Origin of the sequence: Streptomyces lancefieldiae (genome assembly GCF_031845825.1) — a bacterium.
Taxonomy (GTDB): domain Bacteria; phylum Actinomycetota; class Actinomycetes; order Streptomycetales; family Streptomycetaceae; genus Streptomyces; species Streptomyces lancefieldiae.
The window spans coordinates 114,049-171,719 of record NZ_JAVRFH010000002.1; the positions used below are offsets into that span (position 1 = coordinate 114,049).

A 57,671-nucleotide genomic window follows, 5' to 3' on the forward strand; every position below is an offset into this window, starting at 1 on the left:
AACGACGTCCCTGACGGCAGCGGCCGGTCGTGACGAACCGAAGAGGCCACCGCCCGGTGCACTGGGCCCTACGAGCATCATGCAGGCAACGGCCATGGCGCCCACGAACAACCCCGTGCCCCTACCGAGCACCATCGCCTCCCCGGTGCGGATTCACATGTCATCCGACGTCTGCACGCCCAAGGTTATGGGACGGGCGTCGTCAGCAACACATGCCATCGCTCAGCGCCGCAGCGCCGCCCTCGCCGGCCGGGTCACCGCGTGGACCTCGGCTCCGTTCAGTCCAGGTCGGACATGTCGAGTACGAAGCGGTAGCGGACGTCGTTGCGCCGGAGACGGTCGAGGGCCTCGTTCACTCGCGCGGAGGGGAGCAGTTCGATGTCGGCGGTGATGCCGTGCTCGCCGCAGAAGTCCAGCATGGCGGCGGTCGCGGGCCTGCCGCCGCTGCCGGCGGAGCTGAGCTTCTTGCGTCCCACGAGCAGGTCGGTGGTCTCCACGGTGACGGGTCCCAGGTGCCCGAGGTGGCTGAGCGTCCCGTCCATGGCGACCAGACGCAGGTAGGGGCCGAGGTCGTGCGGGGAGGAGATGGTGTCGATGACGACGTCGAACCGGTCACGGGCGTCGGCCATCTGTTCCGGGTCCGTGGAGACGACGAGACCACCGGCACCTAGACGACGGGCGTCGTCGGCCTTGTCCGGTGAGCGGCTGACGACCGAGGTGTCGGCGCCGAGCGCCACGGCGATCTTGACCGCGAGGTGGCCCAGGCCGCCCAGCCCCGCCACCGCGACGCGGGTTCCCGGCCTCACGCCGAGGGCGCGCAACGGTTCCCAGACAGTGATCCCGGCGCAGAGCAGAGGAGCGGCGGCGGCCGGATCCAGACCGGCGGGAAGGGGGTGGGCGAAACGGTCGCGGACGACGTACTCCCGGGAGTAGCCCCCCAGTGTGGTCGACCCGTCGTGCCGGTCGGTGCCGTCGTAGGTCAGGGTCGGGAAGGCGTGGCAGAAGTTCTCCTGGCCGGCCCGGCACATGGCGCACTCACCGCACGAATCCACGATGTTGCCCACCGCGACCGGGTCGCCGACGGTGAAGCGGGTGACCGCGGGTCCGGTCTCGGTCACCACGCCCGTGAACTCGTGCCCGGGCACCAGGGGCCGGCCTCCTTCGCCGGCCCGGGCGCCGACGGCGTGCAGATCGGTGTGGCAGACACCGCAGTAGTCCACCCGGACCGCGAGGTCGTCGGGACGCAGGTCGCGCCGTTCCAGTGGCGCGCGCCGCAGCGTCGTCGACGCACCTTCCACCTGCCAGCCAACGGTGTTCCTCATGGCGCCTCCTCACAGACAGACCGGTTGGTCTATTCAGCGTAGGCGGTTCCCGTCCGCCAGGCAAACCAACTGTTCTGTTTGGTAGTGTGGGGGCATGGCCGATCAGCCCCTGACCTCGCGCGGAGCCGCGACGTACCAGCGCATCCTCGATGTGGCGACCCGGGAGTTCGCCGAGCATGGGATCGCCGGAGCGCGCGTCGAACGGATCGTGGCCGCGGCACGCACCAACAAGGCGCAGCTCTATGCCTACTTCGGCGGCAAGGACAGGCTCTTCGACGCCATCTTCTTCGGCTCGCTGGAGCGGATCGTGAATGTCGCCCCGATCGATGCCACCGACCTCGCGGACTGGGCCGTACGCCTCTACGACGAGTACCTCCGCCGCCCCGACCTCATCCGACTCGCCACCTGGGCACGCCTGGAGCGGCGCCCGGCCGGTCACCTGGTCGAGGACCCCGACCGCCTCGACGACCGCAAACTGCGCGCCATCGCCGAGGCCCAGGCCACCGGCCTGGTGCGCCAGGGAGACCCGTTCGACATCATGGCCCTGGTTATTGCCATGTCCATGGCCTGGTCGCCGGTCAGCAACGTCTACGCGGCGACCGCACAGGAGCCACCCGAACTTCACGAGCGGCGTCGCGCGCTGCTCCGCGAGAGCGTCCGCCGCGCCGTGGCAGCCGACTAGCGGACGCGGTGGCCGCCGACCTTCTTGATCAACCGGCGTTCCCCGTCCCGGACGGCCGTGTCCGGGCCTTTCCCGGACCGCGCCCGGAACGGCGGAGCATGACCAAATCCACGGTTGTCATGCCTGCCGTGGCCGCCGCACGATGACGCTCATGGGAAGCCTGGGGGAACTGTCGCCGCATGAAGCCGGAGATGCTGGGGGCTTCGTCGAGTCGATGCAGCAACTCAAGGAGCGTTCGGGGCTGACATACCGCGACCTGGAGGAGCGGGCTGCCCGTAACGGTGACGTGCTGCCACGGAGCACGCTGGCCGACATGCTGCGCCGCACGAGCCTGCCGCGGCCCGAACTGCTGGCCGCCTTCGTCCGCGCCTGCGGGGACGCGCAGCGGGTCGGCGCCTGGCTGGACGCCAGGAACCGGATCGCCGCAGACACCGCGGCCACGCGGGCCGCGGAGCCGGGGACGGTGTCCGGGGCGCCGGCCGAGGCCGGGCCCCGACCGGAAACGGACGCCGAAGAGGCCACGGTCGCTCGGCCACGCCGTGCCACGGGCCGCAGGGTCGCGCTCATGGCCTCGCTCGTCGTCCCGGTGCTCGCCTTGACCGCTTGGGGGTTGTTCCCCGACAGCTCCGCCGGTCCTGCCGTCGATCCCGGGGCTCCCACCGACGGCTGGATCACCGTCCGCCCGGCCCGTGCGCCCGACCTCTGCCTGACCGACGGACGCGACCGGCGCGGCGCCTACGACACCGCCATCGCCGTCCAACTCCCCTGCTCCCAGGCCCCCGTGCCGCGCACATACCTCGAATCCACCGGGGAGGACCTGTACCGCCTCCAGTGGCACCATCCGCGGGAGGGCAAGGGATGCCTGACCGTCATGAACACCGGCCCTGCCAAGGACATGCTCGAGCCCCGGAACGACTGTGCTCGGGCCACCCTGTTCCACGTGGAGTCCGCCGAGGCCGACGGCGCCGAAGGATTCCGGCTTCGCCCGGCAGACAGCGGCCGTTGCGTCGGCATCGTCGACGACGACACCACCGAGGGGGCCGAAGCGATCGAGGAACGATGTACCGGCTCGGCCGATCAGCTGTTTCTCCTCCGAGAGGGCTGATCGCCCAGCGCCCGGGACGACGGCCGTCGTCCCGCGTTCCTGACCCCGCGCCGAGATCACCGTGCCAGCGGCACGGTGATCTCCTTCAGCCAGGCGCCGCGGGCGAAGTCGCGGGCCTTGACGACGACCGCGTCGCGGTGCACCTCGACCTGGAGGCCCTGGTTGAAGGAGCCGCTGACGGCGACCTCGCCACCCTTGCCGTCGTCACGGAACCCGGTCTGGATCGCTCCGGTGTTGACGACGGTGAACCCGCTGAGGTTCGCGGTGCCGGGTACGACGCGGCGCACCACCCAGTCGGAGAGGTCCAGGTCCCAGTGGGTGTGGCCGGAGAAGAGGAAGACGTCGGGGTGGCGGCCGAGCAGGCCCAGGAGGCGGTCGGCCTGGAGGTAGTCGCTCGCGTAGAGCTTGTTACGGGTGCCGGAGACCGTGTTGGGCAGCGGATGATGGGTGATCACCATGACCGGCTTGCGGCGGCGCGACCAGTACCACAGACGGTCCTCCAGCCACGCGAACTGCTCGTCGCTGATCCACACCTCGTCCCAGAGCTTCGGGTCGTGGTAATGCGAGTAACGCTCGGTACCGAGGGTGAGGACGGGGATGCCGCCGAAGGACATCTCCGCGTGCACACGACCGCGCCCGGCGAAACGGTAGAAGCTGCGGAAGAGGGAGTCCTCTGTGGTGTTGTTGGGCCAGGTTTCCTCCGCCAGGGTGTTCGGATCGCGCCACTTCGGCACGTAGAACTCGTGGTTGCCGATCGCCCAGGCCACCTCGGACGGGTGGGAGTGACGCTGCAGTTCGGCGGTGACCTGCGCGTACTCGAAGTCGTAGCCGCGCGGTGTGATGTCGCCCGCGACGGCGAGGCCCGCGCTGTGCGGGTTGACGGCCGCCATGTCGTCCAGGGCCCGGCCGAAGTCGCGCAGGTCCCCCTGGATGTCGCTGATGACGTTGAACCGTACGACGTCCCGCCCGCGCCGGCCGGGGGTCCCGGGCGAACCGGCCGGAGCGGCGTGGGCCTGCGAGGCGCCGGCGGCGGTCACCAGTGCGCCGCCGGTGGCGGCGAGGAGGGATCTGCGATCCATGTCGGACTCCGTGGTCGTGAACGTGCGGGTGTACCGCCGACCAAGATCACGTTCTCGGGTGCACTCCGTCCCACGTGCCGAGGACATGTCCGTGTACCAGGCATGAACATGTGCGGACAGGCGTGCGGTGCGTTCACCCCGGGAATCGGGGGTGTCGGTTCCAACGAGCGCGGGCACTCAGTCCGCGGCCGCCCGCTCCCCCACCGGGCGCCTGCGCCACGCGTGCTCGGTGAGCGAGGGCGGCTGCCAGGCGCCGTCGGCCTGATAGAGGTCGGTGCCAGGTGCCACGATCTCGTCGACACGGTCGAGCACCGCGTCGTCGAGCAGCAGGTCGGCTCCCTTGAGCAGCGAGGAGAGCTGGTCCATGGTACGCGGACCGATGATCACCGATGTGACGGCCGGGTGCACCAACGGGAAGGCGACGGCCAGTTCCGGCAGGGTGCAGCCCATCTCCTCCGCGAGAGTCACGAGTTGCTCGACGGCCGCGAGCTTGGCGGCGTTGCCCGGGACGGCGGGGTCGAAGCGGTGCGGAGTGAGTCTGGCGCGGCCGGTGGTGAGGTCGACGGGCCGGCCCTCGCGGTAGGCGCCGGACAGAAATCCCGAGGCGAGCGGTGACCAGGTCAGCACCCCCATACCCAGGCGTCGCGCGGTGGGCAGCACGGACCGTTCGATGCCGCGCGCGAGAATCGAGTACGGCGGCTGCTCCGTGCGCGGCCGCATCAGTTGGCGCCGCTCCGCCACATGGTGAGCCTCGACGAGGTCCTCGGCCGGGAAGGTGGAGCAGCCGAACGCCCGGATCTTGCCCGCCCGCACCAGGTCACTGAGGACGGACAGCGTCTCCTCGATGTCGGTGGTGTGATCGGGACGGTGCACCTGGTAGAGGTCGATCCAATCCGTGTCCAGGCGCCGCAGACTGTCCTCGACGGCCTTGAGGATCCAGCGGCGCGAATTGCCGCTGCGGTTGCGTCCCTCCCCCAGCGGGAAGTGCACCTTGGTGGCGAGCACGACGTCGTCGCGTCTGCCCACGAGCGCCTTGCCGACGATCTCCTCGCATTCGCCGGCCGAGTACATGTCCGCGGTGTCCACGAAGTTGATGCCGGCGTCGAGCGCGGCGTGGATGATGCGTGCGCCGTCCTCGTGGTCGGGATTGCCGACGGCACCGAACATCATCGTGCCGAGGCAGTGGGTGCTGACCTCTATGCCGGTCCTGCCGAGGACTCGATAGCGCATGGGGCGGTGCTCCGTCGCGGGAGGGGGCGGGTCGGGAGCGTCAGCCTAGGACTTGGAGTGCACTTGACGGCAAGGGCAGGGGAAGGTTCCGCCGGGCCGTGGGTCCGTGGCGCCCGAGCGTTGCACTCGCGGTCGAACCCACGCCCCCGCCACACCGGCTCCCGGTGGCTCACGGACCGTACGCGACGCCGGTTGACGAGGCGTACGGCCCCCCGTGCCGGTGACGACCCCGTGTCAGCCGTGGGCAACGGGGTCGAGCGCCAGCGCCGCGAAGGTCGCCAGCCAGTGGTCGGTGGTGAAGTCACCGCGTTCCACCGCCGGCAGTCCCGCCGAGAGGTGTGCCGCCGCCGCCTCGTCCAGGCGGCTGCGGACCGGTCCGTCGGGCAGGGCGTCCGCGAGGGAGCGCAGCGCGGCGGCCCTGCTGAGAGCCAGGCCGAGCAGATGGCCGATCTGCGGGTCGGCGTGGTCGGAGACGACCGGCACGTCCAGCAGCGGGCAGGGGGCGCCGGAGCGCAGCGCGGGCAGGAAGCGGTCGAGCCATGCCGCGAACCCCTCCTTCGGAAGCACCCTGCGCATCGCGTCGGCCTCACTCAGCGCGGGTGACAGGAAGTCCTGTCCCGACGGTTCCCAGTGCGCGGGCGCGTCGCGGTCGTCGGCGAACCAGGCCAGCAGGCGTTCCCGTACGGCTCGGTCGGTCGCCGCCGACAGTTCTCCCGAGTCGAGTGCGAGGCTCAGCGCGAAGGCGCTGTTGGGGTGGTTTCCGTGGCGTACGGGATACGTGGCCTTGGGCAGCCAGTCGGCCAGCAGCCGGTCCACGGTGGCGACGGCCGGCGCCAGTGCCCCGGCCCACCGGGCGCCCGCCGCGCCGGTGAAGGCCCGGCACTCGGCGGCGAGCGCGAGCAGCCACGCCCAGCCGTAGGGCCGCTCGAAGGAGGGGCGGTCACGGAGGTAGGCGGCTTCGACGGCGAGGTTGTCGGGCGTGAGGTGCCGGTCGAGTGCGTCCATGGCCGGCCCGGTGTCCGGTAGTACGGGTGTGCCGCCGTGGCGGCGCAGCAGCCGGACGAGCAGCCAGTGCATGTGGACCGACGAGTGCCAGTCGTAGGCGCCGTAGAAGGCGGGGTGCAGGGTGCGGGGTTCGGGGCGCTCGTCGGGAGAGGTGATCAGGTGGGCGGGGAAGTTGGGGTACTCGCGGGTGATGTTGGCGAGGGCGAGCCCGGCGAAGGGGGCCGCGTAGTCGCTGAGCGGCATCAGTGGGTGGCTCCTTCGGTGACCTTCAGGTCCCGCTCCGCCGGTGTGCGGGCGGCGGTGGCCAGCAGGGCGCGCAGGCCGTGGGCGACGATGGCGGGCGGCAGGGACGGCGCGGTGCCGTCGGTGACCTGTTCCGGCGCCCAGGGCACATGCACGAAACCGCCCCGCAGGTGCGGGTACTCGGTGGCGATGAGGTGGCCGAGACCGTAGGCCACGTGGTTGCAGACGAAGGTGCCGGCCGTGTGGGAGAGCGCGGCCGGGACGCCGGCCTCGCGCATCGCGGCGACGCAGGCCTTGACGGGGAGGGTGGAGAAGTAGGCGGCGGGGCCGTCCGGGACCACCGGTTCGTCGATGGGCTGCTGACCGGCGTTGTCGGGGATGCGTGCGTCGTCGACGTTGAGGCCGACGCGCTCGACGGTGACGCCGGGGCGTCCGCCCGCCTGGCCCAGGCAGAGCACCAGGTCGGGGGATACGGCGCGGATGGCGTCGCGCAGGGTTTCGAGGGACTTGCCGAAGACACAGGGCAGTTCGGTGGCGGTGACCGTGAGTCCGGCGGGCGGTTCGGCGGCCACCAGGGACGCCGCCTGCCAGGACGGGTTCACGCTCTCGCCGCCGAAGGGCGCGAAGCCGGTGATGAGGACACGGGTCATGGGCATTCCTTGCGGGTCGGACGGGCGCCGTGCGGTCGAGGGGCGAGGTGGCGGCTCAGAAGGCGAAGAGCGCCATGATGACGGTGCAGCAACCGAGCAGCGCGATCCCCGTCGGCAGCTGTGCCTTGATCGGTCCGTACTGGTCCTTGAGCTCGAGCAGGGTGGCCGGGACGATGTTGAAGTTGGCGGCCATCGGCGTGCAGAGCGTGCCGGCGAACCCGGCCAGCATGCCGATCGCGAGGACGGCGGGTTCGTTGCCGTGCATCTGCTGGATGAGAACCGGCCAGCCGATCGCCGCGGTCATCACCGGGAAGGCGGCGAAGGCGTTGCCCATGATGACGGTGAACAGGAACATGCCGACGCAGTACGCGATCACCGCGAGGTACTTGGAGTCGTCGGGCAGGACCCTGTTGACGAGGTCGCCGACCTGGTCGCCGACTCCCGCCGCGGCGAAGATCGAACCGAGCACGGCCAGCAGCTGGGGCAGCAGCAGGGCGGAGCCCATCGCCTCCAGCATGGAGCGGCCGGAGTGGATCGGGACGGAGACCTTCTTCTCACCGGTGACGATCATGCCGACGACGAGCGCGGCGACGCAGCCGAGGCCGAGGCCGAGCAGCGTGGCCTTGCCCGTCTCGAACAGGCCGGACTCGTCCAGCACGGAGGCGCAGACGATGGCGACGAGCGGGATGGTCAGTGCGGGAATGAAGATCTTGCTGCCGAGCCGGGCCGCGGAGGCCTCGCGCTGCTCGGCGGTGGTGGTGACAGGGACGCCCTTGCCGAGGAAGTTGAACCCGGCGAGCACGATCAGGGTGAGGACCGCCACGCCGAGCGGCTCGGCGGGCAGGGTCCAGTCGCCGTTGCCGGCCGTGGCGTTGGCGACGCCGGTGCCGTAGGGGAAGGTGAGTCCGAGCAGGCCCCAGAAAGCGGCGGACGTCCATCGCTTGGGGTTGCTGCGGTCGGTGGCCATCTGCACGGCCATGACGACGAAGACGAGGCCTATCAGCCAGTACAGCCATTCGACCTTGATCACTTGTCGGCCCCCTCGGGAAGCGGCAGGTCGTGCTCGGCGGCGGCGAGCGCCATTTCTCGCTCCAGCTGCCGGTCCATGAGCAGCAGCCGGGCACCGTGGATGAGGAAGGCGCAGACGGCGAGCGGGATCGCCCACAGGGCCAGCTGGGTCGGTTCGATGTCCTGGTGGTACGTGGAGTTCACGAAGCCGGTGATCAGCAGGATGGAGCCGATCGCGATGAAGCAGTCCTCGCCGAAGAAGACGCCCACGGTGTCGGCCGAAGCGGAGTAGGAGCGCACCTTCTCGCGCAGGCGGTCGGGCAGCTTGGCGCCCGTGGCGCGTTCGGCGGCGGCCTCGGCCATGGGCGCCACCAGGGGACGCACGGTCTGCGCCGGGCCGCCGATGCTGTTCAGGCCGAAGGCCGCGGTGACCTGCCGTACCAGCAGGTAGACGGTGAGGAACCGGCCGGCGCTGAGCCTGCCCAGGCGGCCGATGAGGTTGCGGGCCTGTTCGCGCAGGCCGTAGCGCTCGAGCAGGCCGATCACCGGGAGCACGATGGCGTAGACGGTGACCGAGCGGCTGTCGGCGAAGGACCGGCCGAAGGCCGCGAGGACCTCCAGCGGGTTCATCTTGCCGAGCAGTCCGGTGACGATACCGGCGACGCCCACCACGAGGACGGGGTTGCGGCGCGTGACGAATCCGAGGATCACCACGACCACACCGAGGAGAACGATCATTCGGTGGCCTTCTTCAGGCATGAGGGGGCAGGGCACGGATCCGGAACCTGCGGAGCCGTGACTTCATCGGTCCCCGGACCATAGCTCCAGATACGTGGCAGATGCACGGACACTAGCTATCGTTGAACGATCTAACAAGGGGCGAATTCTGCGTCGCCGTCACGGAACATCACCGGATGACCGCCACCTCTTGTCTGATCGTTCAACGATCGTCTACGTTCAGGATGTGATCGACCTCAACGCAGATCTCGGTGAAGGCTTCGGTCGCTGGACCCTCACCGACGACGACGCCCTGCTCTCCGTCGTCACCAGCGCCAACGTCGCCTGCGGTTTCCACGCGGGCGATCCCTCGGTGATGCGTCGCGTCTGTGACCTCGCCGCCGAGCGCGGGGTGCGGATCGGGGCCCAGGTGTCCTACCGCGACCTGGCGGGCTTCGGACGGCGCGCCATGGACGTGCCCGCCGACGAACTCGCGGCCGAGGTGGCGTACCAGATCGGCGCGCTCAGGGTGTTCGCCGAGGCCGCCGGGGCCGAGGTGGCCTATGTGAAGCCGCACGGCGCGCTCTACAACCGGACCGTCCACGACGCCGAGCAGGCCCGTGCCGTCGTGGCCGGGGTACGGCTCGCGGGCGGTGCGCTGCCCGTGCTCGGCCTGCCGGGCTCGCACCTGCTCACCGCCGCCGGGGAGGCGGGGCTCACCGGCGTGCCCGAGGCCTTCGCGGACCGCGCCTACACCGCGCGGGGCACACTCGTCCCCCGCCGAGAGGCGAACTCCGTGGTGACGGACGAGGACGCGGTGGTACGGCGCGCGCTGGCGTTCGCGGTGCGGGGCGCGGTGGAGGCCGTGGACGGGACGACCGTCGCGGTCGCCGCCCGGTCCCTGTGTGTGCACGGCGACACCCCGAACGCGGCCAGGATCGCGGCGCGGGTGCGCGAGGCGCTGGAGACGTCGGGGGTCGGGATCGGGGCGTTCGCATGACTGGGAGCCCGCCCCTCACGACGCGTGCCGCCGGCCGCCACGCGCTCCTCGTCGAACTGCCCGACGCCGAGCGCACCGCGGCCTTCCACGCCGAAGTGCTGCGCCGGCGCGCCACCGGTGCGCTGCCGCCCGTGGAAGAGATCGTGCCGGGGGCGTGCACCGTCCTGCTGGACGGGGTGTCGGACCCGCAGGCGCTGGCCCGCGGGCTCACCGACTGGGATGTGCCGCAGCGTGCCGACGACGACGGGGACGTCGTGGAAATCACCGTGCGCTACGACGGTCCGGATCTGGCCGACGTGGCGGGGATGTGGGGAGTCACCCCGGCAGAGGTCGCCGCGCTCCACACCTCCCTCACCCACCGTGTCGCGTTCTGCGGTTTCGCACCCGGCTTCGGCTACCTCACCGGACTGCCCCCGGAGCTGCACGTGCCCCGCAGGGCCACGCCCAGGACCCGAGTTCCGGCCGGTGCGGTCGCCCTCGCCGGCCCGTACAGCGCCGTCTACCCCCGCTCCACGCCGGGCGGCTGGCAACTGATCGGCACCATGCCCGACCCGGGGCCGCTGTGGGACCCCGCGCGGGAGCGGGCGGCGCTTCTCACACCGGGGACCCGCGTGCGCTTCGTCACAGCGGACGACATCTCCACGGGGGTGACGGGATGACGGCCAAGCTCATGACGGTGCGCTCCGGCGCGCTCACCACGGTGCAGGACGCGGGCCGCCGCGGCCATGCCCACCTGGGGGTGCCCCGCTCCGGCGCCCTGGACGCGCCCGCGATGCGGCTCGCCAACCGGCTCCTCGGCAACGACCCGGGTGCCGCCGTCCTGGAGACCACCCTGACCGGCTGCGCCCTGCGGCCCGACCGCGCCGTCACCGCCGTGGTCGGCGGCGCGCACTGCCCGGTCACCGTGGACGGGCGGCCGGCGGCCTGGGGCGCTCCGGTGCGGGTGCCCGCGGGCGCGGTCCTGAACGTGGGGACGGCGACCGCCGGCGTGCGCTCGTACGTGGCGGTGGCGGGAGGCATCGCCGCCGAACCCGTCCTGGGCAGCCGCTCGACGGACCTGCTCTCGGGACTGGGCCCGGATCCCCTGCGGGACGGTGACGTCGTCCCCGTGGGCGCCCCCGCGGGGACGGTGGCGCTGCCCGTCGCCGCCCCCTGGCCCGGACCGCCTGCCGAACTGGTGCTGCCGGTACGCCTGGGACCCCGCGCCGACTGGTTCGCCCCGGCCGCCCTGCGCACCCTCACCTCGGCCACGTACCGCGTCTCCCCGCACAGCAACCGCGTCGGCCTGCGTACCGAGGGCCCGCCGCTGGAACGGGCCCTGACGGGCGAACTGCCCAGTGAGGGCATCGTCCTGGGCGCCGTGCAGGTGCCGCCGGACGGACGCCCTGTGATCTTCCTGCACGACCACCCGACGACGGGGGGCTACCCGGTCATCGCGGTCGTCGCGGAACCCGCCCTGGCGGCGGCGGCCCAGGCCGCGGCCGGGACGCCGGTGCGCTTCACACTCGGCTGAGACGGGGAACCGCGGCGGCCGGTACGGGCGGCGGCGCTCAGAACGCCCAGCGCGTATGGGTGTACCTCCCGTCGTCCCGGCCGAAGCCGTAGGCCGTGGCCGGTGCCACGGCGAACACCACGTCGTCCCCCTTGCGGAACGCGTCCCCGAGCCCGTGGAAGGTGCCCTCGGGCGAGGTGATGTGCGGCCCGTACTTCGCCTCGAACGCGGCGATCACCTCCTCCAGCACCGCCGGGTCGGTCACCGGCACCGCCGTGCCCTCGACCACGAGGTCGAGCCCTTCGGTGAGCGCGTCGCATCCGGTGGTCAGCGCGCAGTGCCCGTCATGAGCGAGGTTCCTCGCCTTCTGCTCCCCCTGGCCGGTGGAGAAGTACAGCACCCCGTCGTGCCAGGCGGCGATCACGGGAGTGACGTGCAGCCGCCCGTCGGGCCGCACCGTGGACACCCAGAAGATCTCGGCGGCCGCCAGCCGGCGCCGGGCGTCGGCCCACCGCGTGGCGGTGACGTCCGCGGCGCCCGGGCGAGGGTTGAGCGCGGAACTGTAGCGGGCGTCGAGCTCGGTCGTGGGTTCCTTGGCGGACCCCTGTGCGGACATGACGGATCTCCCTTCGCCCCACGGCGACACGGCGACACGAGCAACTGGTTGGTGCCCGCGGTGCGACCCGGCGAGAGTCCGTTGCACGGAGTTTCAGCTTGCCCCCGGTCGGAGAGCGGAGCAAGCCGACGATCACCGGTCCGGGCCGGGCCGGCCTTCCGTCGCCACCCGCATACCGATCCCCTGGGCCCGGTACACGCAGGTTTCGTCGCCCCACAGCGTCGCCTCGGCGGTGGCCCATCGGCCTCCCGGCTCCTCACCGACGTCCAGGATCTCCATGTCCACTCTGATCAGCCGGGTCTCCGGAGTGATCTGGCCCCGGTACTTCCACGTCACCTCCTGACCGAGCATCACCGGCTCGAACCGGGAAGCCGGGATTCCGTCCGTCAGACCTCGTTCGATCATGTAGTACTGCAGGAGTCGGCACATCGCCTCGATGCCGAGGGACCCCGGCTGCACCGGGTCCTGGAAGAAGTGCGCCTTGAAGAACCACTCCCCGGCGTCGACGTCCTTCTCCGAGCGCAGCCGGCCGAGTCCCGCGCGGCCCGCGTCCGGCCAGTAGCCCGTGACCCTGTCGAGCATCAGCAGCATGGGGCCCGGCAGTCGTGCCGGGCCCTCGAAGCAGCGTGCCGGACGCGTCGTCAGGTCGACCGTGTGGTCGCACGGAGCGGTGAGCCCCGCCCTCTCGGCCGCCGGAACCGGGAGTCCCGCCTGGAGCTCGAAGGCCGAGTACGGAAAGAACCCGAACACCGTCGAGAGCTCGAAGACCTGTTGGCCGTCGGCGGAGCAGCGCACCGTGAACGACTCGATGATCATGTCGCCGACGCGGGAGACGCTGGTCAGCTCGGCACGGGTACGCACGGTCCTCGTGGCTGGTGTGACCTCACCGGTGACGGTCCCACAGCCGTCGAGGTTACGGAACAGCAGATCGACGTCACTGGTCAGGGCGCTGCCCACGTAGGTGGCGAGCCAACCGCACGGTTGCAGGGCGATCTCCATGAGAACGGCGAACGGCATCGTCCTGCCGTCGTTCTGCTCGAAGTACCAAGCCCGGTCGGGGACATCGTATTCGGCGATCACACGGCTGCCCTCGCGCATGCCGTTCGGCGGCCCCTCCACCGCGGCGACACGGCTCATGAAGTGGTAGGGAGGACCGGGCAGACGTGCGCTCCTCCGCGTGCCGTCGAAGCGCTCATAGGCCGGACCGAACGCCTCGCTGGGCCGGCCCCACGCACACGCGAGCAAGGAGGAGTAGTCGAAGGCGAAGCCGTCCACCGCCGCCACCGCCCTGGGCTCCCGGTGGCCCACCAGGCCCCCGAGTGAGGCGACCGGGACCGGGGTACCGTCGGCCTGCTGGGCCGGCGGGCCGAGTTGGCGCCAGTGCGTCAGTGGCCAGTCCGGCACCAGCCGGAGCCCGACATTCCGTCCACGGAAGGCCCTGCACCCGTCGACGGTGCCCAGCACGTCGGCGTACAGGGTCGGCACCGGACCGGCCGACACCCCGCGTACGAACACCTCGTAGACGATCCGTCGGCTGCTCGGGGTGGCCTGGCCTCGGCACTCCGCCGTGCTGGGGGCACCGTCGACCGGCTCGAAGCGCCAGCCGTCCCTGCTGATGGTGAAGCCCATGGCGGCCAGGTAGAAGGCCATCGCCTGCATACCGCCCTGGAGCATCAGGGTCCCCGGCATACAGGGATCGTTCTTGAAGTGTCCGTCGAAGAACCAGTCGTCCGGCGCGACGGGAGTCTCGGCACGCAGATAGCCGCGGCCCCAGGGGCCGCCCGCCGGGTCGAACGCGGTGATCTCGTGCAGCAGCCGGAGCCTGCCGCCGTCGATGCGCGGCGACCGCACATGGGCCGCGGCCCGCTCCCATCCGGGTCCGAAGCAGTCCGCGGGACGCCCTTGTGAGAAGGCCCGCACCCGGTCCGCGTCGAAGGTGTCGTACGCGCACCGGACGGCCGGAGGGTCGGTGGGCAGGTCGGGGCCGGGTGGGCCGTCGGCGGGGTCGCCCTGTACTCCGGCGCTCCGGGCGAGTTCCTCCCGGGTGAAGAACCCCGCCCGGCCGTTGCGGACGCTGAGCCGGAGCTCTCCGTCGACACGGCAGTCGTAGTGGAAGAAGAACAGCCGGACGCCGTCGTGCTCGGCGTGTCCGTCGATGTGGATCTCGTAGCACAGCGTCTCTCCCGCCCGGGGAGGGCTTCCGTGGTACGTCAGTTCGCAGCCCAGCAGCCGGTAGGCCCGCTCGCCCCGGGTCAGCAGGTCGATGCCGAGCCAGCTGATGAGCAGGAGGTCCGCCTGGCCGGCCTCGACCATCAGGCCGCAGGGCATCCGCCCGGTGGAGTCGAGGTACCAGCTGTCGAGGCGTACGTCGGTCTCCGTCCAGATCGTGCCCCGGGGGTTCGCCGGCGCGGGGCCGAGGAGTGCCGCCGGTTCGGCGTCGATGCCGGTGACGCGGTCGGCGAGCAACATCGGCGGCTCGGGCATCCGGGTCTGTACGGCGTACGCGTCCTGCGCGGCGAACGCCGGTCCGAAGAGGGCGGAGATCCGCCCCGACGCGAGGTGTTCCAACTGGGCCCGGTCGAAGCTGGGTCCGGGCCGGGGTGCCGGTGCTGACCGGCGCGGCGCGGGAGCGGGAGGAGTGACCGGCGGAGTCACCGAACGGGTACGGGGCACGTCCAGCGGCGGTGGCAGGCGCGCGCCTGCCACCGGCACGGAACGCCCCAGGGCCGCGACGGCCTGCTCGGTGACCCGCAGGAACCGTTCGTGCAGCCGCGCCTGTCCGGCCATGACCTCGCGGTGGAGCGCCGTCACGCGCAGGGCGTGCCCTGGCCGCCCGGCACGCCGGTCCGCGGGCACCGGGCCCTGCCCACCGGTCGCACTGGGCAGGGCGGAGGCCGGCGGGGCGGTCGTCGTGCCGGGTGGGACCGGTTCCGGCATCGGTACGGGAGCCGGCCGAGGCGCCCTGGGCAGGATCGCCACCGACCGGCCGAGCGAGGACGGCAGCCGGGGCTCCCCCAGGACCGGTACCTCCAGCGTCGGACCGGTCGGCGCGTCCGCCTGCGGAGCTCTTCCCAGCTCGGCGAAGAGCGCGTCGGCCCGCACGGGCACCCCGGCGACGACGAGTTCGGCCACGGCCAGGCACAACTGCCGCAGGCCCCTGTCGTCCGGAGCGTCCAGGGCGACGGCCACGTGCTCCCGGTCGCCCAGCACCCGTTTGATCCACCCGGTGCACAGCCCGCGCGGTCCCTGCTCCACGAAGATCCGGACCCCGTCGGCCCAGGCCCTCTCCACCGTGCCGGCGAAGTCGATCGTGCCGAGGCCCTGGGCGGTGATCGCCTCGGCGGCCCGCTCGGTCGTCGGGAGGTACGCCCGCTGGTCGGCCTCACTGTAGAACCGCACCCCGGGCACGTCGGCGGTCGGCCGCAGGTGGAGGTTCCGCCACTCCTCGCGGACCTCGGCCAGTTCCGGTGCGTGGGCGGCGAGGTCGTAGTCGATCGGGATGGCGTTGCCGGCCCCGAGCCGGTCCACGACGGCCGCGCACGCCCGTGACTCTCCGCCGACGACGCAGACCCCGGGTGCGTTGAGCGCCATCAGGTGAACGGCCGGCTGGTTCGCGAGCTCTTCCCCGACCCGTTCGAGGGGCGCGGTCACCAGGTAGCTGGACCACCGGGTCCCGGCCACGCCGGCGCGTTCCCACGCCCGTCGCACCGCGCGGAGTTCTCCGGTCAGCTCTCCGGCGAACAGGCCGCTCTCCCGGGCGGCCCCGTACAGGCCTTCGGCGTCGGGCCACGCTCCGAGGGCCACCAGAGCGGCGGTCTCACCCGAGGAGTACCCGATGGCGGCGTCCGGGCGCAGACCGAGCAGTCCGCGGCACAGCTCGGTGTGGACCGTGGCGAGCCGGGCGGCGCTCCGGATCCGTTCGAGTGTCGTCGGCCGGGGGCCGGGGTCCGCGGACGCGGCGACGGCGCCGTGCCGGGCCAGGACGGCCGCGCCGAGTGAGGGGAGGGCGAGCATCAGTTCGCGCCCCATGCCCGGGTACGCGGCCGAGCCGTTGGTGTACACGAACCCGGTCTCTCCCACCACCGGCGCGTCCCGGTACAGCACGCCGCCGGGCTTGACGCCACCTCCGGCAAGCCAGCGGCGAGCACCTTCCACGCCCGAACGGAGCCCGGCGTCACCTTCGACGACGAGAGCCAGGCGGGCGGGACCGTCCCAGGACTCCACTCCCCGGTCCAGCGCGGCCAGCACCTCCTGCCGGTCGCCACCGGAGAAGACGTGCAGCCGCGGCACGGCCGTCCGGACCCGGGGCAGTACGTCGCCGGCCCGCAGTCGGACGCGCACGGTGGGGGCCTCCAGCGGAGTGACGACCGCCTGGGCGGTGCGCAGGTCGGCGCGCGGCCGGGCGGGTTCTCCCGGGCGGGGCACCGCGCGGTGCAGCAGGGCGGTCGCCGCGACGGCGACGGACAGCAGTCCGTGAGCGGCGTGGACCCGGCCGAAGACCGACGCCGGGTCGACCGTGGCCGCCTCGCCGTCCCCGACCAGCAGGTCCGCCTCGCCCTCGCTCTGCTCGTCGAGGAGGGCGAACACCGTGTCGCCGTCCCGGCGGGCGGCGGTGAGCGGCTTCAGCACCAGGACGACGGCCGCGTCCCCGGTCCGGGTCTCGCGGCCGAGTTCCCGCAGCGCGGTGCGGTGCACGGCGCCGTGGGACAGATCGGTAGCGCCGACCAGCGCGGCATCGGCCTCGCCCGCTCTGATGGCCCGGGCCGCGAGGGCGAGCGCCACCAGGCCGGACGCCTCCTCCGCCGACACCGCGAAGCCGGGCCCGGCCAGGTCGAGTTGGGTGTTGATCCGGTTGGCCACGAGGTTGGGAAGGGTGCCGACCACCCGCTCCGCTCCCATGCGGGGGACGAAGGCGTCCTGGGCGCACGGGAGGAGGTCGGGGCCGGCGTCGCACCCGGACTGCTCCACCCAGTGCGGAAACCTCCAGCGCGCGCCGCCGCGTGCCACGTCGGGGTCGACGCCCGCCCCGATGAGCACCATGGTCCGCTCGCGGGGCAGGGACAGCCCCCGCACGGCTTCACGCGCGGCTTCCAGCACCAGGAGCTGATGGGGCGAGGTGCTCCGCAGTGCCACCGGCGGAAAGCACAGGTCCGGCAGCGACACGCCGATCCTCGTCGTGGGACCGCACGGCTCGCCGTCGAGGACCGCGCGGCGGAAGGCCTCGGTGCCGGCCCCGTCGCCGGCCCGTGCACCGACGGCCACGATCGCGATCGCGTCTTCCGCCGCCGGCCCGTCGGGGGTCGGGGCGGTGTCACGGGCCGCGCGGAACGGACCGGGCGCGCCGCCCAAGGGTGCTCCCGTGCCTCCTGTGCCACCCGTGTCCCGGTTGCCGCCCTTGCCGCCCTTGATGCCCTTGATGCCTATGCCGCCTTCCCAGGCATCGACGATCAGATGGGCGTTGGTGCCGCCGAATCCGAAGGCGCTGACTGCGGCCCTGCGGGTCCCCGGCCACGCCTCCGGCTCGCTCAGCACACGCAGTGGTGTGTCCTCGAGGTCGGCGAGGGGCCGGTCGGCTCCGAGTGTCGCCGGACGGACGCCCGCGCGCATCGCCCCGAGCACCTTGAGCAGCCCGCTCACCCCCGCCGAGGCCAGCAGGTGACCGACGTTGGACTTCACCGAGCCGATGGGGACGTCGCGGGCCGCCGCGAAGGTCCGTGCCATGCTCCGGGCCTCCACGGCGTCCCCGACCGGGGTGCCCGTGGCATGGCACTCCACGAGCGAGACCGTCTCCGGCGCGATGCCCGCCGCACGGTACGCCAGCCGCATCGCCCGTTCCTGGCCCTCCTGGGCCGGGCTGAGCAGGCCACGGCCACGTCCGTCGTTCGACAGCCCGATCCCCCGGATCACCCCGAGGACGGGCGCGCCGGCCGCCAGCGCGTCGGGCAGCCGCATCAGGGCCACGAACCCCGCGCCCTCGCCGTGCAGCAACCCGTCGGCGTCCCGGTGGAAGGGGCGGCTGCGTCCGGACCGGCTCACCGCCGACAGGCCGCAGAACCCCACGTGCAGAAACAGGTTGTCCACGCGGTTCACCGCGCCGGCGAGCATGATGTCGGCCGTGTTGTCGTGCAGGCGGTCGCACGCGAGTTTGATCGCGTACAGCGAGGAGGCGCAGGCGGCGTCGAGCGCGAAGGCCCCCGCGCCGAGTCCGAGGGCGTTGGCCGCGAAGTGGGCGGGCAGTCCCGAGGAGAACCGGTTGCGTGGGTCGGGGCGCACCCGGCGGGTGCCGGTCAGCAGGGCGTCCCGCACGTGCGGTTCCTGGGCGGACAGCCACACGTGTTCGGCGTAGGCCGATCCGGCGCTCGTGGGGTAGGAGAGGTTTCCCAGCACCAGGCCGGCCCGCTCGCGGGGTCCCTCGTAGCCCGACTCCCCCAGTGCTTGCCGGGCGCCGTGCAGGACCCAGTGGAAGAGCGGATCCAGGGTCAGGATCCGTTCCGGGGCGACGAGGAATCCGTTCGGGTCGAAGACCGACTCGAACCCCCGGACGTAGCCCCCGACGTCGGTCCAGGTGCGGTCGCGGTGATCGTCGACGGTACCCATGGCCCAGCGGTGGGGCAGCCGCCACCGCCCCTCGGGGACCGGCGACAGACTGCAACGGCGTGCGCGGATGTTGTCCCAGAACGTGTCCGGGTCCAGCGCGTCGGGCAGTACACAGCCCCGCCCGACGACGGCGATCGGTTCGAATCCCATGCTGCTTCACTCCACGAGTCGCACGCGTACGGATGAACGGGGGGGCGCGGGCCACGCTCGTTCAGTCGGGACGCCGTACGAGCTCCACCCCGAGCAGTTCCGCACGGAGGGCGCCGTCCGGGTCGACGAGGGCCACGTCGCACCGTGCGCCGGTGTCGTGCACCTTCCGGGCCCGCACCACACCCCGCAGGCTGTCCGGAGCGGGGCCGCGCCGGTGGATGCGGCACTCCGCGACGGCCATCGGCAGGGCCGCGTCCGCCAGGACGTGTTCCGCCCACACCAGGGCGAGTTGCAGCGCGCCGTCCACCGCGGCCGGATCGGTCTGCCAGTGGTCGCCGCCCCAGCCCAGCCCGGCGACGCCCACGACCGTCGCTTCGGCTCCGTGGGCCCCGACGCCGCGGAGGGCGCGCAGTGCCTGGAACCGCGGCCCGTGGAAGAGGGTCCGTCCGCCGTAGGGCACGGGGCGGTCCGTCGTGTCCGTTTCCTCGGGGCCGGCCCCCCACGGCTCCGGTTCCGAGGGGGTGGCCTCGAAGTCCAGTACGGCGCGGAAGTGCGGCACGCCGTCCTCGTCCCGCAGTTCCGCCTCCAGGCCCGACGGCGGGCCGATGACCCGGCGGCGTCCGTGCACGGTGAGCCGGTGCCCCTCGTGGGCCAGCCGGGGCAGGGTGACCTTGTCGAGCACCCGCACGTCGCGCAGGACGGGCCCGCCGGTGGTGGGACGCCACGCTCCGGCCGCGCCGGCGAACCAGTCCAGGACCATGGCCAGGGGCAGTACCGGATCCTCGGCGACGCGGTGGTCGGCCAGGTAGGGGTGCGTGGTGGAGGTGATCCGGATGTGGGCGGTGGGCGGATCACCCGCACCGTCCGGGGTTGCGTCCCCGTCACCGGCGACCAGGGCGATCCGGGTGTCCCGGGCCGGAGCGCCGAGTTCGGCGGTGAACGCGGCGGCGCCCCGCTGCACGGGGATCAGCGCGATGCCCGACCGGCCGAAGTGCTCGGCCAGCGCCGGGGTGACCATCCCGCCACGCCAGGGACCCCAGGCGATGGAGAGCACCCGGCAGTCCGGTCGCCGGATGCGCTGGGCCGACGCCACGTGGTCCAGTACGCCGTTGGCCATGGCATAGTCGCTCTGCCCCGCGTTGCCGAAGAGGCCGGCCACCGAGGAGAACAGGCAGATCGTCCCGATCGGGTCGTCGGCCGTCGCCGCGAGCAGCGCTCGCAGCCCGTCGACCTTGGTGGACATCACCCGGTCGAACTGCTCGTCCGTCTTGTCGGAGATCCGCTTGTCGGCCAGTACTCCGGCGCCGTGCACGATCCCGGTGACGGGGCCCCAGACCTCGCGCACCTCGTGCAGCGCGGCCGCGAGGGCCTCGCCGTCCCTGATGTCCACCGGCAGGTACCGGACCGGGGAGCCGGCGTCCTCCAGTGCGGTGAGTGTCGCCCGGACCTCGCGCGCGGCCAGGATCGCCCTCGCCCGGGCGCTGATCTCGGCGGGGCCGGTGCCCTCGGCGCGGTGCTCGCCGAGTACCCGCACGAGTGCGGCTTCGTCGGTGGCCTCGGCCGTCTCGGCGGGCTCCGCCACCAGTTCCGTGCGGCCCAGCAGGGCGATGCGGGGCCGGTGGGTCCTGGCGAGGTCCACCAGGGCGGCCGCGGTCACCCCCCGCGCTCCCCCGGTGGCCACGATCACCGACTCCGGGTCGATGCCCGTCGCCGTGCCCGGCTCCACCGGTGCCGCGACGACGCACGGTACGAGGCGGGTACCGTCGGCGCGCAGGCCGGCCTCGGGTGCCGGTCCGCCCGCCAGCAGTTCTTCCACGAGCGCCTCGGCCACCGCCTCGGCGTCCCGGCCGCCGCGCTCGCAGTCGATCGCCCTGACGGAAGCGGCCGGCCATTCCCTCGCGGCCGTCCTGGCCAGGGCGGCGAGACCGCCGAGCCACGCGCGGCCGGGTTCCCTGCCGTCGAGCCCGAAGTCGCCCCCCGTGTCCTGCACCGTGACGAACGCCCCTCCGCCAGCCTCCATGCGCGGCGCGACCGAGCGCGCCGTGCGGAAGGCGTCCCGCAGGATCTGCCCGGCCTCATCCGGCGAGCCGATGTCGGTCAGGCCGCCGAGGTACACGACAGCGCGTGCGTCGTCCGGGATCCGGGTGGCCACTTCGGCCCGCACGCCTCGGCCGGTCAGTTTCCCGGCCACCAGAGCGGCGATCCGGGAGGGACCTGCGACCACCGAGACGGGCCCGTCACCGAGTCCCGCCGTTTCCAACCCGGGCGCGGGCGCGTTCACCGTTCGCAGGACCAGCCGCCGCACTTCCGCCGACTCCGCCTGTTCCGGGCTCACTGCGGGGACCTCGGCCGGGGCGGACGGCTCGGCGACGGGTGCGACGGCCTCCGTGAGGGCGTCCACGATCTCGCGCAGGGTGCTGAGCCTGCCGAGCGCGGCGACATCCCCGGTCGGCAGGTCACCCACCCGCTGCCGGACGGCGGAGAGGATCTCCACGCGTTTGATGGAGTCGACCCCCAGGTCCGTCTCGAGCGACATGTCCGCGTCGAGCATGGTGACCGGGTATCCGGTGCGCTCGGCCACCACGGAGAGCAGCAGTTCCTCGAACCGGTCCGGGCTCGTGGCCGGCGCCGCGTCGGCGGGGTCCGGAGGCGACGGGGGCTCGGGCGCGCGGGCGGGCGGTACGACGGGGGCCGCGGTCGGCGCGGGAATTCGGGGCACGGGGCCGGGGGCCGGGGCGGGCGTCCCGGGAACGGGAACGGGAACGGGAGGCACGAAGGGGGTCTGCGGTGCGGGTGCCGTTACGGGGACGGGCGCCGCGAGCGGCGTGGGCGGGGCCGGATCGTCCTGCCGCGGCGAGCCCAGGAGCGCGGCCAGGGTCGTCTCGGTCATCCGCAGGAACGCCGTGTGGCTGTCCACCAGCATGCGGTGACAGGCGGCGTGGGCCTCCGCCGCCTGCCGCTGCACACTCTCGACCAGGGCCGGCCAGTGGGGGTCCGCCGGGAAGGCCGTGTCGGTCGGCTCCGGTACGGGTTCCGCGGCCGGTGCGAGCGATGGGGCCGGTGCGGGCATCGGGGCAGGTGCCGGCGTCGGCAGGCTCCGGGGCGGATTCGGTTGGGGCAGTTCGGCGGCCCCGCCCTCGGGGGGATAGGGCTGACCGTAATTGGCACCGCTGATCTGCACGGTCATGCGCGGCTCGCGCTCCTTCACTGCTGTCCCTGACGGTCCGTAGGGCGCCCAGAGGGGGCCGTAGTCCAACTGCGCACCGTGCGCCGCGAGTCTGCCGAGCGCGCTGTGCAGGGTGCTGACCGCGTGGTGTCCCCGGCGGTCAAGGGCGACTGCCGCGTGCTCGCGGTCACCGAGGATCCGCCCGACCAGTCCGGTGAGTGCGGATCCGGCGCCGACCTCGACGAACGTCCGCACTCCCGCGGCGTACATCGCTTCGACCTGCTCGTGGAACAGCACGGGCGCGGCCAGGTGCTGGGCGATCCTGTGGCGCACCTCGTCGGGGTCCTTCGGGTACGGCGCCGCGTCCGCGTTGCCGTACACCTCGATGACGGGCGCCGTGAGCGTCATGTCGCGCAGGAAATCCGACAGCGGGTCGGTCGCCGGGGCGACCAGAGGGCTGTGGAAGGCGTGCGCGGTCTCCAGCCTGCGATGGGGGATGTCTCCGGCGAGGAGCTCCCGTTCGACGGCGTCGATCGCCGCGCTCTCGCCGGAGAGCACGACCTGGTCCGGCGCGTTGTGGTTCGCCTGCCATACGTTCTGCACGCCCGCCTGGGCGAGGGCGGCCGTCACCCGGTCCGGGCCCGCGGCCACCGCCAGCATGGCTCCGGGCGTGCCGGCCGCCGCGCGCATCAACTCGCCCCGCCTGCGGGCGAGCGCGACCAGGGCTTCCGCGTCCAGGGCTCCCGCGACGTGCAGGGCCACCAGTTCGCCGAAGCTGTGACCGCCCACGCAGTCGGGCCGCAGTCCGAGTCCGCGCACCACCTCGAGCAGGGCCAGGCTGTGCACGGCGAGCGCCGGCTGCGCCCACTCGGTGGCGTTCAGCAGGGCGGTTCGGGCTTCCCGCTCCTCGTCGGTGAAGCAGGGAGGGGGGAACACCACGCTGTGCAGGGCGCGACCCCCGAACCGGGCGCTTCCCAGGCGGTCCCAGGCGGCCTGCGCGGAGGGGGCCAGCATGGCCAGTTCCGCGCCCATGCCGACGTACTGGGCGCCCTGCCCCGGAAAAAGGAAGGCCACCTTGCCGACGGCGGGGGCTCCGGTGCCGTAGTGCACCCCACCCGGAGTGGAGAAGGCGGTGTGCGGCCGTTGCCGGATGGCCGCGGCGGCCTGCGCGAACCTGTCGCACAGGTCGTCGGTGTCGGTGGCCAGGACCGCCAGGCGCACCTGGTCGGCGGGCCGGAACCCGGCCTGGCTCTCCCTCGCGACATCGGCGAGCGAGCGGTCCCTGTCGAGGGTCCGCTCCAGCAGCGCTGCCGGCGAGGGTGCGCTGAACAGCACGAGTTCCGTGGGCGCGCTCCGGCTGCGCCACGCCTGGCGGCCGCGTCCCTGCGCCGGCACGTACTCCTCCAGCGTGACGTGGAAGTTGCTGCCACCGAATCCGAAGCTGGACACCGACGCCCGGCGCGGGTGGGCGGGCGCGCGCACCCACGGGCGGGCCTCGGTGTTGACGTAGAACGGGCTGTCCCGTGTCCGCATGGCGGGATGGGGCCGCTCGACCTTGATGGTCGGCGGCAGGACCTTGTGGTGCAGGGCCATGACCGCCTTGAGCAGTCCGGCGGCGCCGGCGGCACACTTGGTGTGGCCGATCTGCGACTTCACCGAGCCGATCGCGCACCACTGCGGGTCCGAACGCCCGCTCTCCTCGAACACGGTCCGCAGCGCGGCGAGTTCGGCGGCGTCTCCGGCCTTCGTCCCGGTACCGTGCGCCTCGACCAGTTCCACGGTGCCGGGATCGTAGCCCGCCTGCTCGTACGCGCGTCGCAGCGCCCGTGCCTGGCCCTCGGGCAGGGGGGCGTAGATCGCCGTCCCCCTGCCGTCGGAGGAGGTGCCGATCCCCCGGATCACCGCGTGGATCCGGTCGCCGTCGCGTTCCGCGTCGGACAGCCGCTTCAGCGCGTACATCACGACGGCCTCGCCGAGCATCGTGCCGTCGGCCTCGTCGGAGAAGGGCCGGCAGTCACCGGTGGGCGACAGCGCGGGCGTCTTCGAGAAGCACATGAACATCCCGATGTCGTTCAGGGTGTCGACACCACCGCTGAGGACCAGGTCGGCGCGGCCCAGCTGGAGTTCCGCGACCGCGGTCGACAGCGCGGCGAACGAGCTGGCGCACGCGGCGTCGGTGGTGTGGTTGGTGCCGTGCAGGTCGAACCTGTTGGCGACGCGTCCCGCGACGACGTTCCCGAGGAGCCCGGGAAAGGTGGACTCCTGCCAGGGCGTGTAGTGGTCCCGGATGGTGTCGCACACGGACTGGGCCTCGGCCTCCGGGACGCCGTTCTCCCGCAACGCCTTCAGCCACACCGGGCGTTGCGTCCGGGCCTGCATGTGGCCCAGCAGCTCCAGCGGGGCGGCGCCGAGGATGACACCGACCCGTTCGCGGTCCACGCCCTCCAGTCCGCCGGCGTCGGCGAGGACCTGATCGGCCACCATCAGGGCGAGCAGCTGGCTGGTGTCGGTGGCGGGGAGGATGGCGGGCGGGATGCCGTGGGCCAGCGGGTCGAAGGCGACCTCGGGCAGGAACGCCCCTTTGCGCGCGTAGGTCTTGTCCGGCGTGGCGGGGTCGGGGTCGTAGTGGTCGTCGACGAGCCAGCGCGACGGTGGCACGTCCGTGATCAGGTCCCGGCCCGACACTACGGTCCGCCAGAACTCCGTGGTGCTCGTCGAGCCCGGGGCCAGGGCCCCGATGCCGACCACGGCGACGGGGACCTGCGGGGGGTGGGGGGCGGACACGGGCTCTCCCTTTCGTCGGCGTCTTCTTCCTGGGTGGGGGCCGCGGTCACGCGAGTCTGCGCGGCGTGTACGTGAACGCCGCGGCCGGAACCGGGACGCCGTAGGTCCGCAGCTGGTGGGCCCGGGTGAGGATCGCCGCACCTTCGAGGAGGTTGAGCGCGATCTGCACCACTGTGCGGTTCGCCCGCTCGGCGAGGAAGCCGCCCGCGGTCCACCGGTTGAACGCGCCCATCGCCGGGCCGCACCAGATCTGGTAGTCGGCGCGCCGACTGGTGTCCCCGTCGATGGCCCAGCGGCTGGAGTTGCCCAGGTACCAGCGGAAGACCAGCGCCATCCGGTGCTTGGGATCGCTCTGGGCCCGGGTGATCTGCCCCGGGTCGCGTGCCGCCCAGAACTGCTTGGTCCGCTCCCACACCTCGTCGACGGACGCCCGCAGGATGTCCCGCTCGAGCTTCGTCCGCACTTCGCGGGGGAGTTCCTCCAGCGACGGGTGGGCCCGGTAGGCGGCGTACAGCTGGGCGGCCCTGGGGGCGAACAGGGTGCCCCGGCGGAGCACCTGGAGGGTGACGCCCAGCTCGAACATGTCCGCCGCGGGGGCCATGGCCACGTCGGCGACGTCGGCCTGGGCGAGCATGGCCTTGGCGTCGTCCGAGATGCCGGCCTCCGTGGCCGTCTGGTTCACCGACCCCGTCACCACGTAGGCGGCCCCGAGCGCGAACGCCGCGGCCACCCCGGCGGGCGTCCCGAGCCCTCCCGCGGCACCGATGCCGACCGGGCGCCGGTAGCCGAGGCGCCGGACGATGTCGTCGCGCAGCGTCAGCACGCGGGGCAGCAGTGCGCCCAGGGGCCGGTTGTCGGTGTGCCCACCGCTGTCGGCCTCCACCGTGAGGTCCTCCGCCACCGGTACGAGTGCGGCCAGTTCGGCCTCCTCGGCGCTGAGCTCGCCCTGCTCCACCAATCGGCGCAGCAGGTCGGGCGGTGCGGGCGAGAGGAACTTCTCGGCCACCTCGGGGCGGGAGACCTTGGCGAGGATCCGGGTGGGGCGCAGGACCCGCCCGTCGCCGTCCCGGCGCAGTCCGCGGGCCGCGCACAGCACCGCGGCGGGGGTGAGTTCCATGTACGCCGACAGTGACACGCAGGGCACCCGGTGGTGCAGCAGCAGCTTCGCGACCCGGTGTTCGAGCTCCGGTTCGGCCGGGGAGTGGATGAGGTTCACGCCCCAGTTCGTCCTGCCCTCGAGTCGGACGGTCAGCTCGCGCACGGCACGCTCGACCTCCGGCGGTCCGAGGCCCGCCGCGCCGAAGAAGCCGAGCATCTCGGCCCGGGCCATCTCGGTGACCATCCGGGTGGTCGCGATGCCGTTCGCCATCTCGCCCGCCACATAGGGGAAGCGGATGCCGTGCGCCTCGCAGAAGGTGCGCCCGCCGAGCCACTCCGGATACAGCGGCGGCAACGTGCCGACGACCTCGCCGGCCGGCCGCGGGCCGAGGGACAGGCCGAGTGCCTGACGGGTGCTGTCGGTGACGATGTGCACGTGCTCCCGGATGCGCCGGGTACAGGCGGTGACCGTTTCGGGTGAGAAGACCGGTGGTTGCGCTTCGGTGCTGCCGGGCCGGGTGGGAGCGGACAAGGGCGGGCTCCAAGGGAAGGCGTGCGGACGAGGCAGGGGTGAGGGAGGGAGGGACGGAGCCTCAGTGCGGTCCGCCCGCCGGCGCGTCCGTCGGCCATGCCGGGCGCGCCGGGCGCAGACCGGACAGCAGGTAGTCGACGTCCACCCGGGTGACCGACCGGGGAGGGCCGAGCACGGTGCGTGCCCGGGTGTCGTCGTAGCGGCGGTGGTGGCGCAGGTAGGGCGTGATGCCCGGGTAGAAGTCCATGGAGGCTTCCAGGGCGGACACGTCGTCGGGTCTCCTGTCGACCAGTCGGGCCCGCAGCGGCGCGAGCCGCTCCATGAGTTCGGTGACGGCGCACACGGGAACGTCGTGGTCATGGACGACGTGGTAGGTGTCGACCCGGCCGGACGGCTCCCGGTCCGCCAGACGCACCATGGCCGTCGCCGCGTCCTCGACCGGCATCATGTTCAGGTGGCCGTAGCGTCGGCCGACCAGTCGCATCACGGGGAGGCCGGGGTCGGAGCGGCGCTTGCCAGCGAGTCCGGCGGCGTGCATCGCGTCCCCCACCAACTGGTCCATGACCTGCAGCGGATGCCGGGGCAGCTCCGGGTGCGGTGGCAGGTCCGTGACCAGGATGCTCGGCCGCAGGACGACGACGGGACTGCGGTGGGTGCGCGCCCAGGCGTGTACCAGGGCTTCGGCCTCGTACTTGGATCGTTCGTAGGAGTTCTCGAAGCCGTGGGCGTCGTCGAGTTCGTCCTCGTAGACGACCCCCTCGCGTCGCGCTCCGGCCACGAAGGCGGTGCTGACGTGGTAGATCACCGGCCGACGAGGTCCGGCGGCAGCCAACTCCAGTACGGCTCTGGTGCCTTCGACGTTCACGCGGCGCAACGACGCGAGGTCGCCCTCCAGGTTGATGGAACCGGCACTGTGCCAGATCGCGTCGCATGCGTCGGCCAGTTCCTCGAAGCGCGCCGTCGGCAGTCCCATGCGCGGCCGGCTCAGATCGGTGGGCACCACCCGCACCCTCGCGGGGAGTTCGGCGATCAGTCGTTCCGGCGCTCCGGTCGCCTCGAGGAACCGGGTGACGCGGCCGAGGGCGTCCGCGGAAGCCGAGTGGGTGAGCAGGGTCAGTGCTCCGTGCCGCTCCAGGAGGCACCGCAGCAGACGTAGGCCGAGGAAGCCGGTGGCACCGGTGAGGGCGATGTTCACGACCGTGACTCCGCCGGGACACGCCACGTGGACGCGGACCGAAGTAGTCGCATCCGCACCGGAAGTAATCGCTGCGACACCAGAAGTAATCGTTCCCGCCCCACCGACTCGCCCACCCTCATCCCCGATCTCCCCCTCGGACGCGCCGAACGCACATCGAGCACAGTGGCAGGTGACGGAGAGCGGAAGAGCCCATATCCCCTCATGCTCATCCTCGAAGGGGCCTTTACTGTACGGGAGTTGACGAACGGGCACTCGAACACCTCCTCCGGCCGAGTGAAGGGCTCGTCGGTCGCCGCGACTCCCGGGACGAGAGCCGTCTACCTTGTGCTTCCAGCCCGGAAGTCGCCCGTAGGAGCGACCTCTCCTTCTCCGGCCCGTCCGTCGGCGGACCCGCCCCCTCCTCTTCGCGCGCCGACCGCTTCGCGGCCCGTCCCGGACCGCCCCGACCGGAAGCATGGTGACCATGTCCGCCGACGTGCGTACTCACCCCATCGACCGCGCGTATCTCAGGCTGGAGCGGGCCCATCCCGACGCCCGCTGGGACACCGGTGGCATCGCGTATCTCAGCGGCCGGCCACCGCGGTTGGAGGATTTCCGGGCCTATGTCGGGATGCACCTGCCGAAACTGCCCATGCTGACCCACCGGCTGGAGCGGACCGCGCGTCCCCCCGTGTGGCGACCGGACGAGACCTTCACTCTTGAACGCCATGTCCACGAAGTGGTGTCGGCCGGACCGGACGCCGCGCAGTCGCCTCTGGAGACAGCCCTCGGCGCACCACTCCCCCGCGACGCCCCATGGGGGCTGTGGCTGGTGCACGGCCGGGCACCGGACGAGTACGCCGTGTGCTACAGGTTCGAGCACGTGTGTCAGGACGGCATCGCAGCCGCCCTCGCGTTCCGTACCCTGCTCGGCACCGGTGAGCCCGCCCGCAGGCCGCTCCCCGCGCCGCGCGGCCGCGGAGAGCGTCTGCGCAGGACGGTCATGGCGCTGGGTCTGGGGACGAAGTTCGCGTTCGACGTCCTTCCCGTTCCGGGCCGGCGGCCGGCGGTGCCCTTCGTGCCCAGTGGACGACGGCGACTCCTGCGGGCCCGGGTGCCCCTGGAGAGGTTGCGGAGGATCGGCACGGCACATGGCGTGTCGGCGAACGACGTTCACCTCGCGGCGCTGGCAGGAGCCCTGGGCAGGTGGTCAGGAGAGGCAGGCGTCCCCCTTCGGCGTGCTTCGGCGCTGATGCCTGTCGACGCCCGTCGGCACGACGAGGAGCAGACATGGGGGAACCGCACCTTCGCGGTCCCCGTGCAGCTCCCCCTGTCCGAGGACTCGCCGTCGCGGCGGTTGGTACTCGTCGCGGCGGCGACCTCCGGGGTGAAGCGCAGCCCGCGGCGGCAGGCCATCCATGACCTGGTCCGGTTCATGCCCGCCCGGCCCACGGCCTGGTACATGCGGCGGATCACCTCGCCGGACGTCACGGCGATGGTGACCACGTCCGTCCCGCTCGCCGAGGGCGGTGCGCTGGGCAGCACCGACGTCACGGGGGCCGCCCTGCTGCCGTTGCTCCTACCGGGCCACCTCTGCGGTGTGGGCCTGGCCTTCTTCGGCGAGTGGGCCGAGGTCTCCTTCATGGTCGACCATGCGCTGCCTCTTGGCGAGCGGTTGCCCGACCTGTGGACGGACTCCGTGGCGGAACTCGAGCGGGGACTCGCACCGACGGACTGAAACCGAGTCAATACGTGCCGCAGGTGCCGGGGAAGGTGAGGCGCGAGCCGAAATTCGCTTGCACATCCTCGTCGCCCGGGTCAACGTTCGCCTGATCACCTGACGAAGGCGAGGAAGATGACCGGGCGGATCCACCGGGCGGACCACGAACTCGTCCTGGCGGCAGCGGATGTGGCGCGTGCTCGCTGCCGGGGCGACAACCACACCATGGCGGCTGCGGCCCGCGCCCGGGACGGCCGGATCGTCACGGCGGTGAATGCCTACCACTTCACGGGCGGGCCCTGCGCCGAACTGGTCCTCATCGGCGCGGCAGCCGCCCAGGGCGCCTACGAACTGGACACGATGGTGGCCGTGGGCGACCGCGACCGGGGGGGTCGTTCCCCCCTGCGGCCGGTGTCGTCAGGTCCTTCTCGACCACTTCCCCGCCCTCGAGGTCATCGTCGGCCATGGAGAGCGCCTCCGGGCGGTCCCCCATCACGGAGTTTCCGCCTGAGAGCTGCGTCTGGGCGGATCACCGGCCCGACCCCGCGTAGACCCGCGGCAATCGGCACGGGCCGGAACCTCCGGCCGACAACACGGCGCCCGTGCTCTACGGATTCCACGAAGGGAACGTCCGCTGTGACGGATACACACGAGGAAGAAGTCCTGGCCCGGATCGCCAAGGGGCTCGTCTACACCGAGTCGGAAGCGGCCTTCCAGGCCCCTCGACGCCGCACGGAGCAGATCTTCGAGTACAACCGGACACCACCGGGCGAAACGGAGAAGCGTCGATCACTGCTCGTCGCGATCCTCGGCTCGGTCGGTGAACGCACGGTGCTGCTGCCTCCGTTCCACGCCGGGTTCGGCAGCAACGTCCACATCGGCGACGACTTCTTCGGGAACGTGAACCTGACGTTCGTCGACGACGTGGACATCCGGATAGGCAACGGTGTCATGATCGCCCCCAGCGTGACACTGACCACGACGGGACACCCGGTGCATCCCGCGCGACGCACCGACTTCGGGCGGTTCTCCGAACCGATCGTGATCGAGGACAAGGTGTGGATCGGCAGCAACGCGGTCGTCCTGCCCGGCGTCCGTATCGGATACGGGTCGGTCATCGGCGCCGGCAGTGTCGTCAGTCGCAGCATTCCCCCGATGACCGTCGCGCTCGGCACACCTTGCCGGGTGGTCCGGGCCATCACGGACGAGGACCTCACCACACGCAGTGCCGGACATTAGGGGATCCTCGGCCGCCGGGTTCGTGGTGGCGCCGGGCTGCACCTGCCGCGCCGCCTCGTCGGCGGGCTCACCGATCGACCCGGGCACGGTCCAGGGTGGGCGTGGGTGGGGATGGGGATGGGGAGAAGGCGTCGTCCATCGGTTTCCTACGCGTTCCCCGGATGGCGGACGCAGGAAGCGACCACCACGAAGGGCCACAGGGACTGGCAGGACGTCACGAACCGTTCGGAGACGCCGATGGCGCCGTGAAGGTGCACACCGAGCAGGAACCATGCCGCACCGAGGCCCATCACAGCGGTCGCCGCGATCGAGGGGGCCGGGCGCAGCCCCCACGGCGCGGTTCCGCCGCGAACGGCGGCCAGCAGCGGCCATACCGCCAGGAGAACGAATCCGGCCGCAGCGACTGACCCGTGCCGCAGGGAGCCGCCGCTGCCCGGCGTCGGGAACAAGGCCACCACCAACGCCGCCACGCCACCGCCCCCCAGCGCCACACGGCCGGCGAACGCGGCCACGCGCAGCCCGCAAGCGGTGACTAAGTGGCAGATCCCCAGGGCCACCAGCGCCCCGGTCATCACCCACGCCCCCGAAGCGCCGTCAGCCGCCAGTACGCTGATCGTCTGGGCAACAGGGTCGTACGTGGGCCCCTCCAGCAGCCCCGCAATCGTCCAGCCGCCGGCCAGCAGGACGGGTGCCAAACCCGACGAAAGCAAGGCCCACTTAGGCACATGTCGCATCGAATTACCGTAAAGTACCCTCTTCTTCTTCTCCGGCGCACACGCGGGCACGGCGGTGAGGGCCTTGTGTCTGGCGGGTGCCCCGGTCGGTCCCGGTGCGGAACGGGGCTCAGGGCTGGACGGGCGTGCCGGGGCTGAGGGTGTACGCCTTCTGTACGAGGGCGGGGCGACTGCCGTCGTTGAGCCGGCGGCTCCACTGGGCGTCGACCTGGTCGCGGACCTGTGGCTCCATCTCGGTGGGGAGCAGATGCCGGTAGCGGTGCGTCTCGCCGAGCAGGACCTGGACCGTCCGCTCGTAGACCGGCTCGGGGTCGTACTGCTCGTGCGGGAACGCCAGCTCGGCGTAGTCGTAGAGGCGGTCGGCCGGGTCGTCGCGCCACTCCTTCCACGTCTCGAACATGGTGTCGTTGAAACCGGTGAGGAACGGGCCCGGGTTGATCGTGGCGACCGTGACACCGAATTCGGCGAGCTCCTGGTCGAGGGCGTCGGCGAACGCCTCGACCGCGTGCTTGGAGCCCGCGTAGGCGCCGGTGAACGGGTCGACGGTGAGCCCGGCGACCGAGGACATGAAGACGATCCGGCCGCTGCGGCGGGCCGCCATCCGCCGGGCGATGCCCTGGGTGAGCAGGACCGGGCCGAACACGTTCACCTCGAACTGGCGGCGCAGCCGCTCCTCGGGGATGTCGACGGTGGCGCCGCCCTCGGAGACGCCCGCGTTGTTGAGGAGGACGTCGACTTCCCAGGTCCAGGCTTTCTCACGGTCGCCGGCGTCGGTGACGTCGAGCTTCTCGACACGCAGCCGCACACCCCGCTCACGCGCCTCGGCGCGGACCGCGCTGACCTGAGCGACGATCTCCACGCCGGCGATCACCTGGTGCCCTGCCGCTGCGAGTCTCAGCGCGACCTCCTTGCCGAAGCCGCTGCCCGCGCCGGTGATCAGAATGGGTCCCGCCATATGCGTCATGCCCTTCGTGTGCCGGTGTCGCCGGTCCCGCCACCGCCATGGCACAGGGCGTATCCCTCCGCCCGGCAGGCAACGGCGCGCATGGTCCCGACGTTAAGGCCCCCGTCGGCCAGGGTGCCGCTTGTCCGGGCACTCGGGTGACCACGGCGCCGCCCCCGGGCCGGGCGCGACGGGGAAAGGCACGAGCGTCCGGGTGGCTCGGCACGGCTGCTTCACCACCGTCATGCGGGGGTCCGCCGTGCGTACACCTCGATCTCGATCTTCATGCGGGGGTCGGCGAGGCCGCAGACGAGCATCGTGGCAGCCGGTCGGACCTCGCCGAAGGCACGGCGCAGTACCGGCCAGCAGGGTTCGAATGCGGCTCGGTCAGGGAGCATGTAGCGCACCCGGACTACGTCGGCGAACGTGCACTTCGCCTCGGCCAGCGCCGCCTCGACGTTGCGCAGGCACTGTTCGGCCTGCTCCACCACGTCATCGGGGATCGTCATCGTGGCGTAGTCGAATCCGGTCGTCCCGGACACATGGACCCAGTCGCCGTCGACCACTGCGCGGGCGTAGCCGATCTGCTCCTCGAAGGTCGAGCCGCTGAGGATGGAACGTCGCTCTGCCATGCGGGGAACGCTAAGTGATCAGTGGCGATACGTCTAATACGGCTTCGACCATGAGGTGATATCTCTGAGCGTATGGAGCGCCCAGAACTCCCCCTTGCCCAACTGCACGCTTTCGTCGTGCTCGCCGAGGAACTCCACTTCGGCCGCGCCGCCACCCACCTCGGCATCGCCCAGCCGCCTCTGAGTCAGCAGATCCGGCGCCTGGAGACCAAGGTCGGCCACGCGCTGTTCAGCCGGGAACCCGGACGCGTCACCCTGACCTCGGCGGGCCGGGAACTCCTCCCTGCCGCCCGGCAGGCCCTCACCGGCCTCGCGGACGGCCTGGCCGCGGCCCGGGAGGCCGGCAGCGGCAGGGCCGGCCGTCTGCGGATCGGCTTCGCCGCCTCCCTCGCGCTGACCGTCCTGCCGGGGCTGCTGCGCACTTTTCGGGAACGCTTCCCTGCCGTGCGGCTGGACATCCAGGAAATGACCACCACCCCCCAGCTGGCCGCCCTGCGCGAGAGGACCATCGACATCGGCCTGCTGCGCGAGCCACCCGCCCACGACACGGATCTCGCCTTCGAGACCGTGCTGACCGAACCGTTCGTGGCCGTCCTGCCGACCACTCATCCCCTCGCGGCCCAACGAGTCGTCAGGGTCGAGCAGCTGGCGGACTCCCCCTTCGTGCTCCTGCCTCGTGCTGTCGGCCCGCCTCTGTACGACCGGATCACCAGCCTGTGCACGGGTGCGGGGTTCACGCCCCGGGTGACTCAGCATGCCGTGGAATGGCAGACCGTCTGTGCCCTGGTGGAAACCGGCCTGGGCGTCTCACTGGCCCCGGCAAGCATCCGCCGCATCCGCCTCAAGGGCGTTGCCTTCCGCAGGATCGCGCCCGACACCGCTCGGACCCGCGTCGCGGCCGCCTGGCGCGAGAAGGACCCGAGCCCTCTGATTCCCCACCTCCTGGCAGCCCTCGACCACGATCCGTCGGACGGGCCCCGGGGTTGAGCATTGCGAACCGGCAGGGTCTCCGTCCGTTCACCGTTCTGCCCGACAGCCGCGTGCCCCGGGGCGCCTCGGTCCAGTCCCGCCCTCGTCCCCACCCGGGTGGGAGAGCAGTCCCTCCGGGGGACCGACGTCCGGATGGGTCGTGGTGTGGGGGCCGTGCCATTCCATGAAGATCACCGTGGCGTCGTCCTGGAGCCGGCCCTGTTGGTAGTCCAGGACGCTGTGCACCAGGCGGCGCAGGGTCTCGGGAACCCTCAGCCCCTCGGCGTTGTGGGCGAGGATGAAGTCCACGGACCGCTCCAGACCGAATTGCTCGCCGACGGTGCCCTGCGCTTCGGTGATCCCGTCGGTGTGGGCGACCAGGCGGTCGCCGGGGTTCAGCCGATCCCGGCACAGGGTGGCTTTGATGCCCAGGTCGGTGCCCGGCGGGTGGGCCGGAGGACAGGGCAGCAGCCCCGTCCAGTCGCCGTCGCGGATGACGACCGGGGAATGATGGCCGTGATTGATCCAGGTGATCCGGCCGGTGGTGAGGTCGAGGTCCAGCAGGACGGCGGTGCTGGCGTGGTGTGACGCAGCGCAGGACGGCCGGGACCGATCACCGGCGGGAGTGTCACACCGCGTTCACCACGTGACGTACGACCGCGTCGAACAGGTAGCCCTGCGTGTTGTGGACGGTCGCGTCCGGCTGGGTCCGGCCCGTGCTGTCCGTGGCCCGGGCCAGCAGTGTGTGCGGTCCGGGCGACGCCGGCCGCCAGTGGGTGGACCAGCGGACCCAGCCGTCGCGCCGGGGAGCGTCGTGCAGCCGGGCCGCAGTCCAGGTTGCGCCGCCGTCGGTGCTGACCTCGACGTGTACGACACCGCCACCGCCCGACCAGGAGCGGCCGGTGAGTCGGTGGGTGACGCCCGCCGTCAGGGTCGCCTGTGCGTCCAGCTCCCAGGCGCTCTTGATCGTCTGCCGGGTCAGCGGCGCGCTCCCGCCGTCCGGGTGGGCGTCGCCGAACAGGCGGTAGAAGTCGGTGTTCCAGGGCGTGTACAACGGCCGGGCGGACACCTGGATGTCACCGACCCACTTGATGGAGGCGATACCGACCCAGGAGGGGACGAGGACGCGCACGGGGTGTCCGTGGTCGTGCGGCAGCGGCTCGCCGTTCATCTCGTAGGCGAGCAGGACGTCGTCGAGCGCCTTGGACAGCGGCAGCGGACGGCGGACCCGGCCGAGGTCGGCGCCCTCGGCGGTGACGTAGTCGGCGTCGAGTCCGCGGGGCAGGACGTCGACGGCCCGGCGGCTGAGGCCCGCGCGCTTCAGGACGTCGGCCAGGCGGGCCCCGCGCCAGCGGGCGGCGCCGATCGCCCCGAGGGTCCAGGCGGTGCCGCTGACGGTCTGACCCTGCTGACTGGTGAAGAAGCTGCGGCCGTTGCCGGCGCACTCCACGAACGCGCTGCGGGAGACGGCCGGCAGGTTCTTCAGGTCGGCCAGTGAGAACTCGACGGGGCGGTCATGGGTGAGGCCGTCGCCCCAGACGGTGAGTTTCCAGTCGGCCTCGGACAGAACCGGCGTCGCGGTGTGGTTGCGGACGAAGAACCGGTCGTTGGGAGTGTGGTAGCCGGTTCCCGCCAGAGAGGCGAAGCGTGTCTCGGCGTTCGTACCGCGGACGGTGAACAGGTCCGCGGGCAGGGGCTTGACGATGCCGCCCGCGGTGGACGCGGCGGCGGCCGGCGCGCTCAGAGCCACGGGTGCGGCGCCGGCGAGCCCGGCCGCGGCGAGGAGCCGGAGCATGTCACGCCGGGAGACACCGTCGGCGCGGGCCTCACCGGCCAGCCACTGGCGCAGTCTGCGGCGGTCGTAGGCGGTTTCGGGGGTGCGCATGACAGCCTGCCTTTCGCAGGAGCGCGGACGGTTCCGCGCGGGTGGAGGGGCGGTGCCGCCCGAGGCGAGGAGACGTCCCCGACCGCGCGGGCGCGGCAACGAACCGGCCCTGCTCCGGGGACCTACGTGGTGGGGATCAACAACAGCCATACGGCATGAGGACGCGGGACCGCGGGGCGGCGAGGCGGCGTCGGCTGCGGATCATCCCGCCATCGTACGGAAGGAACACGCCCCGCGCACGGAGAACCGCGTCCCTCACGCCTGTTGTTGACATCGCTTCGGCACGTCGCCTTTTGACCGGCGCTCGCGGTGCCCGCGCCGGGGCGAGCCCCCTCGCCGAGTCGCGGCGCGGACCCGGCCTCGTCGTGGTGGGGTGTTCGGCGCCCATGAGCTGGGCGTACGTGCCTTTCCGCCCTCCTGCGGCAGCCCCCCACCTCGACTTGATAGGCAAGTGATTGCTTGCCTATCCTGGAGGCGTGGCCGACGACCTTTTCAAAGCCCTGGCCGACCCCACCCGCCGCACCATCATCGACGAGCTGACGGAGAAGTCCGGACAGACATTGTTCGAGATCTGTTCGCGCCTGAGCATGAAGCATGAGCTGGGCATCTCACGCCAGGGCGTGTCCCAGCACCTCGCCGTACTGGAGGCCGCCGGGCTCGTCGAGACCAGGCGTGAAGGCCGCTACAAGTTCCACGACCTGAACACAGCCCCGCTGCGGCAGATCGTCGAGCGATGGCTCGCGCACCACCCGTCCGGACCGGAGGAGAGCACCTCATGAAGATCCACCTGACCAGCGTCTTCGTCGACGACCAGGCCAAGGCCCTGCACTTCTACACCGAGATCCTCGGCTTCGTGAAGAAGCACGACGTCCCGGTGGGCGAGAAGGACCGGTGGCTGACCGTCGTCTCACCCGACGAGCCCGGCGGCACCGAACTCCTCCTGGAGCCCGCCGGCCACCCGGCCGTCAAGACCTACCGCGACACACTCGTCCAGGACGGCATCCCACTCGCCCAGTTCGCCGTCGACGACGTGCGGGCGGAGTACGAGCGTCTGCGCGGCCTCGGCGTCCGATTCACCCAGGAGCCCGTGGAGATGGGCCCCGTCACCACCGCAGTCCTCGACGACACCTGCGGCAACCTGATCCAGCTCGCGACACAGGCACAGTAGGCGAAAGCGCGGCCCTCTCGCCGGTTACTCGGGGGTAGGCGTACACCCTCTCTTGCTATAAGGTTCGTCAACAAGCAGAATGTGTTACCGACGGTAATAGCAGCGAGGGATGCGGAACTTCCCGGACTCGACTCGAGGAGCCCCTGCATGGCGATCAACATCTCGCGGCCGGAGACCCCCCGGAGCCGCGCCCCCGAGGACGGCATCGCGCGGCGGCTGCTGGACTCGTCCGCGCAGCTCTCGTACGACCCGCTCACCGAGGTGGACTGGGAGACCCCGCTCGACGAGGGATTCCACGGCGCCAGCCCGGAGTGGAGCACCCTCTACGGGACGGCGTACTGGGACGAGTTGACCGACGCGCAGCGCAAGGCGTTGACGCGCCAGGAAGCCGCCTCGGTGGCCAGCACCGGCATCTGGTTCGAGATGATCCTGCAGCAGATGGTGCTGCGGGACATCTACGCGAAGGACCCGACGGACGACACCTTCCAGTGGGCGCTCACCGAGATCGCCGACGAGTGCCGCCACTCGATCATGTTCGCCCGCGGCGCGAAGAAGCTCGGGGCCCCGGCCTACCGCCCGCGCCGGGTGGCGGTCGAACTCGGCCGCGTCTTCAAGACCGTCGCGTTCGGTGAGGCGGCGTACGCGGCGATCCTGGTCGCCGAGGAGGTCCTCGACGTGATGCAACGCGACTGGATGCGCGACGAGCGGGTCGTGCCGTTCGTCCGCACCATCAACAACATCCACGTCGTCGAGGAGTCACGGCACATGAAGTTCGCCCGCGACGAGACGCGCAAGCGCCTCGCACGCGCCGGACGGATACGCCGTCAGATCCACTCCTTCCTGATCGCCGTGGCGTCCTACGTCATCGTCACCAGCATGGTGAACCGGAAGGTCTACGCGAACGCCGGACTGGACGAGGAACGTGCCGTCCGCGAGGCGAAGGCCAACGAGCACCACAAGTCGATGATGCGCTCGAGCTGCGCGGGTCTGATGGAGTTCCTGTCCTCGGTGGGGCTGCTCACCAAACCCGCGCTGTTCTTCTACCAGCGCGCCAACCTGATCTGACGACCTTCCGGCGAGCGGACGACATGGCCTTCGCGATCACCCAGACCTGCTGCGCCGACGCCACCTGCGTGGCCGTCTGCCCGGTCAACTGCATCCATCCCACGCCCGAGGAGCGGGCCTTCGGCAGCACGGAGATGCTGTACGTCGACCCGAAGGCGTGCATCGACTGCGGCGCATGCGCCGACGCCTGCCCGGTGGACGCCGTCTTCCCGGTCGACAGCCTGCCCCCTGGACAGCGGGACTACGCCGACATCAACGCGGCCTACTTCGAGCAGCCCGCGACCAGGTCGCAGGCGCCGGCGGCGCCGCAGGCGCGGGCAGGCTCCGGGACAGCCGGCCACGGCCCCAACTTCCACACCTGGGGCGAGCCGGCCTTCGACCGTGTCCTGCCGTCGGACTTCCGACCGCTGCGGGTGGCGATCGTCGGCACCGGGCCGGCCGGCATGTACGCCGCGGAGGACCTGCTGCTGCACACCCGGTCCGAGGTGACGCTGATCGACCGGCTGCCGGTGGCCGGCGGACTGGTCCGGTACGGCGTGGCACCGGACCACCCGGCCACCAAGAAGATCGGTGACACCTTCGCCCGCTTCCACACCCATCCGCGGGTGCGTGTGCACCTCGGCCTCGAGGTGGGCGGGCACATCACGGCCGAAGAACTCGCCGCACACCACGATGCGGTGATCTACGCCGTGGGCGCCGCGACCGACCGGCGGCTCGGCATACCCGGCGAGGGCCGGGCGGGCAGCATCTCCGCGACCACCTTCGTCGCCTGGTACAACGCGCACCCGGAGGTCGCACCGGATGCCGTCGACCTCTCGGCCGAACGTGTCGTCGTGATCGGCAACGGCAACGTCGCCCTGGACGTCGCCCGGATCCTGGTCTCCGATCCGGCCGCACTGGCCGGCACGACGATCGCCGGCCACGCGCTCGAAGAGCTGCGCCGCAGCAAGGTGCGCGAGGTGGTGCTGCTCGGGCGCCGGGGTCCGGAACACGCCGCGTACACCGGACCCGAACTCCTCGCGCTGAAGCGCCACGCCGACCTCGACCTGCTCGTGGACGACCACGATGCGCGCATCGGTGCGGCCATCGACGCGGCCGGGCCGAAGGACAAGGCGGACATGCTGCGAGACGTGCCACGGGCGGCCGTCGACTGGTCGGTGCCGCCGGACGCGGCAGGGCGGCGGCGCCGCGTCGTACTCCGCTTCCTCTCCACGCCCGTGGAAGTGTGCGGGGACGAAGCCGTCCGCGCGGTGCGTGTCACCGGCGGCGCCGGTGAGCAGGAGATCCCGGCCGGCCTGGCGCTGCGGGCGATCGGCTACCGCGGAGTGCCGCAGGCGGGACTTCCGTTCGACGAGGACACGGGCACCGTGCCGCACGAGCACGGACGGGTGGTCGGCACACCCGGCATGTACGTCGTGGGCTGGATCAAACGCGGGCCCTCGGGCGGCATCGGCGCGAACCGCACGTGCGCGGCCGAGACGGTCGGCACGCTGCTCGCCGATGCGGTCGCGGGCGTACTGCCCGCGCCCACCGGCGGGCCGAGGGCCTTCCGCCGCCTCGCACGCCGCCGTCGCTGACGCTCCCTCCGCGACCGGGACAGGGCGCGGCCCGGCGGCTCACGGCCCCTTCGTCTCCCCGGTGCCGGGCCCCTGTCCCCTCACCGAGGTGGCGCTGCGGGTGCCCCCAGGTCCTCCGACCGCATCAGCCGCAGGAACGCCTTCACTCCGCTGATGATCTCCTCGTTCGTGGTCAGCCGGTTCACCGTGGCCTCGAACTCCCGCCCAAGGGCCACGATCTTCCGGTCGGCTTCGTCGGCGCGCGCGTACACCGAGGCGGTCAGCGCGTCCATCGTCCTGCGCAGCTCGGCCAGCGCCTGGTACTGCTCCTCCGACTTGCCCTGCAGCACCTCCGCGCCCCGTACCGCCCGAGCCACCTCGGCCTTGAGCTCCGCCACGTCGTCCCGCGGATACGTCACGTCCCGCAGCAGCGTCCCCAACCGCCCCCGCACTTGCCCGAACCACGCTCCTGCGGGACGGAAGGCCGTGCTGAGCAGGAAGAGCCCGGCAAGCCAGTAGCCCAGGCGCTCATCCGTCGCCGCCGCGACCGCCAGCACCGTCCCCGCGGTCACCACATGGCCCGCCACGGCCGTCCGCAGCATGATCCGGGCGATCCGGGACGCCTCCGTGTCGCGCACGGAGGACACGATGAGCCCCTTCTCCCGGCTGAGCGTGATCTCGGCCAGCACCGAGTGCGCCCTGAAGTACAGGTTCCAGGGCACCGTGAGCAGCACCAGCAGCCACAGCAGCGCCAGTACCCCTGCCGCCGCCCCCAGCACCGTCCCCAGCGGCGCGCCCACGGCGTGGGCGAGCACCAGTGCCCCGACGACCACACCGACCGCCACCGCCCCGGCCACGACCTTCCCCACGCCGACCCCCAACCCGAGACGCCCAGTGCCACCATGCTCCGACGGCGGGGCCTGAACGGCATGAGTACGCGTACTCACGGAGACAAAGCCTCCCCCTGGCCGCGGACGCGTTCGGACGGACACCAGCGGTCTCACACCGTTGCCTCGGTGATCTTCCGCTGCGTAGGGTCCCCATGACACATCGCACAACCGTTCGCGTTGTTCCCGCACGGGACGGGACAACGGCCCCTACCCCGGCCTCGCGCGTCGCCGATGCAGCGTGGGCCAGAGAGTGAGCTGACAGATGCAGCCGACGTTCGTACTGGTACACGGAGCCTTCGCGAACTCCTTCTCCTTCGCACCGCTCCAGGCCGAACTCGGCCTTCTCGGGCACCGTTCGGTCGCCGTCGACCTCCCCGGCCACGGTTTCGCGGCAAGCTATTCGCGTGCCTACCAGGCGCCGCAGGACCTCGAAGGCCTGGCCACCGCGCCGGGCTCGATCAAGGGGGTCACGCTCGCCGACAACGTCGCACACCTGCTCGGCGTCCTGGAACGTGCCAAGGAGAACGGGCCGGTGATCCTCGTCTCGCACAGCCGTGGCGGAATCACGGCCACCGCCGCGGCCAACGCACGCCCGGACCTCATCGACCGCATCGTCTATGTCGCGGCCTGGTGCCCGGTCGCCCTGGACGTCAACGACTACTACGCCGAGCCGGAGATGGCCACCGTCGACGCCGCCTCGCTGGGTCTGGCGATGGCCGGGAACCCGGCCGAACTCGGCCTGCTGCGCGTCAACTTCCGCACCTCGGACCCGGCCGCCCTGGCGGCGTTCAAGGCCGCCTTCCTCGCCGACGGCACCGATGACGAGTTCCTGACCTTCCTCAACACCTTCCAGCCCGACGAGAACCTGGACTTCGGCACCTCCGCCGACCGGGCGCAGGCGGCGACCTGGGGCCGCGTCCCGAAGACCTTCGTGCGCCTGGCCGACGACGCGAGTATGCCGCTCGCCCTGCAGGACCGGCTGATCCGCGAGGGCAACGAGCTCACGCCGGACAACCCCTACGACGTCCGGACCCTGGAGGGCAGCCACCTGAAGTGGCTGATCGACCCGGCACCGGCCGCCCGGGTCCTCGGGGCGCTCTCCGCGCTCACGGTCCGCTCCGCCTGATCACGACGGGAGCGGGCGAGGGCTGCCGACTCGGCGCCCGGACCGTATGAGCTGTCGCCCGGCCCGGTGCACGCTGCGAGCGCCGGGCCGTGGACGATGGCAGGGTCCGCCTCGCCCCGGCAGCCAGGAGAGTCCGCGCGGATGCCCGGTCGACACGAGCAAGCCACTCATCGTCGACGGCCTGTCCGACCGCTGCAACGGCCCCGCCCGCGAACCCCTTCGGCACGGCGCGCCCCACACCTTCGGCGCGATCCCCGACTTCGGCGGCCACACGACCATCGGCGCCGACCCAGCCGTATGGACGGAACGTTTCACCCAGTGGTGCAGCAAGCCCGGCAGTTCTCTCTCCGACATCGCACACCTCCCGGAGGACACCGGCCAGAACCCGGGCCGGACCGGTGCAGCGGGCACTGGCCGAGCTGCTGAAGTCGGCACCGGCGCTGCGCGCACCACCGACGCCCACCGCATCGACCTCGTCGACGTCGCACGTCAGGCCCTGGCCAACCGCAACCGGGTCTGCTCCCGCAGATCGAGGCCGCCCAGGAAGCAGGGGACCTGACCCGTTTCCGGCGCCCCGGAAGTCCACACCTCATGCCCGACCGGTCCCCATCGGCTTCCTCGACGCCCGACGCCCCACCGACGCCGGACTCGTCCAACTGAGCACCTGGGGCGACCAGGTCAACCCCCGGCCACCCACCCGGCGCTGACCCGAGCGACATGCTCCTACGCCCCAACAACTAGTTTCCGCAAGGCCATTGACCTCAACACCGTCACTTGCCTAACGTCCCCGACAGTCTCATTGAATCCTTTCAGGGACTGACCGAAGGCTGCCCCCACGCGTCGTCCAGGAGTGACCGTGCTCGATCCGTCCCGCCATGTGGTCGGCCATCACCCGGGCCCGGACGATCGACGGCGCGCCGGCTGACCGGGCACCCTTCGAGCCCCCCGTACAGGCGACCCCGCGCGACCTCTGCGCACCCGTACGGCCAGCCGGGCCGGACCGAGCCCGGTGAACGGGTCCGGGTCGCCGCCCATCAACTCACTGAAAGAAGCACATGCACAGAACCACCTCACGCCGTGCGTCCGTCCTGGTCGCCGCCGTCTCCTCCCTCAGCCTCTTCACCACCGCGTGCAGTGACACGAGTGGCTCCGCGGACGGCGAGAGCGCCACGAACGCCAAGAACGCCGAGGCCTCCCCCAACGCCCCCACCAGGAAGGGCCTGACGGTCGGCTTCGTGCCCAAGCAGGTCAACACGCCCTACTTCTCGGTGGCCGACCAGGGCGGTGAGCGGGCTGTCACGGAACTCGGCTCGTCCTTCAAGGAAGTGGGAACGGAGCAGGGCGCCGACACGGCCGGTCAGGTGTCCCACATCAACGCCCTCACTCAGGAGAAGGTCGACGCGATCGCCATCTCCGCACTGGACCCCGGCGCGTTGTGCGACTCCCTCAAGCAGGCCATGGACGCGGGCATCAAGGTCGTCACCTACGACTCCGACACCAAGCCGGAGTGCCGCTACGCCTTCGTCTCGCCGGCGAGTGCCGAGGCCATCGCCGTACGGCAGCTCGAACTGCTCGGCGAGCAGCTCGGCTACAAGGGTGAGATCGCCATTCTCTCCGCCGCGCAGACGGCCACGAACCAGAACGCCTGGATCAGCAGCATCAAGAAGGAGCTCGAGGATCCGCGGTACCAGGAGATGCGGCTCGTCGACGTCGTCTACGGCGACGACGAGGCGCAGAAGTCGTACGAGAAGGCCGAGGAGCTCCTTCGGGAACACCCGAAACTGAAGGGCATCATCTCCCCCACCACCAACGGCATCAAGGCGGCCGCCAAGTACCTCTCCCAGTCGCAGTCCAAGGGCGAGGTGAAACTCACCGGTCTCGGCGCCCCCAACGACATGCGCCCGTACGTCGAGGACGGCACGGTGGAGGCTTTCGTGCTGTGGGACCCGGCCAAGCTCGGTGAGCTGGCCGGGCACGCCGCCGTGGCACTCGCCTCCGGGCAGATCACCGGCCGGGAGGGGCAGATGTTCCTGGCCGGCGACATGGGCTGGTTCGAGCTCGGCGTGGACGGTGTCATCACCCTCGGTGACCCGACGGTCTTCGACGCCAAAAACATCGACGACTACGACTTCTGACGTTCCCGGAAGGCGTCGGCGCCTGCCGTCGGGCGTGGACGCCGCCTCCGCCGGAGCGCGCCGCCTCTCCGGCCGCGTACCGTCCCGGGATCGGTTCACCCGAGGTGTTCCGGACGCGGCCGGAGGGAGAGCACGGAGAAGGGCGAGCCGGCTCGCGGGCGGCACGTGTCGAGGCTGATCGTGACGGGAGGTGGGCCGGGATGGTTTCCGGCCGCCTCGACGGTGTGAAATGGCCCGGTGGACTCCCATGAACCCGGCGCCGAGCGCCCCGAACGTGCCCGCCCCGCCCCCCACAGCCTCACCGGCGTCGGCCTCGCCGTCCTCGATCCCGCCGGCCGGGTGCTGCTCGGCCTGGGCCATGACGGCCGCTGGGAACTTCCGGGCGGCAAGGTCGACACCGGCGAGGACTTCGAGACCGCCGCGGCGCGGGAACTGGCGGAGGAGACCGGACTGAGCGTGCCCGCGACGGCCGTTCGGGTACTGACGGTCCTCGTCGACGGCCTCAACGGGCTGACGCGTGTGACCGCCGCAGCCGTCACGGAGCGCACGGCCGGAGCGCCTCGGGTGACCGAGCCGGACAAGATCGTGCGCTGGCAGTGGTTCACCCGCGAGGCGCTTCCCGCCTCGCTCTTCCCGCCGTCCGCCTCGGTCCTGGACTGCCTGTGGCCCGAGACGGTTCGGCGAGGTGCCCCCGAGGTACGTCACTACAGGGTGCTCGGCGACGCGCCCGCCCAGCCCGGCTGAGCCGGCGTGCTCCGCCGACCGGTCCGGGAGCGCCATGTCGGCCCCCCCGTGGTCGCTCGCGGGTCGCTCGCGGAGGCCGGCCGTGTGGGACCGCCGTGGGTCGCGCGCCGGCCGCGATCAGCGCAGTTGCCCGTACGTCCCGGCCGCGGTGAACGCGTCGTCGATGGGCGCGAGGAGCGAGGCGAGGCGACGGGCGCCCGCGTCGCCGATCGGTTCCCACAGCCTGGCGCAGTGCTCGTCCGTCTCGGCCTCGATCCGCTCGCGCGCCGTGGTGCCGGCATCGGTCACGGTGCCGTCGGCGTCGAGCCAGCCACGTGCGACGAGACGTGCCGTCGCCGCGGCCCACTCCTGGTCGGTCCACTGGCGGGTCGTACGCACGATCCCGGTCGGGAGACGACCCGTCGCGGTCTGCATCACCATGCAGTCGCACGGCCCGAGGTGGTGGTCGGCGAGCACGACGAGGTGCGCGTCGCCACGCCACTCGCGCAGCACCGTGATCTGCTGCCACAGCGCGACGAGCGGATCGGACGGGAGCGCGACGGACGCGTTGGCGGCGGCCAGCGGCTTTCCGGCGTAGTCGGCACCGGCGACGACCGGGTCGATCAGCGACCGGGCCTCCGCGATCCGCTCGGCCGTCAGGTCCACGCCCACGCGACGCAGCGCACGACCGGCGACCAGGAAGCGGGCGGCCTGCCACTGCTGGGGCGACGCGGCATCCCACACTCCCGTCATGGCCCGCACCGAGCGCGGGCTGAAGTTGTAGAAGGTCGCGAGCGTGACCTGCCACGGAACCGCCCCCATCGCGGCCGACCGGAACGCGAAGTACGCCGGTCCGCGTTCGGTCACGCCGAGCGCGGCGGCCTCCTCCGCGGCCTCGGGGACGAGGTAGACGAACAGGTGGGCCGCGTTGACGGCGAGGCTGACCTCGCGCACGGCGTTCATGTCCACCGGCGGGCCGGCCGGGTGGGAGCGGTCGGAGAGGTCGGCGAGGCGGGCGGGACTCATGACGGTTGTCCTTCCGAAGGGGTTGAGGGATCGCCGTTCGGCGAGAGGGCGGCGGACGGGACGGGCCGGCGCCGGACGGGGAACGCGACGACCGCGCGGCGGCGAGCGGGCCTCCCCGTCCGTCCCGCTCGGTGGCCGGGAGGCCCGTGAGCGTCAGGCGGGGGTCTCGGCGGTGGCCGTCAGGACGGCCCGGCCGAGAATGTGCCCGGCCATGGTGAAGCCGAGGAAGGCCGGAGTGGCTTCGGCCGGGACGCCGATGGACTCGGCGTCCAGGGCGTGCACCACGACGAAGTAGCGGTGCGGTCCGTGTCCGGCGGGCGGGGCGGCGCCGATGAAGCGGGCGGTCCGGGCGTCGTTGGGCAGTTGGAAGGCTCCCGCGGGCAGGCCCGAGCCGGTGTCGTCGCCCGCGCCCTCCGGGAGTTCGGTGACGGTGGCGGGGATGTCGGCCACGGCCCAGTGCCAGAAGCCGGAGCCGGTCGGTGCGTCCGGGTCGTACACCGTGACGGCATAGCTCCTGGTGCCTTCCGGAGCCCCGCTCCAGGACAGGTGGGGGGAGACGTCCTTGCCGCCGGGCACACCGGCGGAGAACTGCTCGACGGACCAGGCACCGCCATCGGTCACGGTCCTGCTGGTGACGGCGAAGGCGGCCGCCTCGGGGAGGCGTGCGAAGGGGTCGTTGGTGCTCATGACGTCGTTCCTTCGGAGATGTCCCGGGACCTGCGGCTCCGGGAGACGGGTCTCGGAGGTGGGTCTCGGGGGGTGACGGACAGTGGCGGGCCGTGCCGTGGCTGTGGCGTGACTGTGGCGTCACTGCGCCGACCGGGCGGCCTCTTCCATCGACGATAGCACCGATAATCGATTATTGACCCAACCGTCTATGCTGACGCCATGACGCAGACAGCCGCCTCCTCCGCCTCACCGGGGAAGCAGATGCTTTCCGAGCAGGTCTACGCCCGCCTGCGGAACGCGATCATGCGCGGTGACTACGCCCCCGCCGAGGCCCTCAAGCCGCAGGACCTGGCCAAGGAACACGGCGTGAGTCTGGCCGTCGTGCGCGAGGCCCTGGTGCGGTTGGTCGGGGACGGCCTGGCCGACCGGCTGCACAACCGCGGTTTCGCCGTGCCCGCCCAGTCCGACCAGCGCTGGCAGGAGATCGCCGAGGCTCGGCGCACCATCGAGCCGGTCCTCCTGCGCATGTCCGTCGAACGCGGTGACGTCGACTGGGAGGCCCGCGTACGAGCCGCCCACCACCGTCTGGCCCGTACCCCGGCGTACGCACCGGAAGAGAGCAAGTACTACAGCGAAGCCTGGTCCGAGGCCCATCGGGTCTTCCACCGGACGCTGCTGGAGGGCTGCGGCAATGCCGTCCTGCTGGAGACCTTCGACCGGCTGTGGACGGCCAGCGAGCTGACCCGCCGCTGGTCGGCACACCGCGACCCCGACCGGGACGGTGCCGACGAACACCGGCGACTGGAGGAGGCGGCGCTGGCCCGCGACGCCGATACGGCGGCCGCGGTACTGGTCCGACACCTCACCCTGACCGCGACCGCTCTGACCGAACCCGCTCGCCGCCCCTGACCGACCGCTCCGGCCCTCACTCCACCTCCGTGGCTCGTTCCCTGCCCGGTGGTGGGTACCCGCCAGACCTGCCGCGCCGACGGCGGAGGGCGGACGGCGGCCAGGCGGAGGAGGACGAGTGCGCGGAAAGAGGCCGGCCGGGTGGCCGCGCCGGTGGCCGGTACGGCGCTGCTGCTCGGTGCCGCGCTGCTGGTCCTGCCCGGCCCCGGCCTGCTCCTCGTACTGGCCGGCCTGCTGGTCCTCGCCGGCCGGTTCCCCGCGCTCGCCCGGTACGCCGATCCGGTGCGGGAACGGGCGATGCGTGCGGCCGAGGAGAGCGTCTCGTCGCCGTCGCGCGTCGCCGCGTCCCTTCCCACCGCCGCCGCCCTCCTGGCCGCGGGCGTCGTCTGGGCGGTGGTGCCGGGCCTGCCCCAGGGGGGCTGGGCCACGGCCTCCGGGCTGATCCTCTCCGGTTTCGCACTCCTCGCCCTGCTCTCCTGGAGCCGGCGAAGGGCGAAGGGTCGGCGCCTTGAGAGCGGTGGTGCCCGTGCGTGCCGCCGGTACCGGCCGCACACTGGGGTCATGGTCAGTGCGCCGCCCGTGATCGTGTACCCGCCCGACGAAACGGGCGGTCGCCGGGTGCGCGTGGACGGCGAAGTCCTCGGCCGGGCGTACACCTTGCGGGACGTCGCCGGTCTCCTCCAGGAGGCCGGCCTCCAGGACTGGGACGAGATGGATGTGGTCCGCTCGCCCCTGATCGAGTGGCGTGGCGGCGGACCGGACGTGTGGCAGCCCTGAGGAAGCCGTTGTTCCCGAGATCGTCGGCGCGGGCCGCAAGGTGGCGCCGCGGGGTCGCCTCGGGCCGGCCGCGGTCGGTGGGCCACGCCGTCCGCAGGTGGGTGGCGCGGGCCACCCACCCGGTGCGCCGGGGCGCCCTCAGCTCTGCGGACGGCGCCCGTGGTTGGCGCCGTTCTTGCGGCGGGCCTTCTTCTTACGACGTCGCTTCGAGGACATCGAAACCTCCTTGCCGGTCGGGTTTCCCTTGCACTGCGCACCGGAATGTCGCCTCCGGTGATCACAGAGCCCCTTTCCCCCCGACGCGGCGGCAAACACCCGATAGCGTCGCAAACGGGTGGCATGCATCACGGGCCCCACCGCCGACCGGCCCGGCCGGACCCCCGGAGCGGCGGGCGTCAGGCGTCCATGGACTCGACGAGGGAACGGGGGCGCAGATCGGTCCAGTTGGCCTCGACGAACTCCAGGCAGGCGTCCCGGGTGTTCTCCTCGAAGACGATCGTCCACCCCCCGGGCACCGGAGCGAAGGACGGCCAGAGCGAGTGCTGACCCTCGTCGTTGACGAGGACGAGGAAACGGCCGTCGGCGTCGTCGAAGGGGTTGGTGCTCATACGCGGTGCCTCCTGAGAAATTAGGTTAGGCTCGCCTAATCAACATGAGCTTAGCCTTCTCACTTTCCGCTCCACAAGGAGACGTTGATGAGATTGGTGGGGGAAGACCCCTTCGCCGCGTACGGCCTGCCCGGCGCGCCCGGCACGGAGGCCTTCTGGGCGACCGCCAGGACACCCGCGTCGCTACCCGACGGCGACGGTTGGGTGACCTTGTTCCTGCGGCGGGGGGCCGAAGCGGCGCGCGTCGGCTTCGAGAGCTGGTCGGAGCCGGTCCCCCTGAGCCGATGGGGCGACACGGACTGTTGGTACGCCGAGGTGCGCATGCCCGCTCGGCTACGGGTGACGTACCAGCTCCTGGCGGACGACGCGGCGCACGCCGACCCGTTCAACCCCGTCGGTGCGGGCGCCGACCGGTCCATCGCCGCGACCCCTGACACCCCGGCTCAGCCGCACTGGCCCGCCGTCGGTGCCGACGACGTCCTTCCCCTCCCCCGCGTCCGGATCCGCTGGAGCAGCGAACGGCTCGGCGGGCGGCGGACCGTGCGCGTCCACCCGGCGGGCGGCGGCGGTCCGGTGGTCCTGCTCCTCGACGGGGACGACTGGCTCCACCTGCATCCGGCCATGACGGCGTTCGACTCGGCCGTCGCCGGCGGCGAGATGCCCCCGGTCACCCTCGTCTTCCTTCCTGCCAAGGACAGGGAGGCCGAGTTCGGCTGCAGGCCCGAGCTGTGGGAGGCGGTCCGGGACGAGCTGCTGCCGCTGGTGGCGGAATCCGGCGTACCCGCCGACCGGGAAAGGCTGGTGGTCGCCGGGCAGAGCCTCGGCGGGCTGAGCGCGGTGTACGCGGCACTGGAGTTCCCGGACCTGGTGTCCCGCGTGGCCTGCCAGTCGGCGTCGTTCTGGTGGACGCCCGACGCCGGTGACCCGGCGGATCCGCTGGGCGGTCCGCCCGGCGGTGCCGTCGCCGCGCGCCTGCGCCGGCGGCCCGACCTGTCCGGGCTGCGGATCGCGTTCGACGTGGGGGAACACGAGACGCGGATGCTGCCGCACTGCGACCTGGTGGAGACGCTGGCCGAACGGTCCGGTGCGACCGTGCGGGTCTCGCGTTCGCCCTCGGGGCACGACCGCGCGGGCTGGCGGCACGCTCTGCTCCGGGATGTCGCCTGGGCGTTGGTCTGAGGTCACCGGGCCACGGCCAGGCAGTAGTCGACGTCGGCGGCCAGGAGGTTGCGGTGGGTGTCCTCCGCGGTGATGACGCCCTCGTCCAGCACGAGGACGCGGTCGGCGGCGTCCAGGAGGGCGGGGCTGCTGGTGATCACGACGGTGGTACGGCCCCGGCGCAGCTTCGCGAGGTTGCGCGCGACCAGTTGTTCGGTGACCGCGTCGACGGCCGTCGTCGGGTCGCGCAGCACCAGGACGTCGGTGTCGGCGGCGAGGGCGCGGGCCAGGGACAGCCGTTGGCGCTGGCCCCCGGAGAGGTTCGCGCCGCGGTCGCGGACGGCGTAGTCGAGTCCCTCGGGGTGCAGGGCGACGACGTCGGTCAGCATGGACGCCTCGACGGCCTCGGGGACCGTCCGGCTGGTTCCCGACGGGTCGATGTTGGAACGCAGGGTGCCCGCGAAGATCTCCCCGTCGTACGGGTTCACCAGCATGTGCTCGCGGACCGCCTCGACGGACAGGTCCGCCAGGTCCCGGCCGCCGACGCGTACCGTCCCCTCGTACGCGTCCGGCGGGACGTTCACGGCCAGGATCGACGCGAGGTCGGTCGCCGCACGCACCTGGTAGGCGGCGACCGCGACGAACTCGCCGGCGGCCACCCGGAACCTGACCTTGCGCAGGGCCCCGTAACGGACGCAGTCGACCTCCAGGTCCGCGCCGGGGGACGGCCGGTCCGGCCCGGGCGTCGTCACCGGTGGCGCGGCCAGCACCAGTGCCATCCGTTCGGCCGAGGCGCGCGCCATCATCACGTACTTCGGCATCTCCGAGAACAGCTTGAGCGGTTCCATGATGAACTGCGCCAGCCCCACGGCCATGACGAGTTCCCCGATGCTGATCCGGCCGTCGAAGGCCAGCCCGCCCGCCGTCAGGGTCACGGCGGCGGCGAGCACCGCGTTGAGGGCCAGCGCGGTGCCCGCGTACGCGCCGTTCACCTTGGCGACGGTGATCGCCTGGTGCTTCGCCTCCGTGCTGACCTTCCGGTACGACCGGAACGCCGCGTGGTTGCCGCCGAAGCCGTGCAGGGGGCGCAGGCCGATGATCAGGTCGGCGACCTTCGCGCCCGCCCGTGCCACCCGGGCCTGCTGTTCGCGGGTACTGGAGCCGATCCGCTTGGACATCACGCTCAGGACCGACAGGATCGCGACGGTGCCCACGATCACCAGGAGACCGAGCCGGACGTCGGCCAGGCCGAGCGCCAGCGCCGCGATCACCACCGCGACCAGCGAGCTGACCAGCAGCGGCACCACCTCGATGATGTCGGCGGTCTGGTCCGCGTCCTCGGTGGCGATGGTCAGCACCTCGCCGGACTTGAGGTCGACGTCCCTGGCCACCGGCTGGAGTCCACAGGCCGCGACCCGCACCCGCCAGCGGTGCGCCTCGCTCGTGTTGGCCTTCTGCAGGACGCGCATCCCGAACCGCCACGACAGCGACACGGTCGTGATGATCACGGCCAACGCGGCGATCGACAGGACGAGCGAGCCGAGGCTCCGCTCCCGCATCGTGTGTTCGACGATCAGACCGAGCGCGATGGGGAAGGCGGTCTCACCGGCCTGGTACAGGCCCATGAGGAGGGTGCCCCAGGCCATGGCGCCGACATTGCGACGCAGGGCCGTACGGAGGATGTCGGACCCCGGGCGGGGCCGCTGCTTGTCAGGAGTTGTCATCGAGATGGCGGGCAATCGCTTCCGGGGTTCGCAGGGTGAACAGATCGCGGATGGTGATCACAGGACCGTACTCGCGGCGGAGCAGTCCGATCAGGCGCACCGCCAGCATGGAGTGTCCACCGAGGGACACGAAGTCGCTGACCGCGCTCACCTCGTCGTCGTCCAGGTCCAGTGCCTCGGCGAAGAACGCGCACACCGTGATCTCGGTTCCGGTCTCCGGGCTCCGCTCCCCCGCCGTGGTCAGCGCGCCCAGCGGCCTGGCCTCGGGCAGCGCCCGGGTGTCGGCCTTGCCGTTGACCGTCAGCGGGATGCCGTCGACCCGGGCGTAGTGCGTCGGGCGCAGGAAGTCCGGTAGTCCGGCGCCCACTTCGGCGGCGACCGCCGGCAGGTCGGCACCGTCCAGCACGAGGTAGGCGGCCAGCCGGTGCGCCCCGTCGACCTGCGGGTCGGGCTGGGCGACCGCGGCGACGAACCGCACCGCCGGGTGCGCCGCGAACACCGCCTCGACCTCGCCGAGTTCGACCCGGTGGCCCCGGATCTTGACCTGCTGGTCGGTACGGCCGAGGTACATCAGGTTTCCGTCGGGCCGCCGGACCACCAGGTCCCCGGTGCGGTACATGCGCTCTCCGGGTGCGCCGAACGGGCACGCGACGAAGCGGTGCGCGGTCTGGGCGGACTGCCCGAGGTAGCCCCGCGCGATGCCGATGCCCGACACGTACAGCTCGCCGGGAACCCCGTCGGGAAGGGGCCGCAGCCACGGATCCAGCACGTACACGTCCGTGTTGTCGATCGCCACCCCCACCACCGGGTCCTGGCACTCGAAGGTGCCGACGCCGAGGGTGTTGATGGTGTACTCGGTGGGTCCGTAGAGGTTGTACCCGGCCGTCCCCTCGGTCGCGGCGAGCCGCTGCCACAGCGTCGGGGTGACGGCCTCACCGCCGAGCAGCACCAGTGCCGGCCTCCGCGCCGGGTCGTCGAGCAGTCCCTCGGCCACCAGTTGCTGCGCGTAGGTCGGGGTCACGTTGACGACGTCGATGCCGTGTTCCAGGCAGTACTCGACCAGATGGGGCGCGTCTCGGCGCAGTTCCTCGTCGCAGATGTGCACCTCGTGGCCGTCGGCGAGCCACAGCAGCTCCTCCCACGACATGTCGAACGCGAACGACACGGTGTGCGCGATCCGGAAGACCCGGTGGCCGTGCTCCGCCAGCACGGGTTCGAAGATGCGGCGCTGGTGGTTGACCAGCATGTTGGTGAGCCCGGCGTACTCGGTCACCACACCCTTGGGCTTTCCGGTCGATCCGGAGGTGTAGATCGTGTATGCGGGGTGCCGCAGCCGGTTCGGGTCGTCCGGCGCGAACGTGACGAACGGCTCGGCCTCGGGCAGGGGGCGGTCCAGTTCGATCAGGTCCCCGGTCAGCCGGGGCGCCACCTCGCTCGTCGTGAGGATCACGTCCGGCCGGGCGTCCGCGACGATCGCGGCGATCCGCTCGTCCGGGTGGTCCAGCTCCAGCGGTACGTACGCGGCGCCCACGCGCAGGACGGCGAAGAGCGCCACGATCGACTCGAGGGAGCGTGGGATCGCGAGCCCGACGGTCCGTTCGGGGCCGATGCCGCGCCGGGCGAGCACACCCGCCACCGCGCGGCTGCGGTCCCGGAGCCCGGCGAAGGTCAGGGTCGAGCCGTGGACGACGAGCGCCACCCGCCGCGGGTCGCGGTCAGCCGCCCGGTCGAACCGGTCGACGACCGTGTCCGTGCCGACGTCCGTGCGTGCGGCGGGCTCGGGCACCCGCCCCAGGCCCGGCAGCGCGCCGAGCGGACCGGTCGACCGGGTGAGGTCGTCGAGCACGCGCAGGTAGTCGTCGAGGAGACGACGGGCGTTGCCGGTGTCGTCGTCGCGGTACTCCAGCTTGACCGTGAGCCGGTCACCGGGGGTGACGACCCAGGTGAACGGGTAGTGGGTGGAGTCCTCGGCCCGCACCGCGGTGATGCCGTGCCGGGCGTTCATCTCGGCGAACGCGTCCATGTCCAGGAAGTTCTGGAGCACGAACAGGTTGTCGAACAGGGTGTCGTACCCGGCGGCCCGTTGGATCTCGCCGAGCCCGAGGTGCTCGTGGTCCATCGCCTCGATGCGGGCCGCCTGCACGGCCGTCAGGTACTCCCGGACCGTGTGGTCCGGCCGTGCCCGCGTCCACATGGGCACGGTGTTGAGCAGCACGCCGACGATGCCGGAGCGCCCCTCGCCCTCCCGCCCGGAGACGGTCACGCCGAACACGGCGTCACCGCGGCCCGTGCGGGCGCCCAGCAGGAGGCCGAACGCGCCGGTCAGCACCGAGTTGAGGGTGACGCCGTGCGCCCTGGCCGCGTCCCTCAGACGGTGCGACCGGTCGGCGGAGAGCGTGTGCACGAGCACGCGCGGCAGGTCGTCCGAGAGGGCCGGCGCCGGTCCGGCGAGCAGTGTCGGGCCCTGGAGGCCGGTCAGGTGCTCGGCCCAGAAGCGTTCCGAGGGGGCGGGGTCCCTGGCGTCGAGCGCCCGGGCGTGGTCCTCGAAGCTCGGCGTGGCCGGGATTGGGACCGGCGGGTCGCCCGCGAGGACGGCGCGGTAGGCGTCGAACAGGTCCCGCAGCACGATCTCGCGCGACCAGCCGTCCCACAGCAGCAGGTGGTAGCTCAGCAGCAGGCCGTCGCCCTCGCCCGGCAGGCGCACCACGGTCAGTCTGATCAGTGGTGGCCGGCCCGGGTCGAAGCCCGTGTCGCGGTCCCGGGCGCGCAGCGCGTCGACCTCCGCGTCCGTCGACAGTTCGACGGTGCGGACGTCGACCCGTCGGCCGGCCGCGAGGACCTGGACCGGGTTTCCGTCGTCGTCGGTGGTGAAGCCGGCGCCCACGACCGGGTGGCGCGCGATCACGTACGCCATCGCCTCGGCCAGCGCGTCGGTGTCCAGGCGCCGGTCGAAGGTGAAGTAGCTCTGCGCGACGTAGTGTCCGGCCGGCCCCGACATCTGGGCCTGGGACATCTGGGCCTGGAAGAACAGGCCCCGCTGGAGGGGGGTGACCGGTGCCGTGCGCTCGGCCGTCGCGGCGGCGTCCGCGACGCGTTCCAGGGCGCGCCGCCAGTGCTCGGTGATCTCGTCGGGGATGCCTTCGGCGAGGGTGAAGGCCGCGTGCAGGCTTCCGGTGTCGGCGTCGGTCCACGCGTTGACCTCGACGGCGTACGGGCTGCCCTGTGCGCCGCCGGTGAGGCGCGGGGCGTGGGACTCGCGGCCCCGGCCGAGGTAGTTGAACAGCACCTGGGGGCGTGCGTCCAGCAGCGGGGCCGTCTGCGGGTTGAGGTACCTGAGCCGGCCGTAGGCGACGTGTGCGCTCTCGTCCGGCTGGCGTTCGACGACCTCGCGCGCCGCCGCGACGGGGTCGGTGTGCGCGGTGAGCCGTACGGGCGCGATCGCGGTGAACCAGCCGACCGTGCGGGTGTAGTCGTGGTGCTCCAGGGCCGGGACCCGGCCGTGCCGCTCCAGTTCGATCGCGAGGTCGGTGGGCGAGGGCTGGATGTGCGTGAGCGCGGCGCGCAGCGCGCCGCACAGCAGCTCGGTGAGACCTACGCCCAGTGCCGCGGGCGCCGTGCGGGTCACGCACTCGCTGACCCCGGGAGCGAGCACGACCGTGGTCTCGCGCGTTCCCGCGACCGCGGGGAGCAGCGCGGGCGCCCGGAGTGTGGTGATCCAGTGGTCCAGGTCGTCGGTCGCACCGGTGGACAGGGACGTCAGTGCCGCGGCGTACTCGGCGTAGGACGTGGTCGGCGGGGCCAGGGGCCCCCCGCGCATCGCGGTGGTCAGGTCGTCCAGCAGGATCAGCCAGGACACCGAGTCGACGGCGAGGTGGTGCACGGTGACCACCAGGGTCCGGCTCGCCTCCAGCCAGGAGAACGCGATGACGTCCCCGGACTCGGGGTCGAGCCGTCCGGCGGCCTCGTCGGCCACCGCCGTCGCGTCGGTGGCGTGCGTCCGGGCGACGGTGACCTCGCGCGCGGGTTCGGTGCGCAGTGACCACACCCCGTGGTCGACGCGCAGCCGCAGGCGGAGGGCCGGGTGCGCGGCCACGACGGCGTGCGCGGCGCGTTCGGCGTCGGCGAAACCCGTGCCCTCGGGTGCCGTCAGCGTCCTGGCCTGCGCGAAACGGGCGAGTGAGCCCCCCAGTTCCCGCTGGCGCAGGATGATCGGCGTCGGTGGCAGCGGGCCGTCCTCGTGGTGGGCGGGCGCGGGCGACGGGGGTTGCGGTGTGCTCGTCTCCAGGTGCTCGGCGAGCGCGCGCGGTGTCCTGAGCAGGAACACGTCGCGTGGCGCGATCGGCAGGCCGAGTGCCCGGCCGCGGTTGATCACGGTGATGGCGACGATGCTGTCGCCGCCGGCGGCGAAGAAGTCGGTGTCGGCGTCCGCGCAGGAGCCGGGAAGCGTGTCCGCGAAGATGTCCACCAGCGCGGCGAGCACGGAGGCGCTGCGCTCGGCACGCGCGTCCGCGGGCCGGTGGGGCCTGGTCGCGCCCCTCGTCGCCTCCGAGTCGCTCAGGGACCCTTGCCCGCCCGCCAGGGTGCCGACCCGCGCGGCCCGCTCGGTCAGGGTCCCGCGGTCCAGTTTGCCGTTGACCGTCAGCGGGAGGGCGTCCACGGGCAGCACCCGGCTCGGCACCATGTAGGAGGGCAGCTTCGCGGACAGGAGGCCGGAGAGGTCGCCGGGGGCCCGGCCCACGAGGTGTGCGACCAGGTGGTCGCCGCTGCCCGCCACGGTGACGGCCACGTCGACGACGCCGTCGAGTTCCCTGATCGCGGACTCGACCTCGCCGAGCTCGATGCGGAAACCCTTGAGCTGTACCTGGTCGTCGGCGCGGCCCATGAACTCCAGCTCGCCGTCGAGCGTGCGGCGGGCGAGGTCACCCGTGTGGTACATGCGGGAGCCGTCGCCCGCGAACGGGTCCGCCACGAACCGGCCCGCCGTGAGCCCGGGCCTGCCCAGGTAGCCGAGCGACACCTGGTCGCCGGCGACGTAGATGGCCCCCACGCGGCCCGGCGGCACCGGTCGGAGCCGGTCGTCGAGCAGGTGGGTGACCAGTCCGGGGAGAGGGCCGCCGATCGGGCCGGCGCCGTCACCGCGGTCGAAGTCGTCGTCGGTCAGCACCCGGTGGGTGACGTGGACGGTGGTCTCGGTGATGCCGTACATGTTGACCAGCTCGGGCGAACGGGTGCCGTGCCGCTCGACCCAGCCGCGCAGCCGCCCGGGGTCCAGGGCCTCGCCGCCGAAGACGATCCGGCGCAGTGCGGGCAGCGGCTCGCCGACGAGCCGGTCGGCCTCGATGAACTGGTAGAACGCCGACGGTGTCTGGTTGAGCACGGTCACCCCGCGCTCGCGGACCAGCCGGTGGAAGTCGACGGGGGAACGGGTGAGTCCGTACTCCGGCACCAGCAGCTCGGCGCCGTGCGCCAGCGCGCCCCACAGCTCCCAGACCGCGAAGTCGAAGGAGAAGGAGTGGAACTGGACCCACACGTCGTGCGGCCCGAAGTCCATGTCCGGCCCGGTGTTCGCGAGCAGCGTCACCACGCTGGAGTGCGGGACGACCACGCCCTTGGGCCGGCCGGTCGATCCGGAGGTGTAGATCACGTAGGCCGGGTCGTGCCGGCCGGCCTCCCGCCCGGGTTCGGTGGTGGCCGGTGGCAGCTCTTCCCCCTGGACGAGCACGCGGGCCGGCACGCCCGCCCGGGCCAGCAGCCGCGTGATGCGGTCGCGCTGCCCGGGGGCGACGAGGACGACCTGCGGAGCGGCGTCGGAGAGGAGGTACTCCAGTCGTTCGTCCGGGTACGCCAGGTCCAGCGGCACGTAGGCACCGCCCGCACCGACGACGGCGACCAGCGCGACGACCTGTTCGACGGAGCGTGGGACCGCGACGGCGACCCGCCTGCCCGGCCCGACCCCGGCCGCGCGCAGGACGGCGGACAACTCCTGCTTGGCCGCCGCGAGTTCGCCGTACGTCAGTGACCTGGTGCCGCCGTCGAGGCCGCACTGGGTGACGGCGGTGGCGTTGGGGGCGCGGCGCGCGGCGGCGTCGAAGAGTCCACCCAGAGTCGTCGCAGACGTGGGGGCGGCAGGGGTGGTCGGGGCGGGGCGCCGGGTGTCCTCGGACGCCAGGGCGTCCACCAGCGCGTGCGGCCGGGTGAGCAGGCCGGTGAGGGTCCGGGTGAAGGTGCCCAGGATCTTCTGCGCGCCCGTTTCCCGCAGCAGGTCGCCGTCATGGATGAGGTCGAAGCGCGGACGGCCGTCGGGCGTCCGCTCCACCACCAGCGTCAACGGGTAGTGCGGGGCGCCTTCGTTCACGATGCGG

Annotated in this window: 44 protein-coding genes and 2 pseudogenes (2 of these 46 only partly in view); 21 read left to right on the top strand and 25 right to left on the bottom strand. The window is 72.2% G+C overall.

Features of this window, described 5'->3' with window-relative positions:
• Both RM812_RS02610 and RM812_RS02615 read right to left on the bottom strand, forming a co-directional pair.
• A protein-coding gene (locus RM812_RS02610) for an endonuclease/exonuclease/phosphatase family protein (RefSeq protein ID WP_311570719.1) crosses the window boundary here: on the bottom strand, positions 1–135 show its 5' portion. The gene continues 705 nt to the left of window position 1, outside the view; the window shows 135 of its 840 coding nt (coding positions 1–135); it begins with the start codon at positions 133–135; its stop codon lies beyond the left edge, outside the window.
• A 143-nt stretch (positions 136–278) separates the two neighbouring features.
• On the bottom strand, positions 279–1,322 hold the full coding sequence (locus RM812_RS02615; protein ID WP_311570720.1) for an NAD(P)-dependent alcohol dehydrogenase: 1,044 nt from the start codon (positions 1,320–1,322) through the stop codon (positions 279–281).
• A gap of 94 nt (positions 1,323–1,416) precedes the next feature.
• Here RM812_RS02615 and RM812_RS02620 point away from each other — a divergent pair, with 94 nt between their 5' ends.
• The gene (locus tag RM812_RS02620) at positions 1,417–2,004 is read left to right on the top strand and encodes a TetR family transcriptional regulator (RefSeq protein WP_311570721.1); all 588 of its coding nucleotides are present in this window, start codon (positions 1,417–1,419) and stop codon (positions 2,002–2,004) included.
• Positions 2,005–2,155: 151 nt separating this feature from the next.
• The gene (locus tag RM812_RS02625; protein ID WP_311570722.1) at positions 2,156–3,109 is read left to right on the top strand and encodes an RICIN domain-containing protein; all 954 of its coding nucleotides are present in this window, start codon (positions 2,156–2,158) and stop codon (positions 3,107–3,109) included.
• Between the two features lie 56 nt (positions 3,110–3,165).
• Here RM812_RS02625 and RM812_RS02630 read toward each other — a convergent pair whose 3' ends face one another.
• From RM812_RS02630 to RM812_RS02655, 6 genes are all read right to left on the bottom strand, one after another.
• The gene (locus tag RM812_RS02630) at positions 3,166–4,188 is read right to left on the bottom strand and encodes a metallophosphoesterase family protein (RefSeq protein ID WP_311570723.1); all 1,023 of its coding nucleotides are present in this window, start codon (positions 4,186–4,188) and stop codon (positions 3,166–3,168) included.
• Between the two features lie 177 nt (positions 4,189–4,365).
• Complete coding sequence (locus RM812_RS02635; protein WP_311570724.1) at positions 4,366–5,418, bottom strand: aldo/keto reductase; 1,053 nt, start codon at positions 5,416–5,418, stop codon at positions 4,366–4,368.
• A 234-nt stretch (positions 5,419–5,652) separates the two neighbouring features.
• Positions 5,653–6,666, bottom strand: coding sequence for a DUF2891 domain-containing protein (locus RM812_RS02640; RefSeq protein WP_311570725.1), 1,014 nt, complete (start codon positions 6,664–6,666; stop codon positions 5,653–5,655).
• On the bottom strand, positions 6,666–7,316 hold the full coding sequence (pcp, locus tag RM812_RS02645) for a pyroglutamyl-peptidase I (RefSeq protein WP_311570726.1): 651 nt from the start codon (positions 7,314–7,316) through the stop codon (positions 6,666–6,668). The genes RM812_RS02640 and pcp overlap by 1 nt, the downstream gene beginning before the upstream one ends.
• Before the next feature lie 55 nt (positions 7,317–7,371).
• Positions 7,372–8,346 (bottom strand): DUF979 domain-containing protein, encoded by a 975-nt coding sequence (locus RM812_RS02650; protein ID WP_311570727.1) that lies wholly within the window; start codon positions 8,344–8,346, stop codon positions 7,372–7,374.
• A complete protein-coding gene (locus RM812_RS02655) occupies positions 8,343–9,062 on the bottom strand; it encodes a DUF969 domain-containing protein (RefSeq protein WP_311570728.1) in 720 nt (239 codons plus the stop codon). Before RM812_RS02655 ends, RM812_RS02650 begins: the two co-directional genes overlap by 4 nt.
• A 226-nt stretch (positions 9,063–9,288) precedes the next feature.
• Here RM812_RS02655 and RM812_RS02660 point away from each other — a divergent pair, with 226 nt between their 5' ends.
• From RM812_RS02660 to RM812_RS02670, 3 genes are read left to right on the top strand one after another with little or no spacing between them, the layout of a single operon-like run.
• Positions 9,289–10,041 carry a LamB/YcsF family protein gene (locus RM812_RS02660; protein WP_311570729.1) on the top strand — a complete coding sequence of 251 codons (753 nt, stop codon included), beginning with the start codon at positions 9,289–9,291 and terminating at the stop codon, positions 10,039–10,041.
• Positions 10,038–10,700, top strand: a complete 663-nt coding sequence (locus RM812_RS02665) for a 5-oxoprolinase subunit B family protein (RefSeq protein WP_311570730.1) — start codon at positions 10,038–10,040, stop codon at positions 10,698–10,700. Before RM812_RS02660 ends, RM812_RS02665 begins: the two co-directional genes overlap by 4 nt.
• Positions 10,697–11,554, top strand: a complete 858-nt coding sequence (locus RM812_RS02670; RefSeq protein ID WP_311570731.1) for a 5-oxoprolinase subunit C family protein — start codon at positions 10,697–10,699, stop codon at positions 11,552–11,554. The genes RM812_RS02665 and RM812_RS02670 overlap by 4 nt, the downstream gene beginning before the upstream one ends.
• 37 nt (positions 11,555–11,591) lie before the next feature.
• On the opposite strand, the gene RM812_RS02675 is transcribed toward RM812_RS02670, so the two are convergent.
• The 5 genes from RM812_RS02675 to RM812_RS02695 form a co-directional block, all read right to left on the bottom strand.
• Complete coding sequence (locus RM812_RS02675) at positions 11,592–12,149, bottom strand: pyridoxamine 5'-phosphate oxidase family protein (RefSeq protein WP_311570732.1); 558 nt, start codon at positions 12,147–12,149, stop codon at positions 11,592–11,594.
• 132 nt (positions 12,150–12,281) lie between these two features.
• Positions 12,282–18,896: a polyketide synthase gene (locus RM812_RS02680; RefSeq protein ID WP_311570733.1), complete on the bottom strand. Its 6,615-nt coding sequence runs from the start codon at positions 18,894–18,896 to the stop codon at positions 12,282–12,284.
• Positions 18,897–18,957: 61 nt separating this feature from the next.
• Positions 18,958–24,846, bottom strand: a complete 5,889-nt coding sequence (locus tag RM812_RS02685) for an SDR family oxidoreductase (protein ID WP_311570734.1) — start codon at positions 24,844–24,846, stop codon at positions 18,958–18,960.
• 46 nt (positions 24,847–24,892) lie between these two features.
• Positions 24,893–26,476: a PfaD family polyunsaturated fatty acid/polyketide biosynthesis protein gene (locus tag RM812_RS02690; RefSeq protein ID WP_311570735.1), complete on the bottom strand. Its 1,584-nt coding sequence runs from the start codon at positions 26,474–26,476 to the stop codon at positions 24,893–24,895.
• Positions 26,477–26,537: 61 nt separating this feature from the next.
• Positions 26,538–27,671: an SDR family oxidoreductase gene (locus RM812_RS02695; RefSeq protein WP_311570736.1), complete on the bottom strand. Its 1,134-nt coding sequence runs from the start codon at positions 27,669–27,671 to the stop codon at positions 26,538–26,540.
• A 466-nt stretch (positions 27,672–28,137) separates the two neighbouring features.
• On the opposite strand from RM812_RS02695, the gene RM812_RS02700 reads away from it, so the two are divergent.
• From RM812_RS02700 to RM812_RS02710, 3 genes and pseudogenes are all read left to right on the top strand, one after another.
• Positions 28,138–29,391, top strand: coding sequence for a wax ester/triacylglycerol synthase domain-containing protein (locus RM812_RS02700; RefSeq protein ID WP_311570737.1), 1,254 nt, complete (start codon positions 28,138–28,140; stop codon positions 29,389–29,391).
• A 117-nt stretch (positions 29,392–29,508) separates the two neighbouring features.
• A pseudogene (locus RM812_RS02705) lies at positions 29,509–29,924 on the top strand (cytidine deaminase).
• Between the two features lie 85 nt (positions 29,925–30,009).
• Positions 30,010–30,612, top strand: a complete 603-nt coding sequence (locus RM812_RS02710; RefSeq protein WP_311570738.1) for a sugar O-acetyltransferase — start codon at positions 30,010–30,012, stop codon at positions 30,610–30,612.
• 146 nt (positions 30,613–30,758) lie between these two features.
• On the opposite strand, the gene RM812_RS02715 is transcribed toward RM812_RS02710, so the two are convergent.
• The 3 genes from RM812_RS02715 to RM812_RS02725 form a co-directional block, all read right to left on the bottom strand.
• Positions 30,759–31,346, bottom strand: a complete 588-nt coding sequence (locus RM812_RS02715) for a DUF998 domain-containing protein (protein WP_311570739.1) — start codon at positions 31,344–31,346, stop codon at positions 30,759–30,761.
• 109 nt (positions 31,347–31,455) lie between these two features.
• Positions 31,456–32,301: an SDR family oxidoreductase gene (locus RM812_RS02720; protein WP_311570740.1), complete on the bottom strand. Its 846-nt coding sequence runs from the start codon at positions 32,299–32,301 to the stop codon at positions 31,456–31,458.
• A gap of 230 nt (positions 32,302–32,531) precedes the next feature.
• A complete protein-coding gene (locus RM812_RS02725; RefSeq protein WP_311570741.1) occupies positions 32,532–32,921 on the bottom strand; it encodes a RidA family protein in 390 nt (129 codons plus the stop codon).
• 72 nt (positions 32,922–32,993) lie between these two features.
• Here RM812_RS02725 and RM812_RS02730 point away from each other — a divergent pair, with 72 nt between their 5' ends.
• The gene (locus tag RM812_RS02730) at positions 32,994–33,908 is read left to right on the top strand and encodes a LysR family transcriptional regulator (RefSeq protein ID WP_311570742.1); all 915 of its coding nucleotides are present in this window, start codon (positions 32,994–32,996) and stop codon (positions 33,906–33,908) included.
• A 30-nt stretch (positions 33,909–33,938) separates the two neighbouring features.
• On the opposite strand, the gene RM812_RS02735 is transcribed toward RM812_RS02730, so the two are convergent.
• Together RM812_RS02735 and RM812_RS02740 are read right to left on the bottom strand one after the other, a co-directional pair.
• The gene (locus tag RM812_RS02735) at positions 33,939–34,454 is read right to left on the bottom strand and encodes a PP2C family protein-serine/threonine phosphatase (RefSeq protein ID WP_311570936.1); all 516 of its coding nucleotides are present in this window, start codon (positions 34,452–34,454) and stop codon (positions 33,939–33,941) included.
• A 64-nt stretch (positions 34,455–34,518) separates the two neighbouring features.
• Positions 34,519–35,775 carry a sulfite oxidase gene (locus RM812_RS02740; RefSeq protein WP_311570743.1) on the bottom strand — a complete coding sequence of 419 codons (1,257 nt, stop codon included), beginning with the start codon at positions 35,773–35,775 and terminating at the stop codon, positions 34,519–34,521.
• Positions 35,776–36,251: 476 nt separating this feature from the next.
• Between RM812_RS02740 and RM812_RS02745 the strand changes: the two genes are divergently transcribed.
• From RM812_RS02745 to RM812_RS02760, 4 genes are all read left to right on the top strand, one after another.
• Positions 36,252–36,554 carry an ArsR/SmtB family transcription factor gene (locus tag RM812_RS02745; protein WP_311570744.1) on the top strand — a complete coding sequence of 101 codons (303 nt, stop codon included), beginning with the start codon at positions 36,252–36,254 and terminating at the stop codon, positions 36,552–36,554.
• Complete coding sequence (locus RM812_RS02750) at positions 36,551–36,943, top strand: VOC family protein (protein ID WP_311570745.1); 393 nt, start codon at positions 36,551–36,553, stop codon at positions 36,941–36,943. The genes RM812_RS02745 and RM812_RS02750 overlap by 4 nt, the downstream gene beginning before the upstream one ends.
• 147 nt (positions 36,944–37,090) lie before the next feature.
• Entirely contained in the window at positions 37,091–38,008 is a 918-nt protein-coding gene (locus RM812_RS02755; protein WP_311570746.1) for an AurF N-oxygenase family protein, read from the top strand.
• Between the two features lie 23 nt (positions 38,009–38,031).
• Positions 38,032–39,585, top strand: a complete 1,554-nt coding sequence (locus RM812_RS02760) for an FAD-dependent oxidoreductase (RefSeq protein WP_311570747.1) — start codon at positions 38,032–38,034, stop codon at positions 39,583–39,585.
• An 80-nt stretch (positions 39,586–39,665) separates the two neighbouring features.
• Here the strand turns inward: RM812_RS02760 and RM812_RS02765 are convergent, their stop codons facing one another.
• On the bottom strand, positions 39,666–40,433 hold the full coding sequence (locus RM812_RS02765) for a hypothetical protein (protein ID WP_311570748.1): 768 nt from the start codon (positions 40,431–40,433) through the stop codon (positions 39,666–39,668).
• 283 nt (positions 40,434–40,716) lie between these two features.
• Between RM812_RS02765 and RM812_RS02770 the strand changes: the two genes are divergently transcribed.
• The 4 genes from RM812_RS02770 to RM812_RS02785 all read left to right on the top strand — a co-directional run bounded on the left by RM812_RS02770 (position 40,717) and on the right by RM812_RS02785 (position 44,459).
• Positions 40,717–41,580, top strand: coding sequence for an alpha/beta hydrolase (locus RM812_RS02770; RefSeq protein ID WP_311570749.1), 864 nt, complete (start codon positions 40,717–40,719; stop codon positions 41,578–41,580).
• Positions 41,581–41,626: 46 nt separating this feature from the next.
• The gene (locus tag RM812_RS02775; protein ID WP_311570750.1) at positions 41,627–42,139 is read left to right on the top strand and encodes an alpha-N-acetylglucosaminidase TIM-barrel domain-containing protein; all 513 of its coding nucleotides are present in this window, start codon (positions 41,627–41,629) and stop codon (positions 42,137–42,139) included.
• 496 nt (positions 42,140–42,635) lie between these two features.
• Complete coding sequence (rhaS, locus tag RM812_RS02780; RefSeq protein ID WP_311570751.1) at positions 42,636–43,715, top strand: rhamnose ABC transporter substrate-binding protein; 1,080 nt, start codon at positions 42,636–42,638, stop codon at positions 43,713–43,715.
• 237 nt (positions 43,716–43,952) lie between these two features.
• On the top strand, positions 43,953–44,459 hold the full coding sequence (locus tag RM812_RS02785) for a nucleotide triphosphate diphosphatase NUDT15 (protein WP_311570752.1): 507 nt from the start codon (positions 43,953–43,955) through the stop codon (positions 44,457–44,459).
• 117 nt (positions 44,460–44,576) lie between these two features.
• Here the strand turns inward: RM812_RS02785 and RM812_RS02790 are convergent, their stop codons facing one another.
• Positions 44,577–45,401 carry an SCO6745 family protein gene (locus tag RM812_RS02790; protein ID WP_449657838.1) on the bottom strand — a complete coding sequence of 275 codons (825 nt, stop codon included), beginning with the start codon at positions 45,399–45,401 and terminating at the stop codon, positions 44,577–44,579.
• A 216-nt stretch (positions 45,402–45,617) separates the two neighbouring features.
• Positions 45,618–46,151, bottom strand: coding sequence for a YbhB/YbcL family Raf kinase inhibitor-like protein (locus tag RM812_RS02795; protein WP_311570754.1), 534 nt, complete (start codon positions 46,149–46,151; stop codon positions 45,618–45,620).
• 201 nt (positions 46,152–46,352) lie between these two features.
• Between RM812_RS02795 and RM812_RS02800 the strand changes: the two genes are divergently transcribed.
• The 3 genes and pseudogenes from RM812_RS02800 (at position 46,353) to RM812_RS02810 (ending at position 47,819) form a co-directional block, all read left to right on the top strand.
• The gene (locus RM812_RS02800) at positions 46,353–47,042 is read left to right on the top strand and encodes a GntR family transcriptional regulator (RefSeq protein WP_311570755.1); all 690 of its coding nucleotides are present in this window, start codon (positions 46,353–46,355) and stop codon (positions 47,040–47,042) included.
• A 141-nt stretch (positions 47,043–47,183) separates the two neighbouring features.
• Positions 47,184–47,318 (top strand): annotated as a pseudogene (locus RM812_RS02805) (PGPGW domain-containing protein); the annotation flags it as partial.
• A gap of 285 nt (positions 47,319–47,603) precedes the next feature.
• Positions 47,604–47,819 (top strand): hypothetical protein, encoded by a 216-nt coding sequence (locus RM812_RS02810; RefSeq protein WP_311570937.1) that lies wholly within the window; start codon positions 47,604–47,606, stop codon positions 47,817–47,819.
• A gap of 138 nt (positions 47,820–47,957) precedes the next feature.
• Here the strand turns inward: RM812_RS02810 and RM812_RS43005 are convergent, their stop codons facing one another.
• Positions 47,958–48,035 (bottom strand): 50S ribosomal protein bL37, encoded by a 78-nt coding sequence (locus RM812_RS43005; protein ID WP_372486533.1) that lies wholly within the window; start codon positions 48,033–48,035, stop codon positions 47,958–47,960.
• Positions 48,036–48,214: 179 nt separating this feature from the next.
• Positions 48,215–48,427: an MbtH family protein gene (locus tag RM812_RS02815; protein ID WP_311570756.1), complete on the bottom strand. Its 213-nt coding sequence runs from the start codon at positions 48,425–48,427 to the stop codon at positions 48,215–48,217.
• Between the two features lie 87 nt (positions 48,428–48,514).
• On the opposite strand from RM812_RS02815, the gene RM812_RS02820 reads away from it, so the two are divergent.
• Positions 48,515–49,606, top strand: coding sequence for an alpha/beta hydrolase-fold protein (locus tag RM812_RS02820; protein ID WP_311570757.1), 1,092 nt, complete (start codon positions 48,515–48,517; stop codon positions 49,604–49,606).
• A gap of 2 nt (positions 49,607–49,608) precedes the next feature.
• Here RM812_RS02820 and RM812_RS02825 read toward each other — a convergent pair whose 3' ends face one another.
• Together RM812_RS02825 and RM812_RS02830 are read right to left on the bottom strand one after the other, a co-directional pair.
• A complete protein-coding gene (locus RM812_RS02825; protein ID WP_311570758.1) occupies positions 49,609–51,309 on the bottom strand; it encodes an ABC transporter ATP-binding protein in 1,701 nt (566 codons plus the stop codon).
• Positions 51,296–57,671, bottom strand: the 3' portion of a protein-coding gene (locus RM812_RS02830) for a non-ribosomal peptide synthetase (protein WP_311570759.1). 4,622 nt of this gene lie beyond the right edge of the window; 6,376 of the gene's 10,998 nt are visible here — the last part of the coding sequence; its start codon lies off the right edge, out of view; its stop codon occupies positions 51,296–51,298. Before RM812_RS02830 ends, RM812_RS02825 begins: the two co-directional genes overlap by 14 nt.

Coding starts and splice junctions, on each gene's coding strand:
- RM812_RS02770 (WP_311570749.1), top strand. CDS start 40,717: ATGCAGCCGACGTTCGTACTGGTACACGGAGCCTTCGCGAACTCCTTC.
- RM812_RS02750 (WP_311570745.1), top strand. CDS start 36,551: ATGAAGATCCACCTGACCAGCGTCTTCGTCGACGACCAGGCCAAGGCC.
- RM812_RS02680 (WP_311570733.1), bottom strand. CDS start 18,896: ATGGGATTCGAACCGATCGCCGTCGTCGGGCGGGGCTGTGTACTGCCC.
- RM812_RS02640 (WP_311570725.1), bottom strand. CDS start 6,666: ATGCCGCTCAGCGACTACGCGGCCCCCTTCGCCGGGCTCGCCCTCGCC.
- RM812_RS02790 (WP_449657838.1), bottom strand. CDS start 45,401: ATGAACGCCGTGCGCGAGGTCAGCCTCGCCGTCAACGCGGCCCACCTG.
- RM812_RS02730 (WP_311570742.1), top strand. CDS start 32,994: ATGGAGCGCCCAGAACTCCCCCTTGCCCAACTGCACGCTTTCGTCGTG.
- RM812_RS02825 (WP_311570758.1), bottom strand. CDS start 51,309: ATGACAACTCCTGACAAGCAGCGGCCCCGCCCGGGGTCCGACATCCTC.
- RM812_RS02615 (WP_311570720.1), bottom strand. CDS start 1,322: ATGAGGAACACCGTTGGCTGGCAGGTGGAAGGTGCGTCGACGACGCTG.
- RM812_RS02715 (WP_311570739.1), bottom strand. CDS start 31,346: ATGCGACATGTGCCTAAGTGGGCCTTGCTTTCGTCGGGTTTGGCACCC.
- RM812_RS02675 (WP_311570732.1), bottom strand. CDS start 12,149: ATGTCCGCACAGGGGTCCGCCAAGGAACCCACGACCGAGCTCGACGCC.
- RM812_RS02725 (WP_311570741.1), bottom strand. CDS start 32,921: ATGGCAGAGCGACGTTCCATCCTCAGCGGCTCGACCTTCGAGGAGCAG.
- RM812_RS02625 (WP_311570722.1), top strand. CDS start 2,156: ATGGGAAGCCTGGGGGAACTGTCGCCGCATGAAGCCGGAGATGCTGGG.
- RM812_RS02655 (WP_311570728.1), bottom strand. CDS start 9,062: ATGATCGTTCTCCTCGGTGTGGTCGTGGTGATCCTCGGATTCGTCACG.
- RM812_RS02820 (WP_311570757.1), top strand. CDS start 48,515: ATGAGATTGGTGGGGGAAGACCCCTTCGCCGCGTACGGCCTGCCCGGC.
- RM812_RS02740 (WP_311570743.1), bottom strand. CDS start 35,775: ATGCGCACCCCCGAAACCGCCTACGACCGCCGCAGACTGCGCCAGTGG.
- rhaS (WP_311570751.1), top strand. CDS start 42,636: ATGCACAGAACCACCTCACGCCGTGCGTCCGTCCTGGTCGCCGCCGTC.
- RM812_RS02760 (WP_311570747.1), top strand. CDS start 38,032: ATGGCCTTCGCGATCACCCAGACCTGCTGCGCCGACGCCACCTGCGTG.
- RM812_RS02665 (WP_311570730.1), top strand. CDS start 10,038: ATGACTGGGAGCCCGCCCCTCACGACGCGTGCCGCCGGCCGCCACGCG.
- RM812_RS02815 (WP_311570756.1), bottom strand. CDS start 48,427: ATGAGCACCAACCCCTTCGACGACGCCGACGGCCGTTTCCTCGTCCTC.
- RM812_RS02800 (WP_311570755.1), top strand. CDS start 46,353: ATGACGCAGACAGCCGCCTCCTCCGCCTCACCGGGGAAGCAGATGCTT.
- RM812_RS02620 (WP_311570721.1), top strand. CDS start 1,417: ATGGCCGATCAGCCCCTGACCTCGCGCGGAGCCGCGACGTACCAGCGC.
- RM812_RS02700 (WP_311570737.1), top strand. CDS start 28,138: ATGTCCGCCGACGTGCGTACTCACCCCATCGACCGCGCGTATCTCAGG.
- RM812_RS02720 (WP_311570740.1), bottom strand. CDS start 32,301: ATGGCGGGACCCATTCTGATCACCGGCGCGGGCAGCGGCTTCGGCAAG.
- RM812_RS02810 (WP_311570937.1), top strand. CDS start 47,604: ATGGTCAGTGCGCCGCCCGTGATCGTGTACCCGCCCGACGAAACGGGC.
- RM812_RS02670 (WP_311570731.1), top strand. CDS start 10,697: ATGACGGCCAAGCTCATGACGGTGCGCTCCGGCGCGCTCACCACGGTG.
- RM812_RS02630 (WP_311570723.1), bottom strand. CDS start 4,188: ATGGATCGCAGATCCCTCCTCGCCGCCACCGGCGGCGCACTGGTGACC.
- RM812_RS02795 (WP_311570754.1), bottom strand. CDS start 46,151: ATGAGCACCAACGACCCCTTCGCACGCCTCCCCGAGGCGGCCGCCTTC.
- RM812_RS02635 (WP_311570724.1), bottom strand. CDS start 5,418: ATGCGCTATCGAGTCCTCGGCAGGACCGGCATAGAGGTCAGCACCCAC.
- RM812_RS43005 (WP_372486533.1), bottom strand. CDS start 48,035: ATGTCCTCGAAGCGACGTCGTAAGAAGAAGGCCCGCCGCAAGAACGGC.
- RM812_RS02755 (WP_311570746.1), top strand. CDS start 37,091: ATGGCGATCAACATCTCGCGGCCGGAGACCCCCCGGAGCCGCGCCCCC.
- RM812_RS02775 (WP_311570750.1), top strand. CDS start 41,627: ATGAGCTGTCGCCCGGCCCGGTGCACGCTGCGAGCGCCGGGCCGTGGA.
- pcp (WP_311570726.1), bottom strand. CDS start 7,316: ATGACCCGTGTCCTCATCACCGGCTTCGCGCCCTTCGGCGGCGAGAGC.